Genomic DNA, 55,723 nt, shown 5'->3' with positions numbered 1-55,723 from the left:
CCGGCAGCTTCGCCCCCAGTGCGTCCCAGCCGCCGACCCGGTACAGGCAGATCGGCAGCAGCACGAACATCAGGCCGACCGTCTTGATCACGAACTGGACGATGTCGGTGAGGGTCAGCGACCACATGCCGCCGATGCTCGAGTAGATCACCACCACGCCACCGGCGAGCAGGATGGCGACCCAGAAGGGCAGGTCGAACAACACCTGCAGCACGGTACCGCTGGCCAGGGTGGAGACCACGGCGATCATCAGCGCATAGGCGAGCATCACCACCGCACTGGCCTGCCGCGCCATGGGCGTGTAGCGGCGCTCGAGGATCTGGGTGACGGTGAAGATACGCAGCTTGAGCAGCGGCTTGGCGAGAAACAGGTTGAGCACGATGATGCCCGCACCCAGGGCGGCGCACAGCCAGAACCCGGAAATGCCATGCACGTAACCCAGGCGCACGGTGCCCACGGTGGCGGCGCCGCCGAGTACCGTGGCGGCCATGGTGCCCATGTAGAAGGCCGGGCCGAGGTTGCGCCCGGCCACCAGGTAATCTTCCTGATTGCGCGCGCGGCGCATGCCGTACCAGCCGAGCAGCAGCATGCCGGCGGCGTAAACGACGACTACGGATATATCCAGGATCATGGTTTCGTTCTCGTTCTTCTTGGCGGTGATCCGGGCGCCTGGCGCCCGGTGTGCGAAGCGCTCGAGGGCGCGCTCAGGCGATCCCGGCATCGTTGAGGGCGGGCGCGGCGTTGCCTTTCAGGCGTATCCAGCGCGGGCCGGCGGGGCCATAGACGCTGGCCGGCTCGGGGAACAGCTGGAGCAGGGCCAGGTAGAGCACGGCGGCCATGCCCAGGGTGATCGGCAGGCTGACGTCGATGCCGCCCGCCAGTTCGCCCAGGGGGCCGACGAACTGGCCGGGCAGGTTGACGAAGCACAGGCCCACTGCCGCGCTGGGAATCCAGGCGCCCAGGCCACGCCAGTTCCAGCCATGCTGGAACCAGTAGCGGCCGCCACGCTCGCCGCGGGTGAACACCTGCAGGTCATCGGGGTGGTAGAAGCCGCGCCGCACGATCAGGCCGAGGATCATGATCACCATCCAGGGGCTGGTGCAGGTGACGATCAGCACGGCGAAGGTCGAGACGCTCTGCACCAGGTTGAAGGCGAAGCGGCCGATGAAGATGAAGGCGATGGCTGCCACGCCGATCAGCAGGGTGGCGCCCGCGCGGCTCATCAGGCGCGGGAACAGGCTCGACATGTCCAGGCCGGTGCCATACAGCGCCGTGGTGCCGGTGGACATGCCACCGATCACGGCGATCAGGCACACCGGCAGGAAGAACCAGGTCGGCGAGATGGCCAGCAGGCCGCCGACGTAGTTGTTGGCTTCGATGTACTGCGGCGCCTGGGTAGCCACCAGAGTGGCGGTGCACAGGCCGAACAGGAAGGGAATCAGGGTACCGGCCTGGGCGGCGAGCACGGCCAGCATGATGCGCCGTTTGGGCGTGTGCCGCGCAATGTAGCGCGACCAGTCGCCGAGAAAGGCGCCGAAGGAAACCGGGTTGCTCATGGCCAGCAGCGCGGCGCCGACGAACGCGGCCCAGAAGCCCGGCTGCTCGAGGCTGACAGCGCCGGCATAGTCCGCGTCGAAGGGCCCGGCGAAGGCGAAGAGACCGAGCAGGAACAGCAGGCTGGACGCCCACACCGCGATCTTGTTGACCCACAGCATGAAGCGGAAGCCGTAGAGGCATACCACCAGGACCAGCACCGCGAACAGGCCGTAGGCCAGGCCCAGGGTCAGGTCGGTTTCCGGCAGGCCGACCAGGCGCCTGGCACCGCCGACCAGGGCATCCCCCGAACTCCACACCGACAGCGAGAAGAAGGCCACGGCGGTGAGCAGCGACAGGAAGGAGCCGACGATGCGCCCGTGCACGCCGAAGTGCGCGCCGGACGATACGGCGTTGTTGGTGCCGTTCAGCGCGCCGAACAGACCCATGGGGGCGAGGATCAGCGCGCCCACCGCTACGCCGAGGACGATCGCCCAGGCGCCTGCCTGGAACGACAGGCCGAACAGCACCGGGAAACTGCCCAGTACCGCCGTGGCGAAGGTGTTGGCGCCGCCGAAGATCAGACGGAACAGATCAAGGGGGGTGGCATCGCGTTGGTGGTCGGGAATCTGTTCGACACCGAAGGTTTCGATACGCGTCGAGTGGCTCATGTGTTTCTCCAGCGCCTGTCACGATTTTTATTAGGGCGGCGCAGGCACGCTGACCCCGTTATTCACCCCCGACAGTCATCGGGTGGCGGTGCATTGGCAGTGCGGCAGGGCCGCGTGGAGCCGACAGGGCTCCAAACCCGCAAGGGTGTATCCGGCACGGCGAGCTTCAGGTGGCTCGCTGATGGCCGGCTTTCAACTGGCGCTTGGGGCTGACAGGTGCTCGTGGCAAGCCAGCCAGCCTTGTTCTTGGCGGCGGAACAGGATGGTTTCCCGTTCGTTGAGGTGCAGTTCTTCGCCGCCCACCCGCAGGTGCGTGGCGACGTCATGGATGAAGATGGCCACCTCGCCTTGCAAGCTCACGTGGGCGTTGCTGGAGCGACAGCCGAGCACCGCGAAGCCCTCGGCCTGCCACTGCTGCCACAGCGCCTGGTAGGCGTCGCGCGACAGCAGCGGTTGCGCCAGGGTGTGGAACACGAAGCTGGCGTCCTCGCTGAAACAGGCGAAGTAACGCGCCGTGTCGTGGCTGGCAAAGGCGCTTACCAGTTCGGCGGCAGCCGCGCGCACCTCGGCCTCGCGACTCATCGGCGCACCACGCCGGGCAGCACGCAAAGCATCTCGTAGAGCAGGTTGGCGCCGAGCAGCGCGGTATTACCGCTGGTGTCGTAGGGCGGCGACACCTCGACCAAGTCGCAGCCGATCAAGTTCAGGCCCTGGCAGCCGCGGATGATTTCCAGCGCCTGGATGGTGGTCAGCCCACCGACTTCCGGGGTGCCGGTACCGGGCGCCCAGGCCGGGTCGATGCCGTCGATGTCGAAGGACAGGTACACCGGGCCGCCGTCGACCTTGGCGCGCACTTCTTCCATCAGCGGGGTCAGCGACTTGTGCCAGCATTCCTCGGCCTGCACCACGCGAAAGCCCTGGCGGCGGCTCCAGTCGAAGTCGTCGGCGGTGTAGCCCTGGGCACGCAGGCCGATCTGCACCACCCGCTCGCTGTCGAGCAGACCTTCTTCCTGGGCGCGGCGGAAGGTGGTGCCGTGGGCGATCTTCTCGCCGAACATGTGGTCGTTGACGTCGGCGTGGGCATCGACGTGGACCAGGCCGACCTTGCCGTACTTCTTCTTCATGGCGCGCAGGATCGGCAGGGTCAGGGTGTGGTCGCCGCCCAGGGTCAATGGCACGATGTCGCGTTCGAGGATGCCATCGTAGTGATCCTCGATGATGCGCACGGCGTCGAGCAGGCTGAAGGTGTTGATCGCCACGTCGCCGATGTCGGCCACGTTCAGCGAGTCGAAGGGCGCGGCGCCGGTGGCCATGTTGTAGGGACGGATCATCACCGATTCGCTGCGGATCTGGCGGGGCCCGAAGCGGGTGCCGGAACGCAGCGAGGTGCCGATGTCCAGGGGGATACCGACGAAGGCGGCGTCGAGCTTGTCCAGTTCGGCGGGTGCCTGCACATGGGGCAGGCGCAGCATGGTGGCGATGCCGCCAAAGCGGGGCATTTCGTTGCCGCCCAGGGGCTGGTGGAGGGTCTTGTCCATGGGTAGGCCTCAGGCTCGTTCTGGTTGTGGGTGGATTCTTGACCAGTCAGGCGTCGGGAAGAATCGGCAGGGGTAAAAACTTAGTTCAGGATTGTTTGAACTTACGGCGCAGGGCGCGCCGTGCCGAGCAGGCGCTTTGGAGCCTCGCTGGGTATGGCCCGGGCAGCCCCGCGGCGCGCTACTCCCGGTAGCGGGGGTCGATCCGATCCAGTTTGCGTAGCCAGGCTTGCCAGAGCAGTTGGCGTTGCCACTCGGCGCCCTGCAGTTGCTTGCAGGCATGCTGGGACAGATGTGCGGGAATCTCGCTGCAAGCCTGGCCACCGCCGTTGGCGGCGAGCTGGATCTCGCAGGCGCGGTTCAGGTAGTACATGACGTAGACGGCGTCGGCGACACTGGCACCGACGCTGAGCAGGCCGTGGTGGCGCAGCAGCAGGGCGATGTTGTCGCCCAGCGAGGCCTGGATGCGCTGGCGTTCGTCCAGGTCGAGGGCGACGCCCTCATAGGCGTGGTAGCCCAGGCGCTGGTGGAACTCGGTGCTGATCTGGTTGAGTTGCAGCAGGCCGGCGTTCTGCGCCGCCACCGCCATGCCCGCCAGGGTATGGGTGTGGATCACGCAGTGGGCATCGTCGCGGGCCATGTGCACGGCGCTGTGGATGGTGAAGCCGGCGACGTTGTAGTCGGCGCGGCCTTCCAACACCTTGCCGTGCATGTCCACCACGATCAGGTCACTGGCGCGGATCTCCTCGAAGAACAGGCCGAACGGGTTGATCAGGAAGCGCGGCTCTTCGCCTGGCAGGCGCGCCGAGAAGTGGGTGTAGAGGGTGTCGTCCCAGCCGAACAGGGCGGCCAGGCGGTAGGCGGCGGCGAGATCGCGGCGCAGGGTGATTATCTCGTTCATGCGTTCTCCAGGCCGATGAAGCGGCGTACGCGCTGGTGGTCGCCCGCGCGGATTTCCTGTGGTGAGGCGTCGAGCTGGACGTGGCCGTTTTCCATGAACAGCACGCGGTCGGAAATGGACAGGGCGAAGTCCATTTCGTGGGTGACGATGAGCAGGGTAATGCCTTCGCGGGCCAGGTCGCGGATCACCGCCAGCACGTCGCCGACCAGCTCGGGGTCGAGCGCCGAGGTGGGCTCGTCGAACAGCATGATGTCCGGCTTCATCGCCAGGGCGCGGGCGATGGCCACACGCTGCTGCTGGCCGCCGGAGAGCTGGTGCGGGTACTTGTCGGCATGGGCCAGCAGGCCGACCTTGTCGAGCAGGGCCAGGGCCTGCGCGCGCAGGTTTTCGGGGGTGTCCACGCGGTGGTAGCGCGGTGCGAGCAGAACGTTGTCGACGATGGTGCGGTGCGCAAACAGGTTGAAGTTCTGGAACACCATGCCGATGCGCCGCACGCCTTCGCGCTGGCGACGGTTGTCGGCGCGGTCGCCGGCCCGGATGAAGTCTTCGCCGAACAGCACGATCTCGCCTTCGTCGATGCTTTCCAGGCCGTTGACGGTGCGGATCAGCGAGGTCTTGCCGGAGCCGGACGGGCCGATGATGGCGATCACCTCGCCAGGCTGCACGCTCAGGTCGATGCCCTTGAGCACGTGATGATTGCCGTAATGCTTGTGGATGTTGCTCAGGTGCAGCGCTGCCGGCGTGCCCGCCGCATTCGTCTGCACACTGCCGCTGGCCACGTTCGGCAGGGTGCGGCGCAATTCGGCGATGGCGGCGTCGCCGAGGGTGCCCGGCTTGCGCCGGGTCAGGTCGAGGTGGCGTTCGAGGTACTGCAGGCCCCAGCCGAACAGCGTGACGATCAGCACGTAGTACACGGCCACTGCGCCGAGGGTCTCCAGCACCAGGAAGTTCTGGGCATAGAGGCGTTGGCCGACCAGCAGCAGTTCGGTCAACGAGATCACCGAGACCAGGGAGGTCAGCTTGACGATGGTGACGTATTCGTTGGTCAGTGTCGGCAGGGCGATGCGCAAGGCCTGCGGCACCACGATCAGGCGCTGGGTACCGAGGCGGCCGATGCCCAGGGCGCGGGCCGCCTCGCGCTGGCCCCTGGCCACGGAGAGCAGGCCACCGCGGTGGATTTCCGCCATGTACGCCGCCTCGGTCAGCACCAAGGCGATCAGGCCGGCGTAGAAGGGATTGGACAGCAGCTTGCCACTGGCGGGCAGGAGCTGTGGCAGGTTGTAGACGAAGATCAGCAGCACCAGCAGCGGTACGCTGCGCAAGAACCAGACATAGATCGAGGCCGGGACGCTGAGCCAGCGGCTGCTGGCCTGCTTGGCGCTGGCCAGGCCAAAGCCGAGCACCAGGCCGATCAACCAGGCCATGGCGCTGAGCTTGACCACCGTCCAGCAGGCCGCCCAGAAGGCCGGCATGGAAAACAGGGAGAAGAAGTAGCTCCATTCGAATGGCATGTGACATCTCCGATGAGTCACAGGCTCCAAGCCACAAGCTGCAAGCGAATCGGGCGTTTCCCCTGCTTGTGGCTTGCCACTTGTAGCTTGCGGCTGTTTTTCAGGCTTCTTCCAGGTTGTATTTCTTCAGCAGCTCGGCGTATTCACCGCTGGCTTTGAACTCGTCCAGCGCGCTTTTCAGTGCGTCCAGCAACTGGGTGTTGCCCTTCTTCACGTAGATGCCCAGCACCTGCGGATAGATGGCGTTCCGCGAGCTGATGACGATGCGCCCACGCGCCTTCTCGACGATCAGCAACGAGGCGGCGTCGATCTCCAGGTGCGCCTGGATATGACCGGAGAGCAGGGCCTGCGAGGTCTCCGAGGTGGTCGGGTACTGGTTGATGGTGATGGCGCCGGTTCCCTGCTCCTTGCAGTAGTCGTCGGAGACCTTCTGTAGCGCCGGGATCCACGAGGTACCCTGCTGCAGGCCGACGGTCAGGCCGCACAGTTCTTGCGGGGTGGTCGGCTTCTTCTCGGCGTCGCTGCGCACCATGATCGCCGCGCCGGTCTTGGCGTAGGGGATGGCGTCGGCCTTCTCCAGGCGCTCGGGGAGGATGTACATGCCGGAGATGATGGTGTCGAAACGCCCGGCATCGAGGCCGAGGATCAGGTTGGGGAAGCGGGTGTCGGCGAAGCTGGCCTCAAGGCCCAGGCGCTTGGCCAGGGCGGTGGAGACTTGCGGGTCGAAGCCCTTGACCATGTCGTTCTCGTAGTACTCGAACGGCGGGTAGGAGATTTCCATGCCTACTTTCAGTTCGCCGCTGGCGATGGTCTCTGGTGTTTCGGCGGCCTGGACGGCGCCGAACTGGAACAGGCCGGCCAGCACGCAGGTGGCCAGGGTGGTGCAGGGCGAGGTGCGGATTGCCATTGTGGTTATCTCCGGATCAGGTTTTCGTGGTGGCAGGTGAAATCACAGTGCGTGCCGCTGGTGCTTCAGGTGCCCGAAGCTGGATGGCCGGCGCGCACGTTCGGGGAGCTGCAACTGGCCATCCTCGACGCGCTTCTTCAGGTATTGGTAGGTCTGCAGCGCCTGGCTCCACATGTGCTCGCCGATGCTGATGGCCTCGTATGCCTGGCCGGCAGCCTCGAACTGCGGCAGCGGGCGGATCTGCGTGTGGTAGTCGCAGGCGTAGAAGAACGGGAAGGCGTAGCGTTGCTCGCTGACCTTGCGCACGCGGTGCGCGGTGGCGACGAAGGTGCCGGCGCTCATCACCTCGAGCATGTCGCCGATGTTGACGACGAAGGTGCCCGCGCGCGGCGGCGCGTCGATCCACTGGCCGAGGTCGTTCATCACCTCCAGGCCGGGGCGGTCGGCGAACAGCATGGTGAAGCACTCGTAGTCGGTGTGGGCGCCGATGCCGGGGGCGTCTTGGGCGTCGCCATCGAAGGGGTAGTGGATCAGGCGCAGCTTCGACGGCGGGAACTTGGCCATTTCGTCGAAGGTGTGCTCCGCCACGCCCAGGGCCAGGGCGAAGCCGCGGAACAGCGCGCGGCCGAGCGCGAACACCCGCGCGTAGTAGGCCTGCACCGCCTCTTTGAAGCCCGGCAGGCCCGGCCAGTGGTTGGGCCCCAGCAGCGGTGTGCCGGCCAGCACCAACGGGTTGTCGGCAGGTACCTCGAAGCCGATGTCGAAGGCTTCCTTGTGATCCGGCTTGCCGGCGCTGTAGCGCTCCTCGCCCTCGGGCACGAAGCCCTTGTGGCTTTCCGAGGCGCCGATGTAGTGGCGCATCTTGTCGTCCAAAGGCTGCGCGAAGTAGTGCTCGGCAGCCTGGTGCAGACCGTCGATCAGATGCTGCTCGATGCCATGCCCGCTGATATAGAGAAAGCCTACCTCACGCGCCGCATGGCCCAGTTCTTCGGCCACGGCCAGGCGATCGGCGAGGTCGCTGCTGAACAGGCCGGCGATGTCGACCACGGGGATTTCGGTGAAATGCTTGGCGTTGTTGTTCATCATGGCTCCTCAGCGACTGGTGAATCGGTGGAAGTGCTGGCGCTCGCAACGCGCCATCCATTGGTTGAGCTGCCACAGGTCGGCCACCGGCACATCGGTGAAGGGCAGGTGGTGCAGGTAGCCGTCCGGGCCGAATTCGGGGGTCAGGGTGGTGGTCTGCAGGCCACGTTTTTCCTGGCTGCTCCAGATGCTTTCCCAGTGGCGCTGGTGGAAAGCCAGCACTTGCGCGTACTCCGGCGCGCCGGGGTGCGGCACCTGCGGGCCCTGCTCGTAACCGACGCGGGCCTGGATATGGTCGACCCGCTCGATGAAGGCCGAGAGGTCGTCGGCGGGGTCGTCGAGCAGGCGCTCGCAGGTCACCAGCCAATGGCTGATGTCGCTGGTGAAGCGCAGTTCTGGCACCTGGCGGATCACGTCCAGGGTCACCCAGGGGCTGTACAGCGAGCGTCCGCGGTGGATCTCGAAGCAGCAGTGCAGGCCGCTCGCCATGGCCAGCTCCCGTGCGCTGGCGAAGAAGTCGACCTGTTCGCTCAGCGACCAGCGATCATTGCCTGGCAGCACGTTGACCAGGCGCGGGGCCAGTTCGGCGGCCCAGTCGAGTTTGCGCCGCAGGTCTTCCAGGTGAGTTTGCGGCGTATCGCTCTGGCGCGGCAGCACCGGTGTGGAGGTGAACAGGGTGGCGATGTAGGGGATGTTCTGCTCGCGTAGCAGGCGGGCATTGGCGGTGCGTTGCGCAGTGGCCTCGGGGATGCGCGCCTCGATGCCGTCGAAGCCGGCGCTCAGCGCTTCGTCGAGCGCTTGTTGCCAACTGCCGCGGTAACCCCAGAGGGTGCGGAAGATTTCCAGTCGCATGGCCGTCTCCTGGAGAGGGCGAAGGTCAGCGGCAGATTGGCAAGGGGCGTGCTGTGGCGCCCGGTGGCGTCCGGTTCGAGCCGGTGCCTGGTTATGGGCTGCATTGTTCGCTCAGCTGGTCGCCGGGATAAATCGGCCCGAGCAAATACTTAGTTTATAGATCGCTGAACTATCGGCGGTGCAGGGCGATCAGGGCAAAGCCATTCGATAATTTGACTGCTGCAGGCTTTACGCAAGGGCGGTTCTGGCTCCGGCGGCAGTGCGGGAAGTGCTGGCAGGCCCTGGGGGGAGGAGCATGCTTTACCTACGGGGCCCGACCTGCGCGGCCCGACCTACGCGGCCCGATCGATCCACCGTTCTGGTGGCGGTGGAAACCACATCGAACGACCAGGTGTGCTTGGCCAGGGTGCCGGGTTCGTGGCGGTGACGTTAGACTGGTCGCCCCTTTGCGTGATCGACCACCATGGCCTCTACTCTGCCCGATTTGAAACTGCTGCGCATCTTCGTCGCCATCGTGCGCCACCAGGGCTTCGCCGCCGCGCAGCAGGAACTGAATCTTTCCACCTCGGCCATCAGCACCTACATGAGCCAACTGGAAAGCCAGCTCGGTATCGTGCTCTGCCACCGCGGGCGCGGTGGTTTCAGCCTGACCAGCAAGGGCGAGCTGTTTCACCAGGAAACCCTGCGCCTGCTCGGCGAGCTGGAGGGCTTCGAGCGCTACTCGGCGGCGCTCAAGGGCGAATTGCGCGGCACCCTCAACCTCGGCGTGCTGGATTCGACCGTCAGCGACTCGGCGCTGCCGCTCGCCGAAGTGATTGGCGCCTACAGCCAGGAGTATCCAGGGGTGCACCTGCACCTGGCGGTGCTCAGCCCCGCCGAGTTGCAAATGGGGGTGCTGGAGAACCGTCTGGATCTGGCCATCGGTGCTTTTTCCGTGCGCACCAACGGGCTGGTCTATCAGCCGCTGTACCGCGAACAGCACTGGCTGTACTGCAGCGATCGCCATCCGCTCTACGCCCAGCGGCGCATCCCGGCGGAGGTGATCACCCAGCAGCGCATGGTGGGCCGGGGCTACTGGAGCCAGGCCGAACTGGCCCGCCACGGCTTCAAGCACAGCGCCGCAACGGTGGAGTCGATGGAGGCGCAACTGATTCTGGTGCTGTCCGGCGCCTACATCGGCTATCTACCGGAACACCACGCGCAGCAATGGGTGGATCAGAAACGCCTGAAAGTGCTGCTGCCGACCACCTTCGGCTACCAGGCCCCCTTCACCCTGGCCCTGCGCCGCGGCCGTTCCCGCGAACCGCTGATCCAGAGTTTCCGCGACCGCCTCAAGGCGCAACTGAATCAGGGCTAACATGCAGTTCGCATGGACATGCCGTGATAGGGCGGTTCAAGGCGCAAGCGGCCCTCGATCAAAAGCGCCTTAGGCTGGAAGCTGGACGAAAGAGCCTACGCGGTTGCTTGTCGTTCAGGCGTAGGGTGGATGACGCTCTTTTCATCCACCATTGCGATTGCGGAGCGGTGGACGGATGAAGCGTCGTCCACCCTACGAATGGCTGCTATCGCCCTGTTGCCGCCATGCTGGCGGCGCGTTGTCTCGCAGGCGAGAGGTGCTCAGCCACACAGCAGCCCGCCCAGGTCGCTTGGTACGCGTCCCGTCCAGCGTTTGAACGAGCGGCGGAAGTTGGTGATGTCGCTGAAACCCAGGTGCTGGGCGACTTCTTCGTTGCTGTAGCCCTTGACCTGATAGAGATACAGCGCCAGGTCGCGACGGGTTTGGTCGAGGCGTTCCTGGAAGTGCGTGTGGTGTTTGCCAAGCCGGCGTTTGAAGGACGCCGGGCTGGTGTCGAAGGCTGCGGCGACCCGTTCCAGGCTTAGGGGATGGCGGATGTGCTGACTCAGGTGGTCGTGCAGGCGGTCGAGAAAGCTGGCCTGCCAGCCCCAGGCATGCAACTGCTCGCTGCAGCTCTGTCGAGCGACCAGGGCGCCTGTCGAGCCGGCGCCTGGCCAGGCACGCAGCAGGTATTCACGCGACAGGCTCATGACTGTCGAAGGGCGCTGGAAGCTAAGGGTATCGCCCAAGTGGACCCAGTACTGCTCGACATAGGCAGGCTCCGCGTAGGCAAACTGGAAGCGCCATGGCAGGCGTTCGTTCTGTTGGCGGCGAGCGAGGGCAACCACTGCGGTCATGCTCGCTTCGAGCAGGAAGGTGGTCAGCTCGCCAGCGCCGCAACTGTCGCGCCAGTACAGGTGCAGATAGTGATCGTCCAGGTGCATCACGGGCGTCAGCAGCGGTGAAAGCAGTGCCCGGTACTCGCCGATCCACTCCAATGCCTGCAGCAGGTGGTCAGCCTGTTCGAGCAGTTGGCTGCCCGGGCCGTAATGCCCGGGCCACAGACGCTGGCCGAACAGAAAACTGGTGTCGGGGGCTGCGAGCAGGCGGCGGGCGTTGTCGATCAGGCGGAGGAATTGTTGTGGGCTGATCAGCGCACGACCGGTGACGACATCGGCATAGAACAACTCGCAGCCACGCAGCAGATGATGCGTATCGATGCGCCTCGATCGAGCCAGGTCGATCAGTACCGCCGGCAAGTGATGGGCCGCGATGAATCGGCTGTCGGCGTCATACGTGCCGGTTGGTGCGGCCGGGCTCATGCGCTGCGCGCCAGGCAAGGTTTGGCCTGCGCGAGGGCAGTGTTCAAGCGTTTGAGCAACTGCGCTTCGTCCTCGTCCAGCGCCATCACCACTGCGGTCGTGGCTTGCAGGTGCAGGCGCTCACCGTGGCGTTGAGTGCGATGAGCAAGGTTGGCGATGCTCTGGCGCAGGTCGTCGGCCATTATCCTTGCCTGGCTCTCGCCGGTATCCGGCAGCACCGCGACGAAGCGGTCGCCGGCCAGGCGGCAGAGCATGTCCTGCTGGCGCAGGTTGAACAGCAGCAACTGCGCCATCACCTGCAGGACGTGATCGCCTTCCTCCTGGCCGTAGCGCTGGTTGATCTGGTTGAAGTCGTCCAGGTCGATGGCGATCAGCGACAACGGGCGCTGCTCGGTCTCGGCCTGCTGCAGTGCTTGTTGCAAGTGCTGGCGCAGGTATTGAGCGCCGGCGAGGGGGATGAGCGTGTCGAATTGACGATGCTCGCGGAACAGCTGTTCGCGTTTGCTCATCTGCGCGTTGATGGCGCGTTGTTCCTGCTGCAGGTGATACATGCCCAGGGTCAGCAATAGCATGCCCACCGGCATGGGGGCGGTTTCCAGCCAGTTGTCCCACACCGCTTCAGGTGGCAGGCGGATGAATTCGTCCAGGGTGTCCATCCACAGCGAAAACGCTATGCAGCACAAACCCAGCGATAGCAGGCGGGTCACCCGCCCGGCAGGTCGGCCACGCAGCAGCATGTACAGCCAGCCACAGAGAATCACGCAGGTGCCGCCTTCGCCGGCCACGTCCATCCAGTTGATCTCGGGCCAATCCTTGATGGTGCCGGCCGCCAGGTAGATCAGCAAGCCGCTGTTGGCCGCCAGCAACAAACCGCCGAGGGTCATACCGTGCATTTTCAACAGCGACTTCATGCTTTATCTCCTGCCGCAGGTCGCGGGTGCGCCGAGCATGCCCGGCGAATGTCTCAGAACGATGACGCTCACTTGTCCCTGGCGGAGCAGGGCAAACCATCCGGCCCGTTTTCGCCCTGGCAGAAACGCTCGTTCTGCTTTTGCAGGCGCGGCTCGTGCAGGTACTTGTTGCCGGTGGCGTCGCGCTGGATATCGAAGGCATCGTAGAGCCGGTCGTCAGCGGTATAGACGCGTACCTTCAAGCGGTTCTGCTCGACGTCGATGGTCTGGAACAGCTGGGTATCTTCTGCCGCACGGTCGGGCTGTTTCAGCGCGCGGTCGTTGAGGCCATACATCTTCGAACCGGTGACCGAGACCATGTACACCGGGCCGATGGGCTGATTGGTCTGCTGTGCCTTGGCGCTGGCCTCGCGGCCTGCTTCGTGGCTCAGGCGGCTGTAGCAGTGATCGTGGCCCTGAAGCACCAGGTCCACGTGGTAACGGTCGAGCAGCGGCTTCCAGGCGGCCTTGAGCTCTTCGCTGTCTTCAGGTCGGGCGCAGGTGTAGATCGGCTGATGCATGACCACGATGTTCCAGGTTGCCTGGCTGCTTTTCAGGGCGTTTTCCAGCCAACTGGTTTGTGCGTCGAGCGTGCCGAGATCCAGTGCCGAGGTGCCATCGAGCACCACGAAACGAACCCCCTGGTAGTCGGTGAAGTAACTGGTGTCGCTGACGCCTTGCGCGCCGTTGCGGGGCAGGGCGAACTGGGCGGGAAAATGCGGGCCAAGGTTGCGGCTTTCGCTGCCGTCGGCCAGCAGGGTGTCGATATATTCGTGGTTACCGGCTGCCGTCACCTGCGGGATGGCAGCGTAGGCCCAGCCACCGGCCTGGTTCCATTCGCCCCATTCGTCGTCGTGGGCAAGCGCTTCCCGCGAGGCGACCAGGTCACCTGCATGCACCACCAGCGCCGGGCGAGCCACGCTGCGCAGCGCCTGGCGAATGGTGCGCGAGGCAACGGCGAGAATGTCGTTCTGGGTATCGCCCAGGTACAAGAAGGTGAATGGTGCGAACGATTCCCGCGCAGTGCGAAATTGCTGCCATTCGCTCCAGCCGGCACTGCCTTTGACGCGGTACACGTAGGCGGTATCGGGCGTCAGTGGTTCGAGGCGTACCTGGTGATAATTGGACGGGCCGTTGTCACTGTCCAGGCGGCGGGTGGTGCCGCTGAGCTGCGTGGCCTTGGCCGTGAGCTTTGGCCCGGCAAGCGCTGGCCCGAACTCCAGCACTGCGTCGCTTTGCTGCACATCGGTACGAAAGCTGACCGCCATTTGCACGGCTGCGTTCTGGCCGGGCGTGAGCACGATACGGTCGGCGAGATTACCCGCAGCATAAGGTTGGCCCACGGAGCGCGGCACTGCTTCGTTGGCAAAGGATGACGAGGTGACCAGCGCACAGGCCAGCAGTGATGCAAACAACAGGGGGCGAGACATTCAGACTCCTCATGAGCCGTTGGCTTGATGGGGCGTCACGGAAACAAAGCCGTATGACGGTTCGGTGAATTCACGGGGGGTCGATTCGGCTCAGGCAATCGCGGTGATGGAGGGCGTTTTTTCAGGCTGGCTTCAGCCTGGCGTGCCCAGCCTTGAATGCCGATAGGGAGTCGTCGTGCAATGCCTGCGGCGGCATATGCCCACGTATTGCCTGGCCATTGGGACGCTGATGTACCCGCTGACAACCCGCTTGCCGGCGAAATGGACACCTTGCGATGGGGGTCATTTCAGCTCAAAAGCCTGCGTAAACACCCGGAAAATGGCGGTTTCGCGGCGCTGTGCCGCTCCCTGTCACGCAAGTGCCACAAAGGATTTCTAACGTCCGCAGCCATTCCTGGTGTCGCCAGGGGCCATTGGAACGAGGGATTCAAGGTGGCAATGCCTTTTCGTCAAATCCGTAATGCCGGATTCAGGGTCAGCCTGCTGACCATCGCCATAAGCGCTGCGCCAGCCTGGGCAGAGGAAGAAGCGGTCGAGCGTGTCGAAGTGATCGGCCAGGCCGCGAGTATCGACAAGGCGCTACGCGAGCAGAAGAGCGCCGACAGCATCAAGAGCGTGGTGCATGCCGATGGCGTCGGCCAACTGCCGGACGACAATGCCGCCGAAGCGCTGCAGCGTATCCCCGGCCTGTCGGTCGAGCGCGATCAGGGCGAGGGCCGTTTCGTCAGCGTGCGTGGCATTGCGCCGGATCTGAACAGCGTAACCATCAATGGCACCCTGGTACCCGCCCCGGAAGGCGATCGTCGCGCCGTGGCGCTCGACGTTCTGCCGGCCGAACTGGTGCAGTCGCTGTCGGTGGTCAAGAGCCTGACCCCGGACATGGATGCCAACTCCCTCGGCGGTACCATCGAGGTGGAAAGCCTCTCGGCGTTCGACCACGACGGCCTGTTCTACACCTTCTCTGCCGAGGGCAGCCACGACACCAACGTCAGCGAGAACAGTCCGAAATTCTCCGGCGCGATCAGCGACCGCTTCAGCCTGGGCGACGGCACCGACAACTTTGGCGTGGCTGCGGCGTTCAGTTGGCAGAAACGCAAGTTCGGTTCGGAAAACGTCGAGACCGGTGGCAGCTGGGATTTCTCGGATGGCGCCCGGCTAAACGAAGTCGAGCAACGTGACTATGAAATCACCCGCGAGCGCACCGGCTTCGGCCTGAACTTCGATTACCAGCCGGACGATTACGCCAACTACTACCTGCGCACGCTGTACAGCAAGTTCAAGGACACCGAGACCCGCAACGCGGCAGGTGTCGAGTTCGCCGACCCGCAGGCTTCCGGCGAACGGGGCGATGCCGAGGGCTGGCGCGACCTCAAGTCGCGCAAGGACACTCAGGAGATCCAGTCGTACGTGATCGGCGGCGAGCGCATGATCGACCTGTGGACGCTCAGTGGCCAGGCCGGCTACAGCCAGGCCACCGAGAAGGATCCGGGTGGTATCGCTGGTGCGCAGTTCGTTGGCGACTTCACTGATGTCGGTTTCGACGGTACGCGCAAACCGCTGCTCAGCGCCGGGGGCGCCTTCTACGACCCGGCATCCTTCACCCTCGACGAGGTGGAGGTGGAGAAGGTCAACGGCAAGGACAAGGAAAAGAACGTTCGCCTCGATCTGGCCCGTGACTACGAGCTCAGCGGCAATGCCGCACAGGTCAAATTCGGTGGCAAGCTCAGCCGTCGTGACAAGACCAGCGATACCGACGTGTGGGTATACGACGATTTTTCCGGCGTCGATCTGGGCGGTTTCCAGAGCGGTAACGTCGATTATTCCTTGGGCAACTATGGCAATGGCATCAGCGCCGGGGCGATCAAGGATCTGATCGGCGGCCTGGATCGCGACGCGTTCTACGACGAGGAAAATTCGCGCATCAATGACTTCGACATGCGCGAAGACATCAACGCCGCCTACCTGATGAACAGCCTCGACGTCGATGACTGGCGCTTCATTGCGGGCCTGCGCTACGAAGGCACCGAATTCGAAGCCAAGGGCACCGGCCTGCGCGATGGTGTGTATGAAAGCACCCAGAGCAAGAACCGCTACGACCATTGGCTGCCGGGCCTGCATGCGCGCTATCAGTTGTCGCCGTCTACGGCCATTCGCGCTGCCTGGACCAATACCGTGGTGCGGCCGACCTTTGGCCAGCTGGCACCGGGCTTCGCCATCGATGGTGGAGATGCATCCTTTGGCAACCCAGATCTCAAGCCACTGGAGTCGATGAACGTCGACCTCGGTATCGAGCATTACATGGGTCGCGCTGGCGTGCTGTCCGGGTTCGTGTTTTACAAGGACATCGACAATTTCATCTACAACACCGACCTCGCCGGCACGGGAGCCTGGGCCGATTTCGACGAAGCGCTGAGCTTCGAGAACGGCAGCAGCGCCAAGCTCTACGGGGTCGAGTTGGCCTACTCGCAGAAATTCGACTGGCTGCCGGCGCCCTGGAACGGCGTACTGCTGGGCGCCAACCTGACCCTCAGCAAATCCGACGCGACCATCGAGGGGCAGGGCGCCAAACGCTCGATCGAGATGCCCAACCAGTCCGATACCGTCGGCAACGTCATGCTCGGCTGGGAGAATGATCGTTTCAACGTGCGCGTAGCGGCCAACTACAAGTCCAGCTACCTCTACGAGATCGGCTCCATCGAGGACAAGAGTCAGGACCTGCATGTCGACGACCAATTGTTCGTCGACTTCAAGGCCGGTTACTTCCTCACGCCGGACCTGCAACTGACCTTCGAGGCGCAGAACATCACGGACGAGTCCTACTACGTCTACACCGGGCGCCACGCCTACAACGCCCAGTACGAAGAGTACGGCCCGACCTACAAGGTTGGCCTGACCCTCACGCATTTCTGATGATCATCGAGGGCGCCCGGCGCGCCCTCTCAAGGACGCTCCGTTCCCATGCGTATGTTCAATCTGTCCCTGTTGGGGCTGTGCGTTGCGCTGGCTGCTTGCCAGAGCAGTACCGCAACACAACCAGTACTTGCCCTGGCGCCAACGCTCTCGATCAACGACGCGTTGATCGAGACCGAAAGCACCCAGTGGCTCGCACCGCAGTCATTCCTGGCAAACGCCGAACGCCTGCAGATCGGCCCCAAGGCGCTGCAGGTGAGCGACCGCAACGCGCAGCTGCTAAGCGAATTGCCCGGTCGTTTCGAAACCCTCGACCACCGTGCAGATGCTGGCGGCCTGCTGGTCGCCACCCTCGACAAGAAGCGTCAGCAGGCGCTGGTGGCAAGGCTGCAAGGCGATGCCTGGGGTAGCGCTCATTACCTGCCGAAAACACGTTTTGCCATCGAGGGGCTGTGCCTGTACCGCGACAGCGTACGCAACGACTACCTGTTTCTGGTGGGCGAGGAGGGCATCGGCGAGCAATGGCTGGTTGCCGAAAACGGACGGCCGCTGAATGAGGCGCGCCAGGTTCGTGCCCTGAGCCTGCCGCCGCAAAGCGGCTTCTGTCAGGTCGATGACCGCAGTGAGAGCCTCTACGTCAACGAGGAGAATGTCGGTGTCTGGCGCTATCAGGCTGGCGCCGAAGCGCCGCTGGTACGTGAGCCGGTAGAGCTGCTCGCGCCTTTTGGGGCGCTGGTTGAACGTGCAGCGGGTATGGCCGTTCTGCCCGATGGATTGCTGCTGCTCGACTCTGCGGCCGCGAACCTGCACCTGTATCAACGCAGTGCCGGGCAGTGGCAGCGCGCTGGTGTGGTGAAGCTCGATGGCCTCAGCGAGCCGGAGCAGGTCAGCGCGCGAGCCACGAGCGAAGGCCTCGAATTGCTGCTCGGCGACGATGATGGTGCCCGTACAGCGATGTTGAGCTGGACGCCGCAAGCGACTCCGCACGCGCCAGCTATCGCACAGGTCGCGCCGTTGGTGCAGACCGATGGCGTGCCCAGCCTTGGCGATGCCGCGGACGATCCCGCTATCTGGGTCAACACGCGCCATCCCGAACGCAGCCGCGTGCTGGGTACTGACAAGAAAGGTGGGTTGCTGGCATACGACCTGGCGGGCAAGCAGGTGCAGAGCCTGCGTGTTGGCCGGCTCAACAACGTCGATATCCGTCCCGGCTTCCAGCTTGGCAATCGTCAGGTGGACCTGGCCGTGGCCAGTAACCGCGATCACCACAGCCTGCACCTGTTCGCCATCGATCAGACCAGCGGCGAGCTCAGCGATATCGGCCAGCTCGCCACGCCGCTCGAGGACATCTACGGGCTGTGTCTGTTCAAGGATCGCCAGGGCGCCATCCACGCCATCGCCAACGACAAGGACGGCACCTTCCTGCAATACCGCCTGACCGGTGATAGCGGCAAGGCGACCGGCCAACTGGTGAGGCGCTTCAAGACCGAGACCCAGCCGGAGGGCTGCGTGGCCGATGACCGCAACGAGCGCCTGTATATCGGCGAGGAAAACGTGGCGGTGTGGGCGCTGGATGCCCGCAGTGATGCGCAGGCAGCGCTGGAGAAAGTCATCGCCATCGGTGGCCCGCTAAAAGACGACATCGAAGGGCTGGGGCTCTATCACGGCAAGCAGCGTGACTACCTGGTGATCTCCAGCCAGGGCAACGACAGCTACGTGGTGGTCGAGGCTCTGGCGCCCTACACGCTGCGTGGCAGTTTCAAGGTTGGCCTGAATGCCGGGCTGGGTATAGACGGCGCTTCGCAAACCGACGGCCTGGAAGTCACCTCGGCCAACCTGGGAGGGCCTTGGAGTGCCGGCATGCTGGTGGTGCAGGACGGTCGCAAGCGCATGCCCGAAGGCACCCAGAACTACAAATACGTGCCCTGGTCGGCGGTCGCCGATGCGCTGGGGCTGGAATGAGGTGCAGGACGTCGCGCCTGCCATCAGTGCGTAACGTCCCTGCCTTCCAATGTGAGCCATGGTGCTCGTGCAACCGAAGGAATCCATGATGCAAAACCAAGCCCATCTCGAACACATGACCGTCTGGGGCCTCATCAGCGAGGCCAGCATCGTGGTGCAGGCGGTAATGCTCTGCCTGGTGCTGGCGTCGCTGGTCAGTTGGTACCTGATCGTCCAGCGAGGCGCGGTGATGCGCCGTAGCGAGCGTCTGGCGAAAGCCTTTCTCAAGCGTTTTCGCAGTGATGAAATCGGCGGGCTCTACCGCGAAGGTGCACAGCAGGAGCTGCCAGCGGATGCCGCCCTGCAGCGCATCTTTCTCGCCGGTTATCAGACCTTCAACCAGTTGCAGCCGCACGCCGGCGACAACCCGGACAGCGTGCTCGACGGCGTGGAGCGCAGCCTGCACGTGGCCATCGCCGAGCAGGAGGAACGCCTGGAAAAAGGTCTGCCGTTCCTTGCCACCGTGGGGTCGGTCAGCCCCTACATCGGTCTGTTCGGCACCGTATGGGGGATCATGAATTCCTTTCTCGGCCTGTCCCAGGTGCAGCAGGCGACCCTCTCGACCGTGGCACCAGGTATCGCCGAAGCGCTGATCGCCACTGCCATCGGCCTGTTCGCAGCAATCCCGGCGGTAATGGCCTACAACCGTTTTTCGGCGCGCACCCAGACCCTGATCGCTCGCTACTACGCCTTTGGCAATGAGCTGCAAGGTCGCCTGCACCGACGTCTCAACGGTGCGGCGCCAAGCATTGCCGCAGCGGCCTGAGGAGGGATTCTCCATGCTGGCAAGACCGACGAGAAAACACGGCCTGAAAGCCGAAATGAACGTGGTGCCCTACATCGACGTGATGCTGGTGCTGCTGGTTATCTTCATGGTCACCGCGCCGATGCTGGTACAGGGTGTGCAGATCGAACTGCCCAAGGTGGCTGCCGAAGCTCTACCGACACCGAACGAGCAGCGCATCGTCACGCTCTCGGTCAAGGATGACGGCAGTTACTACTGGAATCTGGGTAGCGAAGTGGACACCGAGTCGCAGACCGACAGTGCGGTGGACAAGGCGCAGATGGGCGCGAAGATCGCCAGTATCGTTGCCGAAAACCCGGAGACCCAGGTGTATATCCGCGCCGACCAGAATGCCGATTATGGCGCCGTGGTCGCCGGAATCGCCGAACTGCAGCGTGGCGGCGTCAGCCGTCTCGGCCTGATCACCGAGGCGCCCTGAGATGAATGCTCTGACCCTGGAACTGCACGAACCGCGTTTCTCCTGGCCTGCCTGGCGCGAGCACAGTTTCGCGCTGGGTGTGGCGGTGGCGTTGCATATCGGTCTGGCGTTCGTGTTGCTCAACCTGTCGCACAACGCACCGATGCCGCCTGTGGTTTCTGCGGTGATCACCACTCAGTTGATCTCGCTGCCCGCGCCCGCAGTGCAACCACCGCCGCCTCCAGTCGCGGCGCCCATGCCGACAGTGACAGCGCCAGAACCGGCGCCGATGCCGATGCCGGAGCCGCTGGTCGAGAAGCCTCAGGTGCAGAAGGCGGATCTGGCGCTCAAGCGTGTGCAGCAGCAACAGCAGGAAAAGGAAAGGCAGCAGCGCATCGAACGTGACCGCCAGCAGCAACGCCGCGAAGAAGCGTTGCGCCAAGAGCGGGTTGTGCGAGAAGAGCTACAGCGTCAGGCTCGCCTGCAGCAACAGCAGGTCGCCCAGGCCAGGCAGGCTGAGGTAGAGCGACAAACAGCCGCCGCCGCGGCCGCACGCGCCGAAGCAGCGGCTGCTGCCAGCCGACAGTACCTGCCGATTGCCAAGAATGCACCGGACTATCCCCAGCGCGCGCTGGATCGCAAGATCGAAGGGGAGTGCACCGTCGCTTATCGGGTAAATGCCCAGGGCCGGGTCGAAGATCCCCAGGTGGTAGGCGATTGTCACCCGCTTTTCGTCAAGCCCTCGCTTGCCGCGGCGAAGACGTTTCGCTATCAGCCAAAGGTGGTCAACGGCCAGACGGTCGCCGTGGCGAATGTGAAGAACACGTTCACCTACAAGATTCAGTAAGACGATCCAAGCAGGATGGGGCTGCGTAACGTAGCTGACGTTGAGCGTAGCGATAACCCAGGGTGGGTTTGCCGTGTATCGCTACGCTCAACCCGGGCTACGGGGCTGGCTTGCTTCGATCGTGCTCAGCGCACCAGGCGGGGTTTCTTGTTATCGAGGGTCCAACCACTGTCAGGTACTGCATTGCCACGGCGTCGTTGATTTTCCTGCCACGTGGTCGTCTCGGTCCAAGAAGCCATTTAGGCTCTCGCGAGCTAGAGCCAGGCGAGGCGCTACGTGAGTAACAGCCTCCGGCTGGTCAATACAGGCGGGGAAGCGGGCTGGGCTCGCACGCGCGCGTACGCATTAATCGCTTCGCTCGCCTCTTCGGGGTTGCACTGAAGTGCGTTGGCCGCAAGCGGCTTGCCGACCGGGCTGGCGATCCAGCCTGTTTTTAACGCCCCATGGCTGACGCGCAGCAGATCGTAAACAGCTTCTGAACGGTGGGTTGCCCGGCAGATTACGGCGCGGTGTTGTCGCCCGTGCGCAACATGTACAGGCGGAACACAACCACCGTGGTGAATAGCTGGAAGAGGCCGAGCAGCAGGTCCAGCAGCAGGCGCCCGGCAGGCTCGGCCGCGATATCGCCGGCCCAGAAGCCCACCAGCCAGGGCGGCACCATGACCAGCATCACGCAGGTGAGAATCGGCCAGAAATGCCCGTGGGTCAGCTGCAGGCTCTGGTGCAGCGCCTGCAGCGGCGACATTCCACGCAGCACCAGCAGGTAGTCGGAAAACACCAGGCGCACCATCAGCCACAGCCCCGGCAGGATGAACAGCGAGGCGCCGAGCATGATCGCCAGGGTGCCGATGCCGGCCAGCAGCACGAAGCGCGGCCACAGGCTCAGGCTCAGGCTCATGGCGACCAGCGCGCCCCTGGCCGGCTGTTCGCCACGGCTGCGGGCATCGATGAAGAGGATCAACGCGGCGCTGTACAGCGGATAGAAAAGCAGCCCGAGCAGCACGTCGTAGAGCGGTACCTTGGCGGCTGCGACCAGCCCTTCGAGCTGCATGCTCAGCGCGGCCTCGAGCAGCAGGAAGGGCAGGCACAGGAGAATGATCTGCAGCAGGTTTTGCCGGAAGAAGAACCAGGCGTCACGCAGGGCGTCGAGGGGTTTCATGGAAAGTCGCGGCCAGAAAAACAGGTCGTCATCATACGAGGGCGTCGGTTTCCCGGCCAGTGATCCGATTACCAGCGGGCCATGGCTTTCGACCTGAGGGGCGTGACACTGGCATACTGGCCGCCGTGCGACCCGCGCGAGCCCTTGTGAGGATGTCCGGTGAAGAAAATAGCCGTGTTCGCCGATGTGCAGAATCTCTATTACACCGTACGCCAGGCCTACGGCTGTCACTTTAACTACACCGCGCTGTGGGCCGAGCTGGCCGGCGGCGGCGAGATCGTCGAGGCGTACGCCTATGCCATCGACCGCGGCGATCCCAAGCAACAGCAGTTCCAGCAGATCCTGCGCAACCTCGGCTTCACCGTGAAGCTCAAACCCTACATTCAGCGCAGTGACGGCTCGGCCAAGGGTGACTGGGACGTGGGCATCACCCTCGACGTGATGGACGCGGCGGCGAACGTCGACAGCGTGGTGCTGGCCTCCGGTGACGGCGATTTCGATCTGCTGCTCGAACGCATTCGCCAACGTCATGGCGTCGAGGCGGTTGCCTACGGCGTTCCCGGGCTTACCGCACAGTCGCTGGTGCGCGCGGCCACTCGTTATGTGCCCATCGAGGGGCATCTGTTGCTGAAACACTGAGGCTTCACGTGAAACCCATTGCCGTCATCGACTTCGAAACCACCGGCATGTCGCCGGCCCAGCAGGCCCGCGCCACCGAAATCGGTGTAGTGATCATCGAGAACGGGCAGATCACCGCGCGCTACCAGAGCCTGATGAACAGTGGTGCCTGGGTGCCGCCGTTCATCGAGCAACTGACCGGCATCAGCAATGCCATGCTGCGCAGCGCACCACCGGCAGCCGAGGTGATGCACGAGGTCGCCGAGTTCGTCGGCGACATTCCCATGCTGGCGCACAACGCCTCCTTCGATCAGAAGTTCTGGGACGCCGAACTGGGCCTGATCGGCCGCACGCGTATCCAGCAGTTCGCCTGCTCGCTGCTGCTGTCACGGCGTCTGCTGCCTGGCGCCCCGAGCCACAAGCTCGGCAACCTCAATCGCTGGGCGCGCCTGCCGGACACCGGCAAGGCCCACCGGGCGCTGGCCGACGCGGAAATGGCCGCCAACCTGACCCTGCATCTGTGCCGCCTGCTGCGCGAGCAATACGGCCGCAGCATGGTCGATCACGACTTCCTGCGACAACTGCAGGGTATGTCCGCAGCCAAGGTGCGGTCGCTGCTCGGCGCATTGAACTGAGTGGCGCTCGGCCGCTCGGTCGGCCACTAATAGTTCTCATTTACTTTGCCTTGGGGCGCTCTCTATACTGCCGGCCCCCTGATGGCTGACGCCGTCGAAACATGGCCGAGGTGGATGATGGAGTGGGGCGGAATCAATTTGCGCTGGGCCTACACCGATCTGCTGCTGAGCCTGAGCCGGCGTACCCATTGCGTGCAGCGTGCCTACGACGTGCTGCACGATGCCTTCATTCGTTTCGTGCTCGCCAACCAGCGTGGCGTCATCGAGCAGCCCAACGCCTATCTGCGGCGCATCGCCCATTGCGTGTTGATCGACCATTACCGCGACGCCTCGCGCTACCAGCCCCTGCCCGAGGCAGGCAGCGAGCCGCGCATGGATCTCGACGATGGCGCGTCGTTCGTCCCGTCGGCCGAACATCTGGCCGATCTCCAGCAGCGTCTGGACGCCCTGCAGCGCATTCTCGATTGCCTGCCGCCACGCTGCCGTGAGGTGTTCTGGCTGGTGCGTATCGAAGGGCACCGCCAGGTGGAGGTCGCCGCGATGCTGCAGATCAGTACCACCATGGTCGAGCGCCACCTGGTGCGTGCCTTGCTCGATCTGCACGAGGCCCGCGAGCTGCTCTGCCCATGAGTGCGCGGCGTCGTGAGGCGGCGCACTGGTTCGCGCGGCTGCTCGAGGTGCCGGACGATCACCCCGAACGTCAGGTCTTCGCCAGCTGGCTGGCCGCCGACCCGCGCAACGCTCAGGAATTTCACAGCTTCAAGCGCCTGTGGGGCGACTTTTCCAGCACCGAGCAGACCCGTGCCCTGGCCGGCGCCATGGAGAACGTCGGGCGCCGGCGCTTTCTGCGCAACGGCATGCTCGGCGGCTTGCTGCTCGGCGGCCTGGGTGCCTGGCTGCTGGCCCGCCACGCCGCGCGCCAGGAACTGCAGTTGTTCACCGGCATCGGTGCGTTGCGGCGCATGCAACTGGCCGACGGCAGCGAGGTGCAGATGGATGCCGATACACGCATTCAGGTGCTCTTCGATGACCGCGTGCGGCATCTGACGCTGTTGCGTGGTCGGGCCATCTTCGACGTGCGCCACGACCCGCAACGCCCCTTCGTGGTCGATGCTGGTGCGGCACAGGTGCGGGTGCTGGGGACGCGTTTCGTGGTCGAGAGGTTCGACCGACGTGTGCAGGTCAGCGTGGCCCGTGGCCGCGTAGCGATGACCAGCGGCGAGCAGCGCATCGAGCTGGGCGCCGATCAGGTCGGCCTTTATCGTCAGCCTGTCGGGCTGCGGCGTTCCGATCGCAAGGCGGCGGGCGCTTTCGGCTTCAGCAGCGGCAGCCTGGTTTTCGAACAGGCCGATCTGGGCGAGGTGGTGGCCGGTCTGGCCCGTTATCGCGAAAAGCCGCTGCGCCTCGAGCAGGCGGTAGTGCCGCAAACCATTACCGCCGTGGTACAGGTGGCCGATATCGAGGCATTCGTTCAGGCCTTGCCGCAGCTTGCCGGGGTACGGTTGCAGGAACGCGCCGACGGCACCCTGTTGCTGCCGCGTTGAAAATTTTCGCGTGCCAGGTTGGGTTTTTCGGGGCCTGCTGCGTCAAGGGGTATCCGAGATCATCACGAGACCCATCATGCTGCGCACCTCCCTGAAAACACTGGCTACCGCCAGCGCCCTGACGCTGGCACTGGGCGTACAGGCAGCCCCCGTCGAACTGGATCTGCCGGCCCAGCCGCTGGCTGCCACCCTGAGGCAGCTCGCCAGCCAGGCCGGGGTGACCCTCGCCGTCGATGATCGCCTGGTCGCACGCCGCTCGGCGCCTGCGCTGAAAGGTACCTTCGCCATCGACGATGCATTGCAGCGTCTGCTCGCGGGATCGGGGCTGGTGGTGCAGCGCAGCGGCGATGTCTGGCTGATCATGGAGCGCGCGCCGTCCGCCGCGCTCGACCTGCAGGCCACCACCATCAGCAGTGACCTGGCGAGCAGCGCTAGCGAGGGTACCGGTTCCTATACCACCCGTGCGGTCACCCTGGGCAAGGGCGCGCAGTCGCTGCGTGAAACCCCGCAGTCGGTCAGCGTGATCACCCGCCAGCAGATGGACGACCGCAACTTCACTTCCCTGGATCAGGTGCTCTACAGCGCGCCGGGTATCACCCTGCAGACGCGCAACTTCGGCGACCATCAGTACAATTCCCGGGGCTTCGAGCTGGGCGCCGATGCCTATCTGGTCGATGGCATGCCCGGCGTGATCCACAGCCCCACCGGCTGGATGACCCCGGACACCGCCGTTTACGACCGCGTGGAAATCCTTCGCGGCGCCGCCGGCCTGCTGGTCGGCAACGGCAACCCGGGCGGCGCGGTCAATCTGGTGCGCAAGCGGCCGACCGCCGAGCCGCACTTCTCGGTGACCACCCGCGCCGGCTCCGACGATTTCTACCGCATGGACCTGGACGGCAGCGGCGCCCTGAACGAGTCCCGCACCCTGCGCGGTCGTGCCCTGGTGGCCTACGAGGATCGCCAGTATTTCTACGACCGCGAAGCCAGCCGCAAGCCGCTGTTCTACGGCATCGTCGAAGCCGACCTCAATGACGCCTCGACTCTTTCCGTCGGCCTGCGCCGGCAGACGGGCGTCACCAGCGGCTACTCGATCTTCGGCCTGCCGCGCTACAGCAATGGCAAGGCCCTCGACGTTTCCCGTTCCACCTCGCTGGCGCAGGACTGGAACCGCCACGAAAGCGAGCAGACCGAAGTCTTCGCCGACCTGGAATATCGCCTGGACGAGGACTGGACCAGCAAGACCTCGCTGACCCGCGCCGAAGGGGGCTTCGATCAGCGCTCGGCACTGCCTCAAGGTGCGATCAACCCGGCCACCAATACGGGCTCGCGGCTGTTCCGAACCCTGTACCGCAGCGATGACGTGACCAACACCGGCATCGACAGCAACCTGTCCGGCAGCTTCGAAGCCTTCGGCCTGCGCCATACGCTGATGGTCGGCGGCAACTGGTCCCGCGAGGAGCAGTACAGCAAGAACGCCACTATCAATACCGCTGCGGGCGTCGGTGCCATCGACGTGTTCGACCCGAACCATCAGGCATTGGCCAGGCCGCCGCGCAGCGGCTGGACGTCGATCAACGACAGCGCCGAGACGCGTTATGGGGTTTACGCCAATACGCGCCTGTACCTCAGCGAGCCACTGAGCGTGGTACTGGGGGGGCGGTTGAGCTGGTACGAATACGAGACCGAAGAAACCCTCAGCGCAACCGAGGCAGGGAATCGTCAGGACCACCAGTTCACGCCCTTCGTCGGCGTCATCTACGACCTCGACGAGCAGTGGTCGTGGTACGCCAGCTACGCCGATATCTTCCAGCCACAAAGCGATTACCGCACGGCAGCGGGCTCGCTGCTGGATCCGGCCGTCGGCGTCAACTACGAAACCGGTATCAAGGGCGAGCTGTACGACGGACGCCTGAACCTCTCCGCCGCGCTGTTCTACATCAAGCAGGATGACGTCGCCACGGAGGATCCCAGCGGTGCGCTCTGCGCGAGTAACGCAGACGGCCTCTGCTACCTCAACGCCGAGATCCAGCGCAGCAAGGGCTACGAACTGGAGGCCAGCGGCGAACTGCTGTCAGGCTGGCAGGTCGCGGCCGGCTACACCTTCAACCAGACCAGCAAGGCCAGTGGCGGCCCCACCGACTACCAGACGCCCAAGCACCTGCTGCGCGCCTCGACCACCTACCAGTTGCCCGGTGCCTTGCATCGCCTCACCGTCGGTGGTGCCGTTTCCGCACAGAGTGGCTACAGCACCGATACCTTCGGGCCGGAGGTGAGCAACGCCGGCCGTGCGGTCTACGACGCCCTGGCCAGCTGGAGAATCGATCAGCACTGGACCATCGGTCTCGACGCCAAGAACCTGTTCGACAAGAAGTACTACAAGTCCGTGGGTGAGCTGCGTCGTGGCAACTATTACGGCGACCCGCGCAGCTACATGTTCACCTTGCGCGGCGAGTTCTGAAGCGCGTGCCGGAGCTCGTAGCCTGGCGTTGAGCGAAGCGATACCCAGGATGTTCATCCCCGGGTATCGCCGCGCTGCAACTGCCGAGCGGGCGCTACCCGGACAGGATAAACTGTGGGGCATTTCCATTGCCCACCACGTTGCCCGCCATGACCTTCGCTTCCCTCGGCCTGATCGAACCCCTGCTGCGCTGCCTCGACGGCCTCGATTACAAGACCCCGACGCCCGTGCAGGCCCAGGCCATCGGCCCGATCATCAAGGGCCGCGATCTGATGGCTGCGGCGCAGACCGGCACCGGCAAGACCGCCGCCTTCACCCTGCCGATCCTCCAGCGCCTGATGATGGAAGGCCCGACCGTCGCCAGCAACTCGGTGCGCGCCCTGGTGCTGGTGCCGACCCGCGAGCTGGCCGAGCAGGTGCAGCAAAGCGTGCAGACCTACTCGCAGTTTCTGCCCCTGCGCAGTTACGCGGTGTACGGTGGCGTGAGCATCAACCCGCAGATGATGAAGCTGCGCAAAGGTCTCGACGTACTGGTCGCCACCCCTGGCCGGCTGCTCGACCTGTACCGCCAGAACGCGGTGAAGTTTTCCCAGTTGCAGGTGCTGGTGCTCGACGAAGCCGATCGCATGCTCGACCTGGGCTTTGCCCGCGAGCTGGATGACCTGTTCGCCGCCTTGCCGAAGAAACGCCAGACCCTGCTGTTCTCCGCGACCTTCTCCGAGGCCATTCGCAGCCTGGCCGGCGACATGCTGCGCGACCCGCTGAGCATCGAAGTCAGCCCGCGCAACGCCGCCGCCAAGTCGGTCAAGCAGTGGCTGATTCCGGTCGACAAGAAGCGCAAGGCCGAGTTGTTCCTGCACCTGTACCGCAGCAGGAAATGGTCGCAGGTGCTGGTCTTCGTCAAGACCCGCAAGGGCGTCGATGAACTCGAGCAGGAACTGCTGGCCGCAGGCATTCGTGCCGATGCGATCCACGGTGACAAGCCGCAGCCGACCCGCCTGCGCGCACTGCAGCGCTTCAAGGCCGGCGAAGTCGACGTACTGGTCGCCACCGACGTGGCCGCCCGCGGCCTGGACATCGATGACCTGCCACTGGTGGTCAACGTCGACCTGCCCATCGTCGCCGAAGACTACGTGCACCGCATCGGTCGTACCGGTCGCGCGGGGGCCAGCGGCCAGGCCGTGTCGCTGGTCTGCGCCGACGAGGTGCAACTGCTCTCGGCCATCGAAGCGCTGATCCAGCAGATCGTGCAGCGCGTCGACGAGCCGGACTTCATCCCCGACCACCGCGTGCCGCAGACGGTCGCCGGCGGCCTGGTGGTGAAGAAACCGAAGAAGCCGAAAAAGCCCAAGGTGGTGGGGGGCGGCAAGTCCGGCAGCCTGGGTCGCTGGATGGAAAGCGACGAACCTGCCACACCGCCGGTCAAGGCCATCCGCAAGGTGCCGAGCTTCGCTGGCAAGCCCAAGGGCGGGCGCTAGGACACGCCTCGCCAGCGAGTTGGATGTCGACGCGATAATCGCGATAGTCCACGAGGCCTAAGCCCCCTGTATTCCGCGAATCGGTAAGGCGCCTGCGCCGATGCTCGATGACTACCGCCAGGTCATTGCGGGGTGCGCGGTATTCGTATTGGAGGCAGAAGGTGCGGTAAGGGGCGTCCTGGTGCTGGAGCATGAGGGCGATGTCCTGCATGTGCAGAACGTCGCGGTCTGCAATCAGGCCCGTGGCCAGGGGCTGGGCAGGCAACTGATGAGCTTCGCCGAAGGTCAGGCCCGGGCGCTGGGTTGTCGGGCCATCGAGCTCTACACCAACGAACGGATGTCCGAGAACATCCTGTTCTACCCGCGTCTGGGGTATCGGGAAACGCACCGGGCGGTTGAAGACAGTTACGCCCGGGTGTTCTGTCGAAAGTCGATTTTGCTCGAAAGCTAGACGGTGCATGACGAGAACGCTCCTGGGTAGCGCTGCGCCCGACCCAGGCTACGTGCTGTTTTCCGCTCAGATATTCTGCCCGATCCGCCACAGCACGCCGCTCGGGTCGAAGATGATGAACTCGCGGATGCCCCAGGGCTGGTCTTCTGGCGCGATGGTGCGTACGCCGAAGCGTTCGGCGAGGTTTTCCTTCTGTACGTTGGCCCACCAGGCTTCGACGTCATCGACCAGCAGGTGCATGACGAAGTTGTCCGCCTGCTCCTTGATGTAGAAATTCTGCAGCAGGAAGGCGCTGTGGTCGCCGTTGCTGAAGTAACTCATCTCATCCGACTGCCAGCCGGGTTTGAAACCCAGTGCGGTGTAGAAGGCCTGGCTTAGTGGGTAGTCCCTGGCCGGGATGAAGGTCTTGAGTTCGACGCTGGTCAGCATGGGGATCCTCCTGATCCGTGGGTTTATCGGGTTCCGGCCTGCAGCCAATGGGCGATGCCCTGGCCGGCCACGCGACCACTGGCGAAGCAGGCGGTGAGCAGGTAGCCGCCGGTGGGTGCCTCCCAGTCGAGCATTTCCCCCGCGCAGAACGTGCCGGGCAGGGCGGTGAGCATCAACCCCTTGTCGAGGGCTTCGAAGGGCACGCCACCGGCAGTGCTGATCGCCTCCTCCAGGGGGCGCGGTTGGCGCAGTTCGATGGGTAGCGCCTTGATCGAGGCAGCCAGGCGCTGGGGATCGGCATAGTGCTCGGCGGGGGTCAGCTCGCGCAGCAGCGCGGCCTTGACGCCGTCCAGCCCGGCCTGGCGATGCAGGTGCTTGGCCATGGAGTGCGAGCCGCGGGGCTTGCTCAGGGCCTTGCTCAAGGCGTCTTCGCTGCGCTGTGGCAGCAGGTCGAGGCGCACCGTGCAGTTACCGTCGCGGGTGATGCGCTGGCGAATGCCGGCGGACAGGGCGTACACCAGGCTGCCCTCGATACCTGTAGCGGTGAGCACGAACTCACCCTGGCGCTGCGCTTCACCGCTCAGCCCCAGGGCGACGTTCTTCAGCGGTGCACCGGCGAATTTCTCCCGCAACAGCGGGCTCCAGGCGGCCACGTCGAAACCGCAGTTGCTCGCTTGCAGCGGTGCAACGGGCACGCCGGCCCGTTGCAGGTGGGCGACCCAGCTGCCATCGGAACCGAGCCGCGGCCAACTGCCGCCGCCCAAGGCCAGCAATACCGCATCGGCGTGGACCGCGCGTTCGCCCGCTGCTGTGTCCACGCGCAGGCTGCCGTCGGCATTCCAACCCAGCCAACGGTGTCGGGTGTGCAGGTGCACGCCGGCTTCGCGCAGGCGTTTGAGCCAGGCGCGCAGCAGCGGCGCTGCCTTCATGTCGGTGGGGAACACGCGGCCCGAGGTGCCGACGAAGGTGTCGATACCCAGGCCATGAATCCAGGCGCGCAGGGCATCGGCGTCGAAGCCTTGCAGCAGCTCGTCGATCTGCCCTTGGCGCTCGCCGTAACGGCTGACGAAGGCCGGGTAGGCTTCGGAGTGGGTGATGTTCATGCCGCCGACGCCGGCCAGGAGGAACTTGCGGCCCACCGAGGGCATGGCGTCGTAGAGGTCGACCCGCACACCGGCGAGCGCCAGCGTTTCGGCGGCCATCAGGCCGGCAGGGCCGCCGCCGATGACGGCGACCGAGTGGGAGGTGGGCGTGGGGAGGTCGGTCATGGCGGCGTCGGCAGGGCAAAGGGCGAAGTTTACCCGAGCCCTCGTTGCTGCCATACCCGCGCGGCGCTGTGATGGAGAATGCCGTGGCGGCGGGCCAGGGCGTGGCGATCCTTGCTGTACCCACCACCGATCACGCCGACCACTGGAATGTCGCGGCCCAGGCAATGCTGCAGCACGGCTTCGTCGCGGGCGGCCAGGCCGGCGTCGCTGAGTTGCAGGTAGCCGAGGGCATCGTCGCGGTGCACGTCGACGCCGGCGTCATAGAGCACGATATCCGGCTGATAGAGGGGCAGCAGGTAGTCGAGGGTATCGTCGACGACTTTCAGGTAGTCGCGGTCGCCCATGCCACGAGGCAGCGGGATGTCCCAGTCACTGCGGGCCTTGCGTGCCGGGTAGTTCTGTTCGCAGTGCAGCGACACCGTGACGGCGTTGTCCACCTGTTCGAGCAACCGCGCGGTGCCGTCGCCCTGGTGGACGTCGCAATCGAAGATCAGCACGCGCTGCGCCTGGCCGCTTTCCAGCAGGTAACGGGCGATCACGGCCAGGTCGTTGAAGATGCAGAAACCGGCCGGGTAGTCGTAGTGGGCGTGGTGGGTGCCGCCCGCCAGGTGACAGGCCAGGCCGTGCTGCAGCGCCTGCTCGGCCGCCAGCAGCGAGCCGCCCACTGCCCGTACGGTGCGGCGTGCCAGCGCCGGGCTCCACGGCAGCCCGAGACGGCGCTGGTCTTGGTGGCTCAACTCGCCGCTCAGGTAACGCTCGATATAGGCAGGGCAGTGGCAGAGGGCGAGGATATCCGCCGGACAGATTGGCGGGCGCAGCAGATCGGCATCCCGGGTCAGGCCGCTGTCCACCAAGTGGTCGCGCAGCAGGCGGAATTTCTCCATCGGGAAGCGGTGACCTTCCGGAAAGGGCGGGCTGTAGTCGTCATGGTAGATCAGCGGCAGGGGCATACAATGGCGGCGTTTGGTGAACCCTGGGCAGTATGCACGAGAAGCGAAATGGATGTGATCGAGCTGCAGACGCCGCGCCTGTACCTGAGCGCCTGGCGTGATGACGACCTCGCCGACCTGGCGACCCTGTGCGCTGACGAGCAGGTGATGCGCCATTTTCCGGCGCCCTTGAGCCTTGAGCAGAGCCAGGCATTGCTGGCGCGCTTGCAGCAGCACTTCAGCCAGCATGGGTTTTGTTTCTGGGCGCTGCGGCGTCGCCACGACGGGCGCTTCATTGGCATGACCGGGTTGGCCCATGTCGGCTTCGAGGCCGCCTTCACGCCAGCGGTGGAGATCGGCTGGCGCTTGCTGCCGGATCACTGGGGGCAGGGGTACGCCCAGGAGGCTGCTCGCGCGGCCCTGGACTGCGCCTTCGAGCGCCTTGAGCTGCCGCAAGTGGTGGCCTTCACGACCACCACGAATGTGCCCTCGCAGCGGGTCATGCAGGCGCTCGGCATGCAGCCGTCCGGTGACTTCGAGCACCCGGCGCTGGCGCCTGGGAACCCGCTACGCTCGCACCTGCTGTATCGGATCATGCGCGGCGAATGGCCGAAGCGGGGCTGAGCCTGTCGCCTCCGTCGCCATCCCACGATTCCTGACAGGCGGCAAAGGCATTACCATTCACCCTCCGCGCACCCCGCGCGTGTCGCAGTATTGCCCTGGGTAGGGGCCGTGGAGAACCGTATGAGTCAAGTCCTGCAAGAATTGGTGGCGCTGCTGAGCCTCGAGGCCATCGAGGAAAACCTGTTCCGTGGCGTCAGCCAGGATCTCGGTTTTCGCCAACTCTTCGGCGGTCAGGTACTGGGCCAGTGCGTGTCGGCGGCCACCCAGACGGTCGAGGCCGATCGTCATGTGCACTCGCTGCATGGCTACTTCCTGCGCCCGGGCGATGCGGCTCTGCCTGTGGTGTATCAGGTCGACCGCGTGCGCGACGGCGGCAGTTTCAGCACCCGCCGGGTAACGGCGGTGCAGAAGGGCAAGGCGATCTTCACCTGCAGTGCCTCGTTCCAGTACCTCGAGGAAGGGCTTCATCATCAGGCGCAGATGCCTGACGTGCCGGGCCCGGAAGGGCTGCGTTCGGAAACCGAACTGGCCAGCCTGGTGGCCGACTCGCTGCCGCCTCGGGTGCGCGAGCGTGTGCTGTTCGACAAGCCCATCGAGATTCGCCCGGTGACCGTGGATAACCCGTTCGCCCCCAAGGTCAGCGAGCCGGTCAAGTACGTGTGGTTCCGTGCCGACGGCGAGTTGCCGGACACACCTGCCATCCACAAGTACTTGCTTGGCTATGCCTCGGACTTCAATCTGCTGACCACCTCGATGCTGCCCCACGGCGTATCGGTGTGGCAGACGTTCATGCAGGTGGCCAGCCTCGATCACGCCATCTGGTTCCACGGCAACCTGCGCATGGACGATTGGCTGCTCTACGCCATGGACAGTCCCTGGGCTGGCAATGCCCGGGGGTTCTCCCGTGGCAGTGTGTTCAACCGCCAGGGCCAACTGGTCGCCTCCGTCGCGCAGGAAGGGCTGATCCGCTTGCGTGAAGACTGGCGTTGATCCCGGGGCCGCTATTGGCCTGTGCAAGGGGCGGCACCAGCTATCCACCCGGGGCACGGCCTGCTGGTGATCATCGTGCCCTGAGCGGCTATGCTGCGCGTTCGATTCTGCGGTTGCCGGAGGGGCGATGAGCCTGCAGCGCTATTCCCATTGGGTTTTCGATATGGATGGCACCCTGACCGTTGCGGTGCATGATTTCGCCGCCATTCGCGCGGCACTGGATATCCCGGCCGAGGACGACATTCTTCATCACCTGGCCGCGCTTCCCGCGGACGTATCGCGGGCCAAGCATGCCTGGTTGCTCGAACATGAACGGGAGTTGGCCATCGCCGCGCGGCCTGCGGCAGGGGCCGTGGTGCTGGTGCGCGGCCTGCACGCACGTGGGCTGCGCCTCGGCATCCTGACTCGCAACGCTCGCGAGCTGGCATTGCTGACCCTGCAGGCCATCGGCCTGGACGACTGCTTCGCGGCGGCCGATATCCTCGGCCGTGACGAAGCGCCGCCCAAACCCGACCCGGGCGGCCTGCTGCAACTGGCCGAGCGCTGGCAGGTGGCGCCACAGAACATGGTGATGGTCGGCGACCACCGCCATGATCTGGCCTGTGGCCGTGCCGCCGGTAGCGCTACGGTGCTGGTCAACCTGCCGGCCAACCCCTGGCCGGAACTGACCGATCATTTCGTCGCCGATTGTTCGGCCCTGCAACGGCTGTCACTGGGCGCCTGAGCATGTTCGCAGCACCTGTTCCCGGCCTGCAGGTCATCGAGAATCGGGCAGTCGGGACGCTGGTCGCCCAGGCAGTGATCGACCAGGTTCTGCAGCGTGTCGCGCAGGGCCTCGAGTTCGGTGATCCTGCCATTGAGCGCCTCGATATGCTCCACGGCCAGGGCCTTGACGTCGGCACTGGCCCGTTCGCGGTCGTGCCACAGCGCCAGCAGCCTGCCCGATTCGGCAAGCGAGAATCCGAGGTCACGGGCCCGGCGGATGAAGCGCAGGCGTTGCAGGTCGTCATCGCCATACTGGCGATAGCCACTTTCGCTACGCCCGGCGCTGGGTAGCAGGCCAATGGCTTCGTAGTAGCGGATCATCTTGGCACTGAGCCCGGTGTGCCTGGCCGCCTGACCGATATTCATCGCGTCACTCCTTCAGTGGGGTGGGCTGCCAGGTTTTCAGCAGCAGTGCGTTGCTCACCACGCTGACGCTCGACAGTGCCATCGCCGCGCCGGCGAGCACGGGGTCGAGCAGCCCGAAGGCGGCGAGGGGGATGCCCACCAGGTTGTAGATGAAGGCCCAGAACAGGTTCTGGCGAATTTTCGCGTAGGTACGCCGCGCGATGTCCAGAGCGGCGGGCACCAGCCGCGGATCGCCGCGCATCAGGGTGATGCCGGCCGCCTGCATCGCCACGTCGGTGCCGCCGCCCATGGCGATACCGACGTCCGCCGCCGCCAGGGCAGGGGCGTCATTGATGCCGTCGCCGACCATGGCCACGACGCCAGAGGCTTTCAGCTCACCGACGATACGCGCCTTGTCCGCAGGGAGAACCTGAGCGTGTACCGAGTCGATGCCGAGCTGGTGGGCCACGGCTTGCGCGCTGCCTTGGTTGTCGCCACTTATCAGGTGGCTGTCGATGTGCTGCCTGGCGAGCTCGGCGACCGCTTCACGGGCACCCTCTTTCAAGGTATCGCCGAAGGCGAAGAGGGCAAGCACCCGTGGCGTCGAGCCTTCCTCGATCAGCCAGGACAACGTCCGCCCCTCGGCTTCCCAGGCCTGCGCCATGCGGGCCAGTTCGGCTGGTTCGCGGGCAGTGCTTTCCAGCAGCAGGCGCCGATTGCCCAACTGCAGCGGGCGTCCCTCGACTTCACCGGCGATGCCACGCCCGGCCAATGCCCGGCTGGCGGTGACTGGCGCAAGCGTGACATCAGCCTCCTGGCAGGCCTGTAGCACCGCCTTGGCGAGTGGATGCTCGCTGCCCTGCTGCAGCGCACCTGCCAGGCACAGCGCCTGCTCGGTATCGATCTCGATGCCTTGCAGGTGAGCGATACGCGGCGTCCCGGAGGTCAGGGTGCCGGTCTTGTCGAACGCCACTACCGTGACACCGTGGGCAACTTCGAGCGCTTCGGCGTCCTTGATCAGGATACCGTGCCGGGCCGCCACGCCGGTGCCTGCCATGATTGCCGTTGGCGTCGCCAGGCCGAGGGCGCAGGGGCAGGCGATCACCAGCACGGCCACGGCATTGAGCAAGGCGGTTTCCAAACCGGCCCCCAGGCTCAGCCAGGCGGCCAGGGTCAACAGCGCGATCAGCAGCACCACCGGGACGAACACTCGGCTGACCCTGTCGACCAGTTTCTGGATCGGTGCCTTTGCCGCCTGAGCGTCCTCGACCAGGCGGATGATTCGCGACAATACGGTTTCTGCGCCAAGGGCGGTGGTCTCGATCAGCAGGCGACCCTCGCCATTGATCGCTCCAGCGGTCACCGGGTCGCCGGCCGATTTGGCTTGCGGCAGGCTTTCACCGCTGATCAGTGCCTCGTCGGCGTGGCTGTCGCCTTCCAGTACGGTGCCGTCGACCGGAAAGCGCTCGCCAGGCCTGACCAGTACCCGGTCGCCGAGGCTCAGTTCGGCGACCGCCACCCGCTGCTCGACACCGTCGTGCAGGCGTACCGCTTCATCGGGGCGTAGCGCCTGCAGGGCGCGGATGGCACTGGTGGTCTGTCGCTTGGCGCGGCTTTCCAGGTATTTGCCGAGCAGGATCAGGGCGATGATCACCGCCGACGCTTCGAAATACAGGTGTGGCATCTGTCCTGGCGGGGTGATCGCCCATTGATACAGACTCAGGCCGTAACCCGCGCTGGTGCCCAGGGCGACCAACTGATCCATATTGCCCGCACCGCTGCGCAGTGCGCTCCACGACGCTCGGTAGAAGCGCGCCCCGAGCACGAACTGCACCGGGGTGGCCAACAGGAACTGCACCCAGGCCGGCAGCATCAGGTGCAGGCCAAACGGGGCGAGCAGCATCGGCAAAACCAGCGGGGCGGCCAACAGCAACGCCAACCCCAGTCGCCAGCGCTCGGCCTGCAGGCGGCGATCTGCGGCGTCTCCTGCACGGTGCGGGGCATCCACGGGCCTGGCGGAATAGCCCGCCGCCGTCACGGCGGCGAGCAGCGGGCGAACATCCCCACCCGCGACCACCTGTACACGGGCTTGCTCGGTCGCCAGGTTGACGCTCACCGACAGCACGCCGGGCTGCTTGCTAAGCGCACGCTCGACGCGGCCTGCGCAACTGGCACAGGTCATGCCGGCGATGGCCAGGTCGAGTGTCTGCGTGGGCACCTCATAACCGGCTTGTTGCACGGCCGCCATCAATGCCGGCAGTCGATCGGCAGGCGCGTCGACCCGAGCCCGTTCGCTGGCCAGGTTGACGCTGGCCTCGCTGACCTGCGGCACGCCCCGCAAGGCACGCTCGACCCGGCCGGCGCAGCTGGCGCAGGTCATGCCGCTGATCGGCAGATCGAGGGAAGGTGACATGGGCATGATGGTCTCCGACGGATCCTGAGGGGGCAGCATAGGATCAACCTTGACCCAAGGGTAAGGTCAAGCCGCAAATCCGTCAGCCTGCCCGGTCTCGCTCACTGGCTTGGTGGGGCGGGCGTCAGGTAGGGGCCCGATGGGCTGAGGGCGATGCGGTAACGGCGGATTTCTCCGGCACTCAGGCTAAGCCTCTGGCTGTCGAGCGGGGTGATACCGGCCTGGCAGCTGTCGGCGCCGATCATGCCCAGGCGTACCGATACCTCGCCGGGTGGCAGGTTGAAGGACACCGACTGCCCCTGGAACAGCCGGGCGGCCAACTGGTCCTGCAGGTAAATGCCGAATTCGCACGGTGATGCCACCTCCAGGCGCTCGCGCGAGACGATCAGCACGGCGTAGCCGTCGCCCAGGGTGGTATGCGAGGGCTGCACCTCGGCGAGGGCCGTCAAGGGCAGGGCGAGAAATAGTGAGAGCAGGAGGCGGGACATGGTCAGACCAGGTGGCTGTGGAATTTTATAAGCTTGGCCGAGGTCGCCGGGTTGAACAAGGTCGAGGCTTGACCTTGCCCCAATGGCAAGCTCGATACTCGCCACCAATCAGACGCGTGCCCTGTCGGGCAGAGGAGATGACGATGCAGGTATTCAAGGTTGAAGGCATGACATGTGCGCATTGCGAGCGGGCGATCAGCGCTGCCGTCCTGGCGATCGATGCGGCAGCGCAGGTGCAGGTGGATCTGCCCGCAGGCGAAGTCCGGGTACGTACCAGCCACCCGGTCGATCAGGTACTCGCTGCGATTATCGCCGAAGGCTACAAGGCCGAGGCGTTGCCCGCGGCCCGTACCTGATCCGACGGCAGCCTGATGCCAGGGATGGCTAGCTCCAGTTGTGGATCAAACCGTGAAACAGTCCGTCGATCATCACCGGCCCGTCCTGGTGCGGGTCGAACAGGCTGTTGTCACGCAGCCAGTCGCTGAGCATGCCGACCATCATCGCGTGCAGGGTACAGGCGGCCAGGCGCGCCGTCATGCCCGCGCGCAACCGGGTTCGCACTGACGGCTGGGCGAAGATCGCCTCGCAGAGATCGATGAACTGGTTGATGAAGGCTTCATGGCGCTCTTCGGCTTCGCGCAACTCTTCGGTGAACTCGCAGCGATGCAGCAGCACTGTGAAAATGCGCCGTTTCTGCTCGTCCACGGCGATACTGGCGATGCCCTCCACGCACAGCTCCCTCAGTGACTGCAGCGAGTCGCCGGAGTGGCTTTCCTGCAGGCGCCCGGCCAGTTGCTCCGGCGGCAGGCGTACCTGGCTGAGCATGTCGTGAAACAGGTGGGCCTTGTTCTGGAAATGCCAGTAGACCGCACCGCGCGTGACCCCCGCATGCTTGGCGACATGCTCCAGGCTGGTGTGGGCGACACCTTTTTCCAGAAACAGTATCTCGGCGGATTTCAGAATGGAGGCGCGGGTCTGTTCTGCTTGTTCTTTGGTTCTACGCATACGGCAGTGATCAAATCGCTTCGGGAAGGCGAGTGTAAATTTTTTTTCGGCTTGAGGTTTGTTTTACAGACGAAGTTGTATGTAATTGGCGACATTCATTCTTTCAGGGGCCTCCAGCGCTCCGCCCGTTGACCCGTCCAGAGGCCGGGCCACCCGTCGAGTACCTTGCCCATGACCCTTCGCCTGTTACTGATCCTTGGTGCGCTCAGTGCCTTCGGCCCGCTGGCCATCGACTTTTACCTGCCCAGCTTCCCCGCACTGGCGCTGGCGTTCGATACCGACACCGAGCATGTCCAGCTCTCCCTGGCCTCCTACTTTGCCGGGCTGGCCATCGGTCAACTGCTCTATGGCCCGCTGGCTGACCGCTTCGGGCGGCGTATTCCATTGCTCGTCGGGGTATCCCTGTTCACCTTGGCGTCGCTGGCCTGTGCCGCAGCGCCCAGCCTCGAATGGTTGATCGCTGCGCGTTTCGTGCAGGCCCTGGGCGGTTGCGCCGGTATGGTGGTGTCGCGTGCCGTGGTTCGTGATCTATGCGACCCGATCGCTTCGGCCAAGGTGTTCTCGCAACTGATGCTGGTCATGGGGCTGGCGCCGATTCTCGCACCGGTGGCGGGCGGGCTGCTGCTCAACCTGTTCGGCTGGCCATCGATCTTCATCTGCCTGACGCTGTTCAGCGCGGCCTGCCTGGTCGCGTTGTTCAGGTGGTTACCGGAAACCCTGAGCCCTCATGTCGAACCGCCTCCATTGCGCGGTGCGCTCTTTGAATACCGACGGCTGTTCGCCGACCTGCCTTTTGTCGGCCATGCCCTGACCGGTGGTCTGGCGATTGCCGGCATGTTCGCCTACATCGCCGGATCCCCTTTCGTGTTCATCGAACTCTACGGCGTTGCGCCGGAACACTACGGCTGGCTGTTCGGAACCAACGCCGCCGGCTTCATCCTGGCGGCCCAGGTCAACGCCAGGCTGGTATCGCGTCAGGGCCCCGCCTACTGGGCAAGGCGCATCGTCTGGTTCTACCTGGGCTGTGGCGCGCTGTTGCTGCTGTTGTCCTGGGTGCATACGCGGGCGCTGTGGCCGCTGATGGTTCCGCTGTTCGGCTGCATCGCATCGCTGGGGATTCTGCTGCCGAATACCTCTGCCTGCGCCATGGCCGGGCAGGGGCGCCATGCGGGAAGCGCATCGGCGCTGATGGGCAGCCTGCAGTTCAGCATTGCGGCGAGCGCCGCCTCTCTGGTCGGCGTGCTGCATGACGGTAGCGCCGTACCGATGGCCCTGGTGATCTTCTCCTGCGGTGTACTGGCGGTGTTGGCCTCGCGCTTCACCCGCTGGGCGGAGAAACGCGCCGGGCATCCCCACGGCTGATCACCGGCTTCAGCCCGCCAGGCGTTGCCTTTGAGGTAGCGCATGGGGGGCCTGCACCCTCGCCTCCAGCGTCGCCACGAACTGGCGCGCCTCGCTTTCGCTGCGAAAGCTGACCTGATGCTTGCCGAGACTGACTTGCCAGTGAGTGCCAAGAGGGCCTTTCAACGCACGTATCCGGATATCCATGATGGTGACTCCCAGTGAGCGTGCGAACAGTCTAGCCGCTGCTGGCAGCAGATGCGCTGATGCAGATCAACGGGCGGGGTAGGGGCCGTTGCGAGTGATTTGCCAGGAGCAGGGGGCTGGCCGGGGCCAGGGGCGCTTGCGATGGACTGGGGCGCAGGCTCCCGGAAGGACAGGCAAAAAAAGACCCGGCAAAGAGCCGGGTCAATAACCGTGATTAGCCTGATGAGGAGATAATCTGAAGAGTCCGACCTAAGGTCTCTTTAGGTTATCGGCTGATCTCGCGACCAGCTGATGAAAATAATAGCAATTCTCATTTCATAGTCAACAGCTATTTGGAAATTATTTTCATTCATGGCGTCCATAGCCCCGTGCGGCATGCTGCAGCGAATGGCCCCGGTACCCGACCGGGGCGGCAAGACGGTTTGTGGGGGTCAGCCAGGTTGGCGCAGGCTGGTGACTTCCTTGTTGAGCAGGTCGATGCGTCGCGCCATGCTTTCGACCAGGCTATGGGCGATACGCGGATTGCTTTCCATCAGGTTGAGGAACTGATCCTTGGGGATCACCATCACCGTGCAGGCCTCGCTGGCGACCACCGTGGCGCTGCGTCTTTCGTGGGTGAACACGGCCATGGCGCCGAAGATCTCGTCTTTCTGCACGTCGCCCACCTTCACGCCATCGACGAAGGCCTCGGCATGCCCTTCGATGATGATGAACACGTGATCGGCCTCGTCACCCTGATGGATGAGCGAGTCGCCTTTGCCGAAATGCTTGAAGCCGGTGGCAGGGCGCACCTCCGGTTGCTTGATGCGGGCCAGGGCATCCGAGAGCAGGGCGGTATGGCCCACCAGGTACTGGATGAACAGTTCCTGGCGAGGTTCGCTGGCGTAGATATGCTTGAACACTTCGCTGCGCGAATAAGGGATCAGGGTGATCGGTTCATCGCTGGTGTAGCGGCACGTCGGCAGGTCTATGCCCTGGCGCAGCCCGACCAGGTCGCCTTCCTGCAGGTAGAACAGCGGACGCTCATCGACCAGCGCATGCAGCAGGCCGTTGTCGATGATGAACAACTGGTTGCCTGGCAGCTCGGCGGCCAGGTTCTCGCTACGTTCCACCAGCAATGGCGCACCGCAAGGGCTGAGCTCGTCGAGTAACTTGCCGGGTATGCTCTGCAATCGGCTGATCAGTTGGTCGGCGTAGGCAGGTTGTTCACCGAGTAGATACATGATGGTTCCTTGAGCTGCTCATGCCGAATGCGCACGAAAATCCCTGAGACGATAATCGCCGTCGCGCTCCAGGTAAATCGATCTCGCTGGAGGTTGTGAACCACGGCGTGTTCTCGGCCAGCAGAAACCTGGCGATCAGCGACATGCGGCAGTCGGCGGGCTTGCCCGGCGGTCGCTCATCGCGAATGCGTTGAGGGCTGGATCCGGTCGTCATTCGCCGCTTCTTCCAGTTGCACGTTGAGGCTCTCCTTGCGAAGCGCCGGCAACTCGCTCCAGTGAATATCCAGCAGTGCGCCTTCGATAGCATAGAGCAGAACCTTGGAGGCCCTGAATCCGCGTGCCCGAACCGCTCGGTAAGCACCGACCGCGCCGTGGCGGCGCAGATCCGTGACCGTGTGGATGCCGACGGCATGAAGCCACTGCGACGAGGTCTTGCCCAGGTTCTTGAGGCGCTGCAATTCGTCGTTCATGGGCTCTCCTTCTCGCGATCATCTTGCAGGTGAATGCCCGGCCGCTCCATTGATGGTTGGAGGTACCCTACCGGTGGTTGGGATGGGTGCGATAGCGCAGGCGCGTGCCGAAATTCATCGACATGAGGATTTCGTCGGCGCTCAGCTCGGCCGGGAAGTAGGCGCCGGATATCTGTGCGTGTGCGAGGCTGGCGCCCTCGAGTTGCGCGCTGCGAAAGTCCACGCCACGCAGGTCGGCGCCGCGGAAGTAAGCATTGCGGAAGTCGATGCCGTCGGCGTCCAGGGTACGCAGGTCGAGGCCGCGGAAGTCGCCGCTGCTCAGGTCGATGTCCGCGTCGTGGGGACGCTGTGCGTTGAAAGCCGCGACATCATCGTTGTGCAGCAGGCGGTAGAGCGGCGTGTCCAGTTGGCGTGGTTGACTCATGATGGCAGTGATCCGGGAGGGGCTCACTGCCAGTATAGAGCGGCTTCCCGGCGCTGCCTGGCGGGTTTACAGGTTTGGGAAACGCTGGCGGATGGCGCCGACCAGGTCGTGGATGCTGGCACTCTCGTGGGTGTCCACGCGCTTGTAATGGGCCCGTTCGTGTTCATCGATATCATCCTGCCTGGCGCGTTGCGCTTCGATCACCTGCAGCGTGGCGTCGGAAGGATCATTTCCCTGTTGCTGGCGCTGCTGCAGCCAGCTGCTGATCACCGAGTCGGGGGCCTGGCAGTCGACTATCAGAAACGGCACCCCGGTTTTCTCGGCGATGAGTTGAGCCGCCTGGCGCTGCGGACGTTTCAGGAAGGTGGCATCGAGAACCACCGGGTAACCGGCGTGCAGCGCCAGGTCGGCAAGCCGATTGAGGTGCTCGTAGACCGCCTTGCTGGCATCCTCACTGTAAATGCCGCTATTCAATTGGCTGTCTTCGTGGGCTTGTTGCTCGCCCAGCAAGCGCTTGCGCTCGACGTCCGAGCGGATGCGTATCGCCCCGAGTGCCTCGACCAGGCGCAGCGCCACCTGGCTCTTGCCCACCGCGGAAACGCCGCGGGTGATGGCCAGGAAGCGGGCCGGGATGGCGCTGTAGCTTTCTGCCAGGCTGGCGTAACCGCGGTACTGGCGCAGGATCACCGCTCGTTGCACGGCATCCTGCTCCTGGCCGAGTCGGAACAACGCCACCTTGGCGCGGACCAGTGCCCGGTGAGCCTTGTAGAGGTTGAACAGCTTGAGCGAGCCATAGTCACCGGTATATTCCAGCCAGTTGTTGAGCAAGCGCCGCGCCAGGCACTTGAGGCCCCGATCTTCCAGGTCCATGACCAGGAAGGCGGTATCCAGGGCGATATCGGTGAGGCGGAAGGGTTCGTTGAACTCGATGCAATCGAACAGAGTGGCCTGGCCATCCAGCAGGGTCGCATTGCCGAGGTGGATATCACCGTGGCATTCGCGAATGAACCCGTCGCGGGCCCTGGCCTGCAGGTCCGGCCAGAGTCGTTCGAGGCTGGTTTCTGCCCAGGCCTCCAGGGCGTCCAGTTGCTGCAGGTCGGTCTTGTCGCTGAGCATCGGGCGGATCTGCTCGAAGTTCTGTCGCAGGGGGGCGACGATGGCCGTGGCGTTGCACAGTGCGTGATCGGCCGCGACCCTGGGGGTTTCCAGGTGGAAATCGGCAATCTGCCTGGCCAGGGCGTCGATATGCGCCTCGTTCAGCTCGCCTCGGGCCTGCACCTGTGCCAACAGTTGTTCCTGAGGAAACTGGCGCATCTTCAGCGCGTATTCGATGGCAGAGCCTTCGCCGTTTAGTCGCGGAGCCTCGACGCTGCCGCAGATCGGCAGCACTTCCAGATACAAATCCTGGGTCAGGCGCTGATTGAGGCGCAGCTCTTCCTGGCAAAAGTGCCGGCGCGACTCCAGGGACGTGAAATCGAGGAAACCGAAGTCCACCGGTTTCTTGATCTTGTAGGCATAGGGGCCGGTCAGCACGACCCAGGAGATATGGGTCTCGATGACACTGAAACCGTCCACCGGATGCGGATAAAGGGCCGGGTTCTGCAAGGCGGTAATCAGGGCTTGGCTCACGGGTGATCCTTGGCTTGGAGGGAAAAGATGGCAGGGACGCATTATGAACCCTCACCGCACGGGTGCAATCATCAGGGTCCATTGCCGTTTCAGCTTGCCGCGCAGGGCCGTAACGAAACCTTAGCAGCTCTTCGCCGGCGTCTGCCGGCGTGTCGCAAAGTGCGTATAATGCCGCGCCATGACTCGTACCCGATCTTCCCGCTCCCGTTCCAAACGCCGCCCCCGTGGCATGCGCCCGTTGCTGGGCTGGGCTGTAAAGCTCGGCCTGGTCGGCTTGGTGCTGTTCGCCGGTTTCGCGGTTTACCTCGATGCCATTGTCCAGGAGAAATTCTCCGGCAAGCGCTGGACCGTACCGGCCAAGGTCTACGCTCGGCCGCTCGAGCTGTTCGTCGGCCAGAAGCTGACCAAGGACGACCTGCTCAAGGAAATGGACGCCCTCGGCTATCGCCGTGAAAGCACGGCGAACGGTCCCGGTGCCGTGGCGGTGTCCGGCAACAATATCTCCCTGCATTCGCGGGGCTTCCAGTTCTACGAAAGCGTGGAGCAGGCGCAGCAGGTCAATGTGCGCTTCTCGGGTGATTACGTCGCGTCGCTGACCCAGGCCGACGGCAAGGACCTGGCCGTGGCGCGCCTGGAGCCAATGCTGATCGGCGGTCTGTACCCGGCGCATCAGGAGGACCGTGTGCTGATCAAGCTCGATCAGGTGCCCGCCTACCTGGTGGAAACCTTGGTGGCGGTCGAGGATCGCGAGTTTTTCAATCATCACGGGGTATCGCCTAAGTCCATCGCCCGTGCGGTATGGGTGAACGCTACGGCAGGGCAACTGCGCCAGGGCGGCAGTACGCTGACCCAGCAGTTGGTCAAGAACTTCTACCTGACCAACGAGCGCAGCCTGACCCGCAAGATCACCGAAGCGATGATGGCGGTGTTGCTGGAGCTGCATTACGACAAGCGCGAGATTCTCGAGGCGTACCTCAACGAGGTGTTCCTCGGCCAGGATGGCCAGCGGGCCGTGCACGGCTTCGGCTTGGCCAGTCAGTATTTCTTCAGCCAGCCACTGTCCGAGCTCAAGCTCGACCAGGTAGCGCTGTTGGTGGGCATGGTCAAAGGGCCGACCTACTACAATCCGCGCCGCAACCCAGAGCGGGCGCTGGCTCGTCGCAACCTGATCCTCGACCTGCTGGCCGAGCAGGGCGTGGTCTCGCCGGAAGAGGCCGCCGCGGCCAAGGAGCGGCCGCTAGGCATCACCCAGCGTGGCAGCATGGCCAACGGCTCGTTCCCGGCCTTTCTCGACCTGGTCAAGCGCCAGTTGCGCGAGGATTATCGTGACGAGGATCTGACCGAAGAAGGGCTGCGGATCTTCACCAGTTTCGACCCGATCCTGCAGCTCAAGGCCGAGGAAGCCCTGGCCGAGACCTTCAAGCGCCAGGCCGGCCGCAAGGGTGCCGATCAGGTCGAGGCGGGCATGGTGGTCACCAACCCGGAGACGGGAGAAATCCAGGCACTGATCGGCAGCCGTCAGCCACGCTTCGCCGGCTTCAACCGTGCACTGGATGCCGTGCGGCCTATCGGCTCGCTGATCAAACCGGCGATTTACCTGACCGCCCTCGAGCGCCCGAGCCAGTACACCCTGACCAGTCGTGTGCTGGACGAGCCGTTCTCGGTGAAGGGCCAGGATGGTCAGGTATGGAAACCGCAGAACTACGATCGCAAGGCCCACGGCAGCATTTATCTGTATCAGGGGCTGGCCAACTCCTACAACCTGTCCACCGCCAAATTAGGCTTGGAACTGGGTGTGCCGAACGTGCTCAAAACCCTCGAGCGCCTGGGCGTATCGCGTCAGTGGCCGGCCTATCCGTCGATGTTGCTTGGGGCTGGCGCACTCACCCCGATGGAAGTGACGGGCATGTATCAGACGCTGGCCAGCGGTGGCTTCAATACGCCGTTGCGCGGTATCCGCAGCGTGTTGACCGCCGAAGGCGAGCCGCTCAAGCGCTACCCGTACCAGATCCAGCAACGTTTCGACGCAGGTTCGATCTACCTGCTGCAAAACGCCATGCAGCGCACCATGCGTGAAGGCACTGGCCGGTCGGTATACAGCCAACTGCCAGGGTCGCTGACGCTGGCGGGCAAGACCGGTACCAGTAACGATTCGCGGGACAGCTGGTTCGCCGGTTTCAGCCAGGATCTGCTGGCCGTGGTGTGGATGGGCCGTGACGACAACGGCCCAACGCCGTTCACCGGTGCAACCGGTGCGCTGCAGGCGTGGACCGGCTTCATGCGTCGGGCCGATCCTCTGCCACTGGACATGCCCATGCCGGACAACGTGGTGCAGGCGTGGGTGGATGCGGCGACCGGGCAGGGTTCGGCGCAGAATTGTCCGGGTGCCGTGCAGATGCCGTATATTCGCGGCAGCGAGCCGACTCCCGGGCCAGGTTGTGGTATTCAGGCACCCGTCGACTCGGTAATGGACTGGGTGAAAGGCTGGTTGGAATAAGAGAGGTTTGACGTGAGTAAGTGGTTGATTCCCGTTTTGACTGCCTCGGTGGTGCTGGGAGGCTGTGCCAGCGTGCCGCGTGGTTCCATTCCGGTCGTGGACTCCGGTTCCTCTGCTTATGAGCAGGAAGATCGACCGGGCAATGGTTACAACAATGCGCCTGCGCCGACTCAGCAGCAGGCTCAGCCTTCGTCGGATGATGCCGGCGTGGTGGTGATGGTGCCGGGCGGCGGTAACCCGTCCGCGCCCATCGACACCTACTCGGCGCCGGCGGGAGCCCCTGCCAACGGCGCTGGCCTGACCTTCGACGAACCGCCGCTGAGCAGCGAACCCCTGGGGTCGCCAAACTATGGCAGCACGCCGCAATCACCGTCCCAGCAGGCTTCGGTACCCAGTGGCGTGCCCAAGGCCAGCGGCGGCGGCCTGGCTGCCGACGAACAACTGGATGGCCCGGTTCTGGCGCTGCTCACCAGTGCGCAGCAGCAGCAGACCGGGGGTGACCTCAACGGCGCAGCGTCCAGTCTGGAGCGCGCACAGCGCATCGCCCCGCGTGAACCACAGGTTCTCTATCGTCTGGCGGAAGTTCGTCTGGCCCAGGGCGATGCTGCCCAGGCCGAGCAGTTCGCCCGTCGCGGGTTGAGCTATGCCAGCGGCCGTCCGGCCCTGCAGGCCAGTCTCTGGGAACTGATCGCCAAATCCCGTGAAAAGCAGGGTGACGCAGCAGGTGCCGCTCAGGCTCGTGAGCGTGCCCGAGTCAATCTGTGACAGCGGCGTCGATAATCCAGATCGCCGACCAGTTGCTGCTGGTCGAGCGCGCATTGCGAGTGCAGGGTTGGTGGGATGCGGTGCCTCCCAGCGAGGAGGCGCTGGCCAGTGAGCAGCCATTCTGCGTAGACACGCTGGACTTCGCTCAGTGGCTGCAATGGATCTTCCTGCCCCGCATGAAGGCCATCATCGAGGCCGGTGCCGATCTGCCTGCCGTATCCGGCATCCTGCCCATGGCCGAGCATGTCTATGGTGCGAGCAACCGTGCGGCGGCCGAACTGCTCCAGGCACTGGGCGACTTTGACCGGCTGATCGCTGCGCGCTGAAGCCCGCAGCTTTTCTCGTTAGTTGCAGTTCTCGGCGATCGCCTTCTTGCTGTCGGCAATGCGCTGCTGACGCTCATCCTCGCCAAGACGGCGCATTTCCCCACCTGCTTCTTCGACACGCACCCGCGGGTTGTTCTCCAGTTGGGCGAGGTTGTTGCGCTGGGTCTCGCAGTATTGGCGCAGTTGCACTTGCTGTTCGGCCACTTCTTTCTTGACCTTGGCGTCGGCGGCCGCCTGTTCAGGATCGGCGATGTCCTGAAAGGTGGGAGCCGGCTTCGTGTCTGTGGACGGCGGCGGTGGAGCGGCTTTGTTGACGATGGTCGCTTGCTGGCCCTGGGGCGGTTGTTCGCTGAAATGAGTGACGCCCTGGGCGTCGACCCACTTGTATACCTGGCCGGCCATGGCGGTGGTGCCCAGGGCGAGGGCCAGGCTGGTGGTGACGATCATGCGACGCATGGAAGTTCCTTTTGAGTGCCGTTGCCGAACTCTGCGGAGCCGACACGGGATAGGGTGGTTTGCGATTCGCGCAATCACGAGTACGCAGTACCTGCCAGTTACTATAACCAAATCGGCTTCCTGTCCATGCTGCACTGTTTCACATTGGCGTGGGTTTTCGCCATTCCCGGTACTCGCTGCCCGGCGCTCGTGCTGAGTGGCCCGGCGAATCGCATATTCCATCACGCATCGCTTGACTTGCCGTCTGCGAATAACAACAATCGACTGCTAGCTGCAGTGGGGCCAGCCGCAAGCTGGCCTCAGCTCAGTAGACATGAGGCGCTACCCGCGCCGACCCTTCGTTACACCCGCAACGCGTTACCTCGCGCTGGGTGGGAAAGTCCCGCAACACATCAGGGATTGTCCCAATACTTGCTCAGTTGTAGCTGACGTAGTCGGCGACCACAGTCGCTCATGCTCTGCTGACAGTAAACCTACTTGGGCCGCACCTGCAAAAGGGCGGTTTTCTGGCGTTCTAGAGGTGAACAACGTGGAGCTTTTATCCGGCGCTGAAATGGTCGTCCGCTCGTTGCGTGACGAAGGCGTTAAGTATATCTACGGGTACCCGGGTGGTGCCCTTCTGCACATCTACGATGCCCTGTTCAAAGAGCCGGAAGTGACCCACATTCTGGTTCGCCACGAGCAGGCCGCGACCCATATGGCAGACGGTTATGCGCGCGCCACCGGCAAGGCCGGCGTCGTGCTGGTGACTTCCGGCCCTGGCGCGACCAATGCCGTTACCGGTATCGCCACCGCCTATATGGATTCGATCCCCATGGTGATCCTCTCCGGCCAGGTGGCCAGCACCGTGGTAGGCACCGACGCCTTCCAGGAAGTCGACATGGTCGGCATCTCGCGGCCCATCGTGAAACACAGCTTTATCATCAAGCACCCGTCGGAAATTCCCGAGGTGATCAAGAAAGCGTTCTACCTCGCCGAGTCCGGTCGCCCGGGCCCGGTGGTCGTGGACATTCCCAAGGACATGGGCGATCCGACCCAGAAGTTCGAATACAGCTACCCGAAGAAGGTCAAGCTGCGTTCCTACAGCCCGGCGGTTCGTGGTCATTCGGGGCAGATCCGCAAAGCGGCGGAAATGCTCATCGCGGCCAAGCGTCCGATCATCTATTCCGGCGGCGGGGTGATTCTCGGTGGCGCCTCGGCCCACCTGACCGAACTGGCCCGCGCGCTGAACGTGCCGGTCACCAATACCCTGATGGGCCTTGGCGCCTACCCGGGCGATGACCGCCAGTTCGTCGGCATGCTGGGCATGCATGGCAGCTACACCGCCAACCTGGCCATGCACCACGCCGACGTCATTCTGGCGGTCGGCGCACGTTTCGATGACCGGGTCATCAACGGTGAAACCGCAGCCAAGTTCTGCCCGAATGCGAAGATCATCCATATCGACATCGACCCGGCGTCGATCTCCAAGACGGTCAAGGCCGATATCCCCATCGTCGGCCCGGTCGACAGCGTGCTGAGCGAAATGGTCGCCACGCTCAAGGAGATCGACCAGCGACCGGACAAGGATTCGCAGGCCACCTGGTGGAAGCAGATCGAAGAATGGCGTGGTGGTGGTCGCCTGTTCCCTTATAACGAGGGGGACGGCAGCATCATCAAGCCGCAGACCGTGATCGAGACCCTGTGCGAGGTCACCCGTGGCGATGCATTCATCAGCTCCGATGTCGGCCAGCACCAGATGTTCGCGGCTCAGTACTACCGCTTCAACAAGCCGAACCGTTGGATCAACTCCGGTGGCCTGGGCACCATGGGCTTCGGTTTCCCGGCGGCCATGGGCGTCAAGCTGAACTTCCCGGACAGCGACGTGGCCTGCGTCACCGGTGAGGGCAGCATCCAGATGAACATCCAGGAGCTGTCGACCTGCCTGCAGTACGACCTGCCGGTGAAGATCGTCAACCTCAACAATGGTGCGCTGGGCATGGTTCGCCAGTGGCAGGACATGCAGTACAGCAGCCGTTACTCGCACTCCTACATGGAATCGCTGCCTGACTTCGTCAAACTGGCCGAGTCCTACGGGCACGTGGGCATCCGCATCACGAACCTGAAAGACCTCAAGCCGAAGATGGAAGAGGCTTTCGCGATGAAGGACCGCCTGGTGTTCCTCGACATCGCCGTGGATACCAGCGAGCACGTCTACCCGATGCAGATTCGGGGTGGGGCGATGCGCGACATGTGGCTGAGCAAGACGGAGCGTACCTGACATGCGTCATATCATTTCCCTGCTGCTGGAAAACGAACCGGGAGCCCTGTCGCGTGTGGTCGGCCTGTTCTCCCAACGCAACTACAACATCGAAAGCCTGACCGTGGCACCGACCGAAGACCCGACCCTGTCGCGCCTGACGTTGACCACCATTGGCCATGATGACGTGATCGAACAGATCACCAAGAACCTCAATAAGCTGATCGAAGTGGTCAAGCTGGTGGACCTGTCGGAAAACGCTCACATCGAGCGCGAACTGATGCTGGTCAAAGTCAAGGCCACTGGCGCCCAGCGTGCCGAGGTCAAGCGCACCACTGACATCTTCCGCGGGCAGATCGTCGATGTGACGCCGAGCGTCTATACCATCCAGCTGGCTGGTACCAGCGACAAGCTGGACAGCTTCATCCAGGCCATCGGCACCGCGCTGATTCTGGAAACCGTACGCAGCGGCGTCACCGGTATCGCTCGCGGCGACAAGGTACTGAGTATCTGATCGCAGCGTTGAAGAAGCCCCGCCCGGTGCGGGGTTTTTTTTGCCTGGAATTCACTGTTGGCGGTTCCAGAAGGCTGCGATCAGTGGGTCCTTTAGGCGCTTTTCCAGTGCGAACAGGCCGATGTCGTAGGCGGTCAGCGGTGGCTGGATGTCGTAGATGCGGATGCGTGCGGCCAGCGGGCTGTTGTCCAGTACGATCTGCGGCACCACGCCGATCCCGAAGCCCAGGCTCACCATGCTGACGATGGCTTCGTTGCCGCTCACCTGGGCATAGATCCGCGGCTTGATGTTGTGACTCTTCAGCCATCGGTCGGTACGGGTTCGCGCCAGGCCTTCTTCGGAGAGAATCATCGGCACGTCCTGCCAGCTTTGCGCACCGGGTCGTTTCAGTTGTTCTTCGCTCAACAGTTGAGGGGACTGCGGACCGATGAAGCGCAACTCCGAGCGGGTAATCGACTGAAAGACGATGCCAGCCGGCAAGTTGTCGGGGAGGGCGCCGATGGCGAGATCCTCCAGCCCCAGTTGCACACGCTCGACCGCCCTTGCCGGATCGCCGGTGTGCAGCTTCATTTCGATGCGCGGGTAGGCCTGTCGGAAGCTGCTCAGGATGTCATAGAGAAAACTGTAGCTCGCCGTCACCGAGCAATACAGGGACAGCTCCCCATGCAGGACCAGTTGGTCCTGCTTGAATGTCTGGCGAATGGCCTGCCAGCCGTTCATCACATCGCTGGCGTACTCGCGGAACTGCTGCCCCTCGCGGGTCAGTCGGACCGAGCGATTGTCGCGTACGAACAGGGGGGCGCCGAGTTCCTCCTCGAGTTGCTTGATGCTGCGGCTGAGCGCGGAGGGGCTGACGTGCTGCTCGCGGCTGGTTTTGCCGAAGTGCAGGTTGTCTGCCAGGGAAAGAAACAGCTTCAGCGCGTGGCTATCCATTGACGTTTCATATATCGGCATGTTGTGTTGCAAATATATCATTTTACGCAATGGGGCGGATCACTTAAGGTGCTCCTGTCGCGGTGCCTGCACCCCATCCCTTTCGATTCAAAAGAGCCAAGAACATGAAAGTTTATTACGACAAAGATTGCGACCTTTCCATCATCCAGGGCAAGAAAGTCGCCATCATCGGTTACGGCTCCCAGGGCCATGCCCAGGCCTGCAACCTGAAAGACTCCGGTGCGGACGTTACCATCGGTCTGCGCAAAGGCTCGGCCACTGTCGCCAAGGCCGAAGCCCATGGCCTGAAAGTCACCGACGTGGCCAGCGCTGTCGCGGCTGCCGACCTGGTGATGATCCTGACGCCTGACGAATTCCAGGGCCAGCTGTACAAGAACGAGATCGAGCCGAACATCAAGCAGGGTGCGACCCTGGCGTTCTCCCATGGCTTCGCGATCCACTACAACCAGGTCGTGCCGCGCGCTGATCTCGACGTGATCATGATCGCGCCGAAAGCCCCGGGCCATACCGTTCGTACCGAGTTCGTCAAAGGTGGTGGCATTCCTGACCTGATCGCGGTTTACCAGGATGCTTCCGGTAATGCCAAGAACGTCGCACTGTCCTACGCGTCGGGCGTTGGTGGTGGCCGTACCGGCATCATCGAAACCACCTTCAAGGACGAGACCGAAACCGACCTGTTCGGCGAGCAGGCCGTTCTCTGCGGCGGTACCGTCGAGCTGGTCAAGGCTGGTTTCGAAACCCTGGTGGAAGCTGGCTACGCGCCGGAGATGGCCTACTTTGAGTGCCTGCACGAACTGAAGCTGATCGTTGACCTCATGTACGAAGGCGGCATCGCCAACATGAACTACTCGATCTCCAACAATGCCGAGTACGGTGAGTACGTGACCGGCCCGGAAGTGATCAACGCCGAATCCCGTCAGGCCATGCGCAATGCCCTCAAGCGCATCCAGGACGGCGAGTACGCGAAGATGTTCATCAGCGAAGGCGCTACCAACTACCCGTCGATGACCGCCAAGCGTCGCAACAACGCTGCTCACGGTATCGAAATCATCGGCGAGCAACTGCGCTCGATGATGCCGTGGATTTCGGCTAACAAGATCGTCGACAAGTCCAAGAACTAAGTCGAATCCGATCGATAAAAAACGCGGCTTCGGCCGCGTTTTTTCGTTCTGAAGCGGGCTTCTGGTATAAAGCCGGGATGCCAATGCCGACGTCAGGGCGAACGCTTGCCCGGCGACTCGGTCGAAAATTCAAATCCGTAGCAAGGTGTTGTTCATGAGCGAGCGTCCGCAAGAGCCAAAGTCGTCCAAAGACGATGAAAGCTTACTGCCCATCGACGAACATATTGAGGAAGGGCACGACGACGAGGGGCGGCAGGTTCGCCACCGCGGTATCTACCTGTTGCCCAATCTGTTCACGACCGCGAACCTGTTCGCTGGCTTTTACGCCATCATCAACGCGATGAACGGCAATTTCTACGTGGCTGCCGCAGCGGTATTCGTGGCGATGGTGCTCGACGGCCTGGACGGTCGCGTCGCGCGCCTGACCAATACCCAGAGCGCCTTTGGTGCGGAATACGATTCGTTGTCGGACATGGTCGCCTTCGGCGTGGCGCCGGCTCTGCTGGCTTTCGAGTGGGCACTCGGCAGCATGGGCAAGGTCGGCTGGATGGTCGCATTCATCTATGTGGCCGGCGCTGCGTTGCGTCTGGCGCGCTTCAATACCCAGATAGGCAGCGTCGACAAACGCTACTTCATCGGTCTCGCCAGCCCGGCAGCTGCCGGTGTGGTCGCCGGTACGGTGTGGGCATTCAGCGACTTCGGCATCAAGGGATCCAACATGTCCTTCGTGGTGGCAATTCTCGTTGCCGCGGCCGGCATGCTGATGGTCAGCAATATCAAGTACAACAGCTTCAAGAACCTCGACCTGAAAGGCCGCGTGCCGTTCGTGGCGATTCTTGCCGTTGTACTGGTATTCGCCGTGGTGTTCAGCGATCCACCGCGCATCCTTCTGCTGATCTTCCTTGCCTACGCGGCTTCCGGTCCGATCCAGTACCTGCTGCGTCTGCGTCGTCGCCAGACCAACGAGTGATGTAATTTCCACAGGACTCCGTAGTCTATTGGGCAAGCCTGTCCCGATACTGCGGAGTCACCATGCTGATCAAGCTGCTCCCGTCATCCGAATGCAAAGAGTCGGATGTCACGCCCGAGTCCATCTACCTCTCCCGTCGTACCTTCATGTCCGCTGCCGCCGCCGGTGTGGCGCTGGGCAGCGTGCCTGCGTGGGCGCAGTCATCGGTTGCCGAGCGCTACGCGGATGTCGAGGCCGGGCAGGCGCCGGCCTGGCTGAGCGAGCGTATCGCTGCCAGCAAATGGGAGGCGGTGACCGTCAAGGACGAAGCGGTGACACCCTTTCGGGATGCCACCCATTACAACAACTTCTATGAGTTCGGCCCCGACAAGTCGGACCCCGCCGCGAACGCCGGCAGCCTGAAAACCGAACCCTGGTCCGTGGTGATTGATGGTGAAGTCGGTAAGCCAGGTCGCTATGCGCTGGAAGACTTCATCAAACCCTATCGGCTGGAGGAGCGCATCTATCGTCTGCGCTGTGTGGAGGCCTGGTCGATGGTGATTCCCTGGATCGGTTTCCCCATTTCCGCGTTGCTCGACAAGGTGGAGCCTACCTCCGCTGCGAAATTCATTCGCTTCGAAACCCTCAATGACCCCGAGAGCATGCCGGGGCAGCGCTCGCGTTTCGGCCTGATCGACTGGCCCTACGTGGAGGGGCTGCGTCTTGATGAAGCGATGCATCCGCTGGCCATTCTCGCCGTGGGTATGTACGGCCGTGAGCTGCCCAACCAGAACGGTGCTCCGCTGCGCTTGGTGGTGCCATGGAAGTATGGCTTCAAGAGCATCAAGTCCATTGTGCGTATCAGTCTGGTCAGCGAGCAGCCGCAGACCACCTGGCAAAGTATTGCCGCACAGGAGTACGGCTTCTACGCCAACGTCAACCCGACCGTCGATCATCCTCGCTGGACCCAGGCCCGTGAACGGCGGTTGCCCAGTGGGCTGTTCAGCCCCAATGTCCGCGAGACCCAGATGTTCAACGGTTACTCGGATGAAGTCGCCAGCCTTTATAGCAACCTCGATCTGCGGAAGAATTATTGATGCGGCATTCGGTATGGCGGCTTTGCGTGTTCCTGCTGGTTGCGGTCTGGCCGCTCTATTGGTTGTACCAGGCCTGGCTCTTCGCCCTGGGACCGGATCCTGGCAAGGTGCTGGTCGAGCGCTTGGGGTTGGGAACGCTGATCCTGTTGCTCATTACATTGAGCATGACGCCGCTGCAGAAACTCAGCGGATGGTCCGGGTGGATGGCCGTGCGTCGTCAGCTCGGTCTCTGGTGCTTCGCCTATGGCGTGCTGCATCTGATTGCGTACGCGGTCTTCATCCTCGGCCTGGACTGGTCGCAACTGGCCGTCGAGTTGCGCAAGCGGCCCTACATCATCGTTGGCGCCATCGCCCTGTTCGGTCTGTTGCTATTGGTCGTTACCTCCAATCGCTACAGCCAGCGGCGTCTGGGTAAATCCTGGAAGAAGTTGCACCGTCTTATCTATCTGATCCTGCCACTTGGGTTGCTGCACATGCTGTGGATCGTACGGGCCGATCTCGAGGAGTGGGCGGTTTATGCCGTCATCGGCGGGCTGCTGCTGATGCTGCGGATCCCACCGGTCATGCGGCGAATTCCGCGCCCGACGAGGAGGAGAGCAGAAAGTTCTACGAAACCTGAAATAACCCCTTGACCAGAAAGCGAGGGGGCCTATAATGCGCACCACTTCCGGCGCTGCCTGATCTGAAAACTTCTTTTTAAACAAGGAGTTAGATGAAAATAAAGGTTGCGCGGACGGCGAATTCGAGTAGAATGCGCCGGCATCGACAGGGTGGTTTGAGTGGTTCTGTTGGTGGTTCGATCAGGTTGGATCGAAAGCGGTTGAAGAGGTGGTTGACAGCGGTTTGTAACGCTGTAGAATGCGCCTCCCGCTGGAGAGAAGATGGTCTGGTGGGGCGCTGCAAGGTGTTGAGAAGAAAGAA

54 protein-coding genes and 1 pseudogene (1 of these 55 cut by a window edge) are annotated in these 55,723 nt (G+C 63.8%); 27 read left to right on the top strand and 28 right to left on the bottom strand.

All coding sequences use genetic code 11. The features are described from left to right. From BLR94_RS23890 to BLR94_RS23850, 9 genes are all read right to left on the bottom strand, one after another. Positions 1-631 carry the start of a sodium:solute symporter family protein gene (locus tag BLR94_RS23890; protein WP_084308503.1) on the bottom strand. Its footprint begins 749 nt before the window's first position, so 631 of the gene's 1,380 nt are visible here — the first part of the coding sequence; the start codon lies at positions 629-631; its stop codon lies off the left edge, out of view. A 73-nt stretch (positions 632-704) separates the two neighbouring features. Continuing rightward, complete coding sequence (locus BLR94_RS23885) at positions 705-2,204, bottom strand: purine-cytosine permease family protein (protein WP_084308454.1); 1,500 nt, start codon at positions 2,202-2,204, stop codon at positions 705-707. Positions 2,205-2,396: 192 nt separating this feature from the next. Continuing rightward, on the bottom strand, positions 2,397-2,786 hold the full coding sequence (locus BLR94_RS23880; RefSeq protein ID WP_084308455.1) for a YybH family protein: 390 nt from the start codon (positions 2,784-2,786) through the stop codon (positions 2,397-2,399). Beyond that, a complete protein-coding gene (gene speB / locus BLR94_RS23875; RefSeq protein WP_084308456.1) occupies positions 2,783-3,742 on the bottom strand; it encodes an agmatinase in 960 nt (319 codons plus the stop codon). The genes BLR94_RS23880 and speB overlap by 4 nt, the downstream gene beginning before the upstream one ends. A gap of 178 nt (positions 3,743-3,920) precedes the next feature. Next, complete coding sequence (locus tag BLR94_RS23870; protein ID WP_084308457.1) at positions 3,921-4,640, bottom strand: class II aldolase/adducin family protein; 720 nt, start codon at positions 4,638-4,640, stop codon at positions 3,921-3,923. Continuing rightward, positions 4,637-6,151: an amino acid ABC transporter permease/ATP-binding protein gene (locus BLR94_RS23865; RefSeq protein ID WP_084308458.1), complete on the bottom strand. Its 1,515-nt coding sequence runs from the start codon at positions 6,149-6,151 to the stop codon at positions 4,637-4,639. The genes BLR94_RS23870 and BLR94_RS23865 overlap by 4 nt, the downstream gene beginning before the upstream one ends. A gap of 100 nt (positions 6,152-6,251) precedes the next feature. Continuing rightward, positions 6,252-7,058: an ABC transporter substrate-binding protein gene (locus BLR94_RS23860; protein ID WP_084308459.1), complete on the bottom strand. Its 807-nt coding sequence runs from the start codon at positions 7,056-7,058 to the stop codon at positions 6,252-6,254. A gap of 42 nt (positions 7,059-7,100) precedes the next feature. Then, positions 7,101-8,141: an isopenicillin N synthase family dioxygenase gene (locus tag BLR94_RS23855; RefSeq protein ID WP_084308460.1), complete on the bottom strand. Its 1,041-nt coding sequence runs from the start codon at positions 8,139-8,141 to the stop codon at positions 7,101-7,103. 9 nt (positions 8,142-8,150) lie between these two features. Beyond that, positions 8,151-8,993, bottom strand: coding sequence for a sugar phosphate isomerase/epimerase family protein (locus BLR94_RS23850; RefSeq protein WP_084308461.1), 843 nt, complete (start codon positions 8,991-8,993; stop codon positions 8,151-8,153). Between the two features lie 463 nt (positions 8,994-9,456). Here BLR94_RS23850 and BLR94_RS23845 point away from each other — a divergent pair, with 463 nt between their 5' ends. Then, positions 9,457-10,350: a LysR family transcriptional regulator gene (locus tag BLR94_RS23845; protein ID WP_084308462.1), complete on the top strand. Its 894-nt coding sequence runs from the start codon at positions 9,457-9,459 to the stop codon at positions 10,348-10,350. A 260-nt stretch (positions 10,351-10,610) separates the two neighbouring features. Here the strand turns inward: BLR94_RS23845 and BLR94_RS23840 are convergent, their stop codons facing one another. From BLR94_RS23840 to BLR94_RS23830, 3 genes are all read right to left on the bottom strand, one after another. Continuing rightward, positions 10,611-11,651: an AraC family transcriptional regulator gene (locus tag BLR94_RS23840; RefSeq protein ID WP_084308463.1), complete on the bottom strand. Its 1,041-nt coding sequence runs from the start codon at positions 11,649-11,651 to the stop codon at positions 10,611-10,613. Beyond that, positions 11,648-12,562 (bottom strand): GGDEF domain-containing protein, encoded by a 915-nt coding sequence (locus BLR94_RS23835; RefSeq protein ID WP_084308464.1) that lies wholly within the window; start codon positions 12,560-12,562, stop codon positions 11,648-11,650. The genes BLR94_RS23840 and BLR94_RS23835 overlap by 4 nt, the downstream gene beginning before the upstream one ends. 68 nt (positions 12,563-12,630) lie before the next feature. Then, positions 12,631-14,031: a purple acid phosphatase family protein gene (locus tag BLR94_RS23830; RefSeq protein WP_084308465.1), complete on the bottom strand. Its 1,401-nt coding sequence runs from the start codon at positions 14,029-14,031 to the stop codon at positions 12,631-12,633. A 438-nt stretch (positions 14,032-14,469) separates the two neighbouring features. Here BLR94_RS23830 and BLR94_RS23825 point away from each other — a divergent pair, with 438 nt between their 5' ends. The 5 genes from BLR94_RS23825 (at position 14,470) to BLR94_RS23805 (ending at position 20,991) form a co-directional block, all read left to right on the top strand. Next, positions 14,470-16,941, top strand: coding sequence for a TonB-dependent receptor (locus BLR94_RS23825; protein WP_084308466.1), 2,472 nt, complete (start codon positions 14,470-14,472; stop codon positions 16,939-16,941). 48 nt (positions 16,942-16,989) lie between these two features. Continuing rightward, positions 16,990-18,903 carry a phytase gene (locus tag BLR94_RS23820; protein WP_084308467.1) on the top strand — a complete coding sequence of 638 codons (1,914 nt, stop codon included), beginning with the start codon at positions 16,990-16,992 and terminating at the stop codon, positions 18,901-18,903. An 88-nt stretch (positions 18,904-18,991) separates the two neighbouring features. Next, complete coding sequence (gene tolQ / locus BLR94_RS23815) at positions 18,992-19,708, top strand: protein TolQ (RefSeq protein ID WP_084308468.1); 717 nt, start codon at positions 18,992-18,994, stop codon at positions 19,706-19,708. Between the two features lie 13 nt (positions 19,709-19,721). Further along, on the top strand, positions 19,722-20,165 hold the full coding sequence (tolR, locus tag BLR94_RS23810; RefSeq protein ID WP_084308469.1) for a protein TolR: 444 nt from the start codon (positions 19,722-19,724) through the stop codon (positions 20,163-20,165). Between the two features lies 1 nt (position 20,166). Continuing rightward, positions 20,167-20,991 (top strand): energy transducer TonB, encoded by an 825-nt coding sequence (locus BLR94_RS23805; protein WP_084308470.1) that lies wholly within the window; start codon positions 20,167-20,169, stop codon positions 20,989-20,991. Positions 20,992-21,490: 499 nt separating this feature from the next. On the opposite strand, the gene BLR94_RS23800 is transcribed toward BLR94_RS23805, so the two are convergent. Next, positions 21,491-22,150, bottom strand: coding sequence for a YciC family protein (locus BLR94_RS23800; protein WP_084308471.1), 660 nt, complete (start codon positions 22,148-22,150; stop codon positions 21,491-21,493). 159 nt (positions 22,151-22,309) lie between these two features. On the opposite strand from BLR94_RS23800, the gene BLR94_RS23795 reads away from it, so the two are divergent. The 7 genes from BLR94_RS23795 to BLR94_RS23765 all read left to right on the top strand — a co-directional run bounded on the left by BLR94_RS23795 (position 22,310) and on the right by BLR94_RS23765 (position 29,334). Further along, the gene (locus tag BLR94_RS23795; RefSeq protein ID WP_084308472.1) at positions 22,310-22,789 is read left to right on the top strand and encodes an NYN domain-containing protein; all 480 of its coding nucleotides are present in this window, start codon (positions 22,310-22,312) and stop codon (positions 22,787-22,789) included. A gap of 8 nt (positions 22,790-22,797) precedes the next feature. After that, positions 22,798-23,403 (top strand): 3'-5' exonuclease, encoded by a 606-nt coding sequence (locus BLR94_RS23790; RefSeq protein ID WP_084308473.1) that lies wholly within the window; start codon positions 22,798-22,800, stop codon positions 23,401-23,403. 81 nt (positions 23,404-23,484) lie between these two features. After that, positions 23,485-24,033 (top strand): sigma-70 family RNA polymerase sigma factor, encoded by a 549-nt coding sequence (locus tag BLR94_RS23785; protein ID WP_208601364.1) that lies wholly within the window; start codon positions 23,485-23,487, stop codon positions 24,031-24,033. Further along, positions 24,030-24,947 carry a FecR family protein gene (locus BLR94_RS23780; protein ID WP_084308475.1) on the top strand — a complete coding sequence of 306 codons (918 nt, stop codon included), beginning with the start codon at positions 24,030-24,032 and terminating at the stop codon, positions 24,945-24,947. Before BLR94_RS23785 ends, BLR94_RS23780 begins: the two co-directional genes overlap by 4 nt. A gap of 76 nt (positions 24,948-25,023) precedes the next feature. Further along, the gene (locus BLR94_RS23775) at positions 25,024-27,405 is read left to right on the top strand and encodes a TonB-dependent siderophore receptor (protein WP_084308476.1); all 2,382 of its coding nucleotides are present in this window, start codon (positions 25,024-25,026) and stop codon (positions 27,403-27,405) included. A 149-nt stretch (positions 27,406-27,554) separates the two neighbouring features. Next, a complete protein-coding gene (rhlE1, locus tag BLR94_RS23770) occupies positions 27,555-28,883 on the top strand; it encodes an RNA helicase RhlE1 (protein WP_084308477.1) in 1,329 nt (442 codons plus the stop codon). A 100-nt stretch (positions 28,884-28,983) separates the two neighbouring features. Further along, positions 28,984-29,334 carry a GNAT family N-acetyltransferase gene (locus BLR94_RS23765; protein ID WP_084308478.1) on the top strand — a complete coding sequence of 117 codons (351 nt, stop codon included), beginning with the start codon at positions 28,984-28,986 and terminating at the stop codon, positions 29,332-29,334. Between the two features lie 66 nt (positions 29,335-29,400). Here the strand turns inward: BLR94_RS23765 and BLR94_RS23760 are convergent, their stop codons facing one another. The 3 genes from BLR94_RS23760 to BLR94_RS23750 are packed head-to-tail and all read right to left on the bottom strand — an operon-like array spanning position 29,401 to position 31,981. Then, positions 29,401-29,763 (bottom strand): VOC family protein, encoded by a 363-nt coding sequence (locus BLR94_RS23760; RefSeq protein WP_084308479.1) that lies wholly within the window; start codon positions 29,761-29,763, stop codon positions 29,401-29,403. 23 nt (positions 29,764-29,786) lie between these two features. Continuing rightward, complete coding sequence (locus BLR94_RS23755; protein WP_084308480.1) at positions 29,787-31,031, bottom strand: TIGR03862 family flavoprotein; 1,245 nt, start codon at positions 31,029-31,031, stop codon at positions 29,787-29,789. Positions 31,032-31,060: 29 nt separating this feature from the next. Next, positions 31,061-31,981 carry a histone deacetylase family protein gene (locus BLR94_RS23750; protein WP_084308481.1) on the bottom strand — a complete coding sequence of 307 codons (921 nt, stop codon included), beginning with the start codon at positions 31,979-31,981 and terminating at the stop codon, positions 31,061-31,063. Between the two features lie 48 nt (positions 31,982-32,029). Here BLR94_RS23750 and BLR94_RS23745 point away from each other — a divergent pair, with 48 nt between their 5' ends. The 3 genes from BLR94_RS23745 (at position 32,030) to BLR94_RS23735 (ending at position 34,298) form a co-directional block, all read left to right on the top strand. Next, positions 32,030-32,584, top strand: a complete 555-nt coding sequence (locus BLR94_RS23745) for a GNAT family N-acetyltransferase (RefSeq protein WP_084308482.1) — start codon at positions 32,030-32,032, stop codon at positions 32,582-32,584. Between the two features lie 120 nt (positions 32,585-32,704). Continuing rightward, positions 32,705-33,574, top strand: a complete 870-nt coding sequence (gene tesB / locus BLR94_RS23740) for an acyl-CoA thioesterase II (RefSeq protein ID WP_084308483.1) — start codon at positions 32,705-32,707, stop codon at positions 33,572-33,574. Positions 33,575-33,701: 127 nt separating this feature from the next. After that, positions 33,702-34,298, top strand: a complete 597-nt coding sequence (locus tag BLR94_RS23735) for an HAD family hydrolase (RefSeq protein WP_084308484.1) — start codon at positions 33,702-33,704, stop codon at positions 34,296-34,298. Here the strand turns inward: BLR94_RS23735 and cueR are convergent. The 3 genes from cueR to BLR94_RS23720 form a co-directional block, all read right to left on the bottom strand. Next, positions 34,247-34,705, bottom strand: a complete 459-nt coding sequence (gene cueR / locus BLR94_RS23730) for a Cu(I)-responsive transcriptional regulator (RefSeq protein ID WP_084308485.1) — start codon at positions 34,703-34,705, stop codon at positions 34,247-34,249. The genes BLR94_RS23735 and cueR overlap by 52 nt on opposite strands. A 4-nt stretch (positions 34,706-34,709) precedes the next feature. After that, a complete protein-coding gene (locus BLR94_RS23725; RefSeq protein ID WP_084308504.1) occupies positions 34,710-37,103 on the bottom strand; it encodes a heavy metal translocating P-type ATPase in 2,394 nt (797 codons plus the stop codon). A gap of 95 nt (positions 37,104-37,198) precedes the next feature. After that, entirely contained in the window at positions 37,199-37,585 is a 387-nt protein-coding gene (locus BLR94_RS23720) for a hypothetical protein (RefSeq protein WP_084308486.1), read from the bottom strand. A 143-nt stretch (positions 37,586-37,728) separates the two neighbouring features. Between BLR94_RS23720 and BLR94_RS23715 the strand changes: the two genes are divergently transcribed. Beyond that, positions 37,729-37,941: a heavy-metal-associated domain-containing protein gene (locus tag BLR94_RS23715; RefSeq protein WP_084308487.1), complete on the top strand. Its 213-nt coding sequence runs from the start codon at positions 37,729-37,731 to the stop codon at positions 37,939-37,941. Positions 37,942-37,969: 28 nt separating this feature from the next. Here the strand turns inward: BLR94_RS23715 and BLR94_RS23710 are convergent, their stop codons facing one another. Next, on the bottom strand, positions 37,970-38,590 hold the full coding sequence (locus BLR94_RS23710; RefSeq protein WP_084308488.1) for a TetR family transcriptional regulator: 621 nt from the start codon (positions 38,588-38,590) through the stop codon (positions 37,970-37,972). Positions 38,591-38,761: 171 nt separating this feature from the next. Between BLR94_RS23710 and BLR94_RS23705 the strand changes: the two genes are divergently transcribed. Further along, complete coding sequence (locus BLR94_RS23705; RefSeq protein ID WP_084308489.1) at positions 38,762-39,952, top strand: multidrug effflux MFS transporter; 1,191 nt, start codon at positions 38,762-38,764, stop codon at positions 39,950-39,952. Positions 39,953-39,961: 9 nt separating this feature from the next. Here the strand turns inward: BLR94_RS23705 and BLR94_RS27615 are convergent, their stop codons facing one another. From BLR94_RS27615 to BLR94_RS23685, 5 genes are all read right to left on the bottom strand, one after another. After that, positions 39,962-40,138 carry a hypothetical protein gene (locus tag BLR94_RS27615; protein ID WP_167359803.1) on the bottom strand — a complete coding sequence of 59 codons (177 nt, stop codon included), beginning with the start codon at positions 40,136-40,138 and terminating at the stop codon, positions 39,962-39,964. A 431-nt stretch (positions 40,139-40,569) separates the two neighbouring features. Further along, complete coding sequence (locus tag BLR94_RS23700; RefSeq protein ID WP_084308490.1) at positions 40,570-41,361, bottom strand: Crp/Fnr family transcriptional regulator; 792 nt, start codon at positions 41,359-41,361, stop codon at positions 40,570-40,572. Between the two features lie 176 nt (positions 41,362-41,537). Continuing rightward, on the bottom strand, positions 41,538-41,831 hold the full coding sequence (locus tag BLR94_RS23695; RefSeq protein WP_084308491.1) for a TfoX/Sxy family protein: 294 nt from the start codon (positions 41,829-41,831) through the stop codon (positions 41,538-41,540). Positions 41,832-41,898: 67 nt separating this feature from the next. After that, on the bottom strand, positions 41,899-42,255 hold the full coding sequence (locus BLR94_RS23690) for a pentapeptide repeat-containing protein (protein WP_084308492.1): 357 nt from the start codon (positions 42,253-42,255) through the stop codon (positions 41,899-41,901). 66 nt (positions 42,256-42,321) lie between these two features. Then, entirely contained in the window at positions 42,322-43,884 is a 1,563-nt protein-coding gene (locus BLR94_RS23685) for a bifunctional aminoglycoside phosphotransferase/ATP-binding protein (RefSeq protein WP_084308493.1), read from the bottom strand. Positions 43,885-44,062: 178 nt separating this feature from the next. Between BLR94_RS23685 and mrcB the strand changes: the two genes are divergently transcribed. The 3 genes from mrcB to BLR94_RS23670 are packed head-to-tail and all read left to right on the top strand — an operon-like array spanning position 44,063 to position 47,472. After that, complete coding sequence (gene mrcB / locus BLR94_RS23680) at positions 44,063-46,381, top strand: penicillin-binding protein 1B (RefSeq protein WP_139207498.1); 2,319 nt, start codon at positions 44,063-44,065, stop codon at positions 46,379-46,381. A 12-nt stretch (positions 46,382-46,393) separates the two neighbouring features. Continuing rightward, positions 46,394-47,146, top strand: a complete 753-nt coding sequence (locus tag BLR94_RS23675) for a tetratricopeptide repeat protein (protein WP_084308495.1) — start codon at positions 46,394-46,396, stop codon at positions 47,144-47,146. After that, positions 47,143-47,472, top strand: coding sequence for a YqcC family protein (locus BLR94_RS23670; RefSeq protein WP_084308496.1), 330 nt, complete (start codon positions 47,143-47,145; stop codon positions 47,470-47,472). Before BLR94_RS23675 ends, BLR94_RS23670 begins: the two co-directional genes overlap by 4 nt. An 18-nt stretch (positions 47,473-47,490) precedes the next feature. On the opposite strand, the gene BLR94_RS23665 is transcribed toward BLR94_RS23670, so the two are convergent. Beyond that, positions 47,491-47,928, bottom strand: coding sequence for a DUF4124 domain-containing protein (locus BLR94_RS23665; protein WP_084308497.1), 438 nt, complete (start codon positions 47,926-47,928; stop codon positions 47,491-47,493). A 529-nt stretch (positions 47,929-48,457) separates the two neighbouring features. Between BLR94_RS23665 and BLR94_RS23660 the strand changes: the two genes are divergently transcribed. Then, the gene (locus BLR94_RS23660; RefSeq protein WP_084308505.1) at positions 48,458-50,188 is read left to right on the top strand and encodes an acetolactate synthase 3 large subunit; all 1,731 of its coding nucleotides are present in this window, start codon (positions 48,458-48,460) and stop codon (positions 50,186-50,188) included. 1 nt (position 50,189) lies between these two features. Further along, positions 50,190-50,681, top strand: a complete 492-nt coding sequence (gene ilvN / locus BLR94_RS23655) for an acetolactate synthase small subunit (protein WP_042553031.1) — start codon at positions 50,190-50,192, stop codon at positions 50,679-50,681. Positions 50,682-50,732: 51 nt separating this feature from the next. Here the strand turns inward: ilvN and ilvY are convergent, their stop codons facing one another. After that, positions 50,733-51,614, bottom strand: coding sequence for an HTH-type transcriptional activator IlvY (ilvY, locus tag BLR94_RS23650; protein WP_084308498.1), 882 nt, complete (start codon positions 51,612-51,614; stop codon positions 50,733-50,735). Positions 51,615-51,739: 125 nt separating this feature from the next. Here ilvY and ilvC point away from each other — a divergent pair, with 125 nt between their 5' ends. The 4 genes from ilvC (at position 51,740) to msrQ (ending at position 55,434) form a co-directional block, all read left to right on the top strand. Then, positions 51,740-52,756 (top strand): ketol-acid reductoisomerase, encoded by a 1,017-nt coding sequence (gene ilvC / locus BLR94_RS23645; RefSeq protein ID WP_084308499.1) that lies wholly within the window; start codon positions 51,740-51,742, stop codon positions 52,754-52,756. A gap of 154 nt (positions 52,757-52,910) precedes the next feature. Then, positions 52,911-53,726, top strand: a complete 816-nt coding sequence (pssA, locus tag BLR94_RS23640; protein ID WP_084308500.1) for a CDP-diacylglycerol--serine O-phosphatidyltransferase — start codon at positions 52,911-52,913, stop codon at positions 53,724-53,726. 62 nt (positions 53,727-53,788) lie between these two features. Beyond that, positions 53,789-54,802: a protein-methionine-sulfoxide reductase catalytic subunit MsrP gene (msrP, locus tag BLR94_RS23635; protein WP_084308501.1), complete on the top strand. Its 1,014-nt coding sequence runs from the start codon at positions 53,789-53,791 to the stop codon at positions 54,800-54,802. Further along, positions 54,802-55,434 carry a protein-methionine-sulfoxide reductase heme-binding subunit MsrQ gene (msrQ, locus tag BLR94_RS23630; RefSeq protein WP_084308502.1) on the top strand — a complete coding sequence of 211 codons (633 nt, stop codon included), beginning with the start codon at positions 54,802-54,804 and terminating at the stop codon, positions 55,432-55,434. The genes msrP and msrQ overlap by 1 nt, the downstream gene beginning before the upstream one ends. 76 nt (positions 55,435-55,510) lie before the next feature. On the opposite strand, the pseudogene BLR94_RS27715 reads toward msrQ, so the two are convergent. After that, positions 55,511-55,723: pseudogene (locus BLR94_RS27715) on the bottom strand (hypothetical protein); the annotation flags it as partial.

It is taken from the genome of Phytopseudomonas flavescens, assembly GCF_900100535.1.
GTDB classification, from domain to species: domain Bacteria; phylum Pseudomonadota; class Gammaproteobacteria; order Pseudomonadales; family Pseudomonadaceae; genus Aquipseudomonas; species Aquipseudomonas flavescens.
Note: the sequence above shows the minus strand (reverse complement) of the source record. Positions and strands in the feature narration are given on the sequence as shown.

Excerpts from the sequence above, each read along its gene's own strand:
- BLR94_RS23830 (WP_084308465.1), bottom strand. The coding sequence starts at position 14,031 with ATGTCTCGCCCCCTGTTGTTTGCATCACTGCTGGCCTGTGCGCTGGTC.
- BLR94_RS27615 (WP_167359803.1), bottom strand. The coding sequence starts at position 40,138 with ATGGATATCCGGATACGTGCGTTGAAAGGCCCTCTTGGCACTCACTGG.
- BLR94_RS23825 (WP_084308466.1), top strand. The coding sequence starts at position 14,470 with ATGCCTTTTCGTCAAATCCGTAATGCCGGATTCAGGGTCAGCCTGCTG.
- BLR94_RS23720 (WP_084308486.1), bottom strand. The coding sequence starts at position 37,585 with ATGTCCCGCCTCCTGCTCTCACTATTTCTCGCCCTGCCCTTGACGGCC.
- tolQ (WP_084308468.1), top strand. The coding sequence starts at position 18,992 with ATGCAAAACCAAGCCCATCTCGAACACATGACCGTCTGGGGCCTCATC.
- BLR94_RS23775 (WP_084308476.1), top strand. The coding sequence starts at position 25,024 with ATGCTGCGCACCTCCCTGAAAACACTGGCTACCGCCAGCGCCCTGACG.
- speB (WP_084308456.1), bottom strand. The coding sequence starts at position 3,742 with ATGGACAAGACCCTCCACCAGCCCCTGGGCGGCAACGAAATGCCCCGC.
- BLR94_RS23840 (WP_084308463.1), bottom strand. The coding sequence starts at position 11,651 with ATGAGCCCGGCCGCACCAACCGGCACGTATGACGCCGACAGCCGATTC.
- mrcB (WP_139207498.1), top strand. The coding sequence starts at position 44,063 with ATGACTCGTACCCGATCTTCCCGCTCCCGTTCCAAACGCCGCCCCCGT.
- BLR94_RS23820 (WP_084308467.1), top strand. The coding sequence starts at position 16,990 with ATGCGTATGTTCAATCTGTCCCTGTTGGGGCTGTGCGTTGCGCTGGCT.
- BLR94_RS23715 (WP_084308487.1), top strand. The coding sequence starts at position 37,729 with ATGCAGGTATTCAAGGTTGAAGGCATGACATGTGCGCATTGCGAGCGG.
- BLR94_RS23880 (WP_084308455.1), bottom strand. The coding sequence starts at position 2,786 with ATGAGTCGCGAGGCCGAGGTGCGCGCGGCTGCCGCCGAACTGGTAAGC.
- BLR94_RS23695 (WP_084308491.1), bottom strand. The coding sequence starts at position 41,831 with ATGAACGACGAATTGCAGCGCCTCAAGAACCTGGGCAAGACCTCGTCG.
- BLR94_RS23885 (WP_084308454.1), bottom strand. The coding sequence starts at position 2,204 with ATGAGCCACTCGACGCGTATCGAAACCTTCGGTGTCGAACAGATTCCC.
- BLR94_RS23710 (WP_084308488.1), bottom strand. The coding sequence starts at position 38,590 with ATGCGTAGAACCAAAGAACAAGCAGAACAGACCCGCGCCTCCATTCTG.
- BLR94_RS23745 (WP_084308482.1), top strand. The coding sequence starts at position 32,030 with ATGGATGTGATCGAGCTGCAGACGCCGCGCCTGTACCTGAGCGCCTGG.
- BLR94_RS23750 (WP_084308481.1), bottom strand. The coding sequence starts at position 31,981 with ATGCCCCTGCCGCTGATCTACCATGACGACTACAGCCCGCCCTTTCCG.
- BLR94_RS23760 (WP_084308479.1), bottom strand. The coding sequence starts at position 29,763 with ATGCTGACCAGCGTCGAACTCAAGACCTTCATCCCGGCCAGGGACTAC.
- ilvC (WP_084308499.1), top strand. The coding sequence starts at position 51,740 with ATGAAAGTTTATTACGACAAAGATTGCGACCTTTCCATCATCCAGGGC.
- BLR94_RS23725 (WP_084308504.1), bottom strand. The coding sequence starts at position 37,103 with ATGCCCATGTCACCTTCCCTCGATCTGCCGATCAGCGGCATGACCTGC.
- BLR94_RS23705 (WP_084308489.1), top strand. The coding sequence starts at position 38,762 with ATGACCCTTCGCCTGTTACTGATCCTTGGTGCGCTCAGTGCCTTCGGC.
- BLR94_RS23835 (WP_084308464.1), bottom strand. The coding sequence starts at position 12,562 with ATGAAGTCGCTGTTGAAAATGCACGGTATGACCCTCGGCGGTTTGTTG.
- msrQ (WP_084308502.1), top strand. The coding sequence starts at position 54,802 with ATGCGGCATTCGGTATGGCGGCTTTGCGTGTTCCTGCTGGTTGCGGTC.
- tesB (WP_084308483.1), top strand. The coding sequence starts at position 32,705 with ATGAGTCAAGTCCTGCAAGAATTGGTGGCGCTGCTGAGCCTCGAGGCC.
- rhlE1 (WP_084308477.1), top strand. The coding sequence starts at position 27,555 with ATGACCTTCGCTTCCCTCGGCCTGATCGAACCCCTGCTGCGCTGCCTC.
- BLR94_RS23855 (WP_084308460.1), bottom strand. The coding sequence starts at position 8,141 with ATGAACAACAACGCCAAGCATTTCACCGAAATCCCCGTGGTCGACATC.
- BLR94_RS23765 (WP_084308478.1), top strand. The coding sequence starts at position 28,984 with ATGCTCGATGACTACCGCCAGGTCATTGCGGGGTGCGCGGTATTCGTA.
- ilvY (WP_084308498.1), bottom strand. The coding sequence starts at position 51,614 with ATGGATAGCCACGCGCTGAAGCTGTTTCTTTCCCTGGCAGACAACCTG.
- tolR (WP_084308469.1), top strand. The coding sequence starts at position 19,722 with ATGCTGGCAAGACCGACGAGAAAACACGGCCTGAAAGCCGAAATGAAC.
- pssA (WP_084308500.1), top strand. The coding sequence starts at position 52,911 with ATGAGCGAGCGTCCGCAAGAGCCAAAGTCGTCCAAAGACGATGAAAGC.
- BLR94_RS23805 (WP_084308470.1), top strand. The coding sequence starts at position 20,167 with ATGAATGCTCTGACCCTGGAACTGCACGAACCGCGTTTCTCCTGGCCT.
- BLR94_RS23690 (WP_084308492.1), bottom strand. The coding sequence starts at position 42,255 with ATGAGTCAACCACGCCAACTGGACACGCCGCTCTACCGCCTGCTGCAC.
- BLR94_RS23800 (WP_084308471.1), bottom strand. The coding sequence starts at position 22,150 with ATGAAACCCCTCGACGCCCTGCGTGACGCCTGGTTCTTCTTCCGGCAA.
- BLR94_RS23865 (WP_084308458.1), bottom strand. The coding sequence starts at position 6,151 with ATGCCATTCGAATGGAGCTACTTCTTCTCCCTGTTTTCCATGCCGGCC.
- BLR94_RS23785 (WP_208601364.1), top strand. The coding sequence starts at position 23,485 with ATGGCTGACGCCGTCGAAACATGGCCGAGGTGGATGATGGAGTGGGGC.
- BLR94_RS23780 (WP_084308475.1), top strand. The coding sequence starts at position 24,030 with ATGAGTGCGCGGCGTCGTGAGGCGGCGCACTGGTTCGCGCGGCTGCTC.
- BLR94_RS23845 (WP_084308462.1), top strand. The coding sequence starts at position 9,457 with ATGGCCTCTACTCTGCCCGATTTGAAACTGCTGCGCATCTTCGTCGCC.
- BLR94_RS23860 (WP_084308459.1), bottom strand. The coding sequence starts at position 7,058 with ATGGCAATCCGCACCTCGCCCTGCACCACCCTGGCCACCTGCGTGCTG.
- BLR94_RS23665 (WP_084308497.1), bottom strand. The coding sequence starts at position 47,928 with ATGCGTCGCATGATCGTCACCACCAGCCTGGCCCTCGCCCTGGGCACC.
- BLR94_RS23870 (WP_084308457.1), bottom strand. The coding sequence starts at position 4,640 with ATGAACGAGATAATCACCCTGCGCCGCGATCTCGCCGCCGCCTACCGC.
- msrP (WP_084308501.1), top strand. The coding sequence starts at position 53,789 with ATGCTGATCAAGCTGCTCCCGTCATCCGAATGCAAAGAGTCGGATGTC.
- BLR94_RS23700 (WP_084308490.1), bottom strand. The coding sequence starts at position 41,361 with ATGTATCTACTCGGTGAACAACCTGCCTACGCCGACCAACTGATCAGC.
- BLR94_RS23735 (WP_084308484.1), top strand. The coding sequence starts at position 33,702 with ATGAGCCTGCAGCGCTATTCCCATTGGGTTTTCGATATGGATGGCACC.
- ilvN (WP_042553031.1), top strand. The coding sequence starts at position 50,190 with ATGCGTCATATCATTTCCCTGCTGCTGGAAAACGAACCGGGAGCCCTG.
- BLR94_RS23850 (WP_084308461.1), bottom strand. The coding sequence starts at position 8,993 with ATGCGACTGGAAATCTTCCGCACCCTCTGGGGTTACCGCGGCAGTTGG.
- cueR (WP_084308485.1), bottom strand. The coding sequence starts at position 34,705 with ATGAATATCGGTCAGGCGGCCAGGCACACCGGGCTCAGTGCCAAGATG.
- BLR94_RS23755 (WP_084308480.1), bottom strand. The coding sequence starts at position 31,031 with ATGACCGACCTCCCCACGCCCACCTCCCACTCGGTCGCCGTCATCGGC.